At 41.4% G+C, this 57,671-nt stretch carries 49 protein-coding genes (2 of these 49 cut by a window edge); 34 read left to right on the top strand and 15 right to left on the bottom strand.

Annotated elements, in window-relative coordinates:
* Positions 1–2,896, top strand: the 3' portion of a protein-coding gene (locus Q4574_RS10785) for a hypothetical protein (protein ID WP_303474118.1). Its footprint begins 1,544 nt before the window's first position; 2,896 of the gene's 4,440 nt are visible here — the last part of the coding sequence; the start codon falls outside the window, past its left edge; it ends in the stop codon at positions 2,894–2,896.
* A 19-nt stretch (positions 2,897–2,915) separates the two neighbouring features.
* The gene (locus Q4574_RS10790) at positions 2,916–4,670 is read left to right on the top strand and encodes a DUF4157 domain-containing protein (protein WP_303474119.1); all 1,755 of its coding nucleotides are present in this window, start codon (positions 2,916–2,918) and stop codon (positions 4,668–4,670) included.
* A 104-nt stretch (positions 4,671–4,774) separates the two neighbouring features.
* Here Q4574_RS10790 and Q4574_RS10795 read toward each other — a convergent pair whose 3' ends face one another.
* The gene (locus tag Q4574_RS10795) at positions 4,775–5,704 is read right to left on the bottom strand and encodes a cation diffusion facilitator family transporter (protein WP_303474120.1); all 930 of its coding nucleotides are present in this window, start codon (positions 5,702–5,704) and stop codon (positions 4,775–4,777) included.
* A gap of 17 nt (positions 5,705–5,721) precedes the next feature.
* Positions 5,722–6,102: a DUF3703 domain-containing protein gene (locus Q4574_RS10800; RefSeq protein ID WP_303474121.1), complete on the bottom strand. Its 381-nt coding sequence runs from the start codon at positions 6,100–6,102 to the stop codon at positions 5,722–5,724.
* Between the two features lie 83 nt (positions 6,103–6,185).
* Here Q4574_RS10800 and Q4574_RS10805 point away from each other — a divergent pair, with 83 nt between their 5' ends.
* The 3 genes from Q4574_RS10805 to katG all read left to right on the top strand — a co-directional run bounded on the left by Q4574_RS10805 (position 6,186) and on the right by katG (position 9,693).
* Positions 6,186–6,575, top strand: coding sequence for a Cd(II)/Pb(II)-responsive transcriptional regulator (locus Q4574_RS10805; protein WP_303474122.1), 390 nt, complete (start codon positions 6,186–6,188; stop codon positions 6,573–6,575).
* A 61-nt stretch (positions 6,576–6,636) separates the two neighbouring features.
* Entirely contained in the window at positions 6,637–6,975 is a 339-nt protein-coding gene (locus Q4574_RS10810) for a P-II family nitrogen regulator (RefSeq protein WP_303474124.1), read from the top strand.
* Positions 6,976–7,464: 489 nt separating this feature from the next.
* Positions 7,465–9,693 (top strand): catalase/peroxidase HPI, encoded by a 2,229-nt coding sequence (gene katG, locus Q4574_RS10815; protein ID WP_303474126.1) that lies wholly within the window; start codon positions 7,465–7,467, stop codon positions 9,691–9,693.
* A gap of 93 nt (positions 9,694–9,786) precedes the next feature.
* Here katG and Q4574_RS10820 read toward each other — a convergent pair whose 3' ends face one another.
* Positions 9,787–10,296 (bottom strand): lactoylglutathione lyase family protein, encoded by a 510-nt coding sequence (locus Q4574_RS10820; protein ID WP_303474127.1) that lies wholly within the window; start codon positions 10,294–10,296, stop codon positions 9,787–9,789.
* Positions 10,297–10,397: 101 nt separating this feature from the next.
* Between Q4574_RS10820 and Q4574_RS10825 the strand changes: the two genes are divergently transcribed.
* The 7 genes from Q4574_RS10825 to Q4574_RS10855 all read left to right on the top strand — a co-directional run bounded on the left by Q4574_RS10825 (position 10,398) and on the right by Q4574_RS10855 (position 18,367).
* On the top strand, positions 10,398–11,291 hold the full coding sequence (locus tag Q4574_RS10825; RefSeq protein ID WP_303474128.1) for a LysR family transcriptional regulator: 894 nt from the start codon (positions 10,398–10,400) through the stop codon (positions 11,289–11,291).
* 215 nt (positions 11,292–11,506) lie between these two features.
* The gene (gene glgC, locus Q4574_RS10830) at positions 11,507–12,886 is read left to right on the top strand and encodes a glucose-1-phosphate adenylyltransferase (RefSeq protein WP_303474129.1); all 1,380 of its coding nucleotides are present in this window, start codon (positions 11,507–11,509) and stop codon (positions 12,884–12,886) included.
* A gap of 66 nt (positions 12,887–12,952) precedes the next feature.
* Positions 12,953–13,300, top strand: a complete 348-nt coding sequence (locus tag Q4574_RS10835; RefSeq protein ID WP_303474131.1) for a rhodanese-like domain-containing protein — start codon at positions 12,953–12,955, stop codon at positions 13,298–13,300.
* 502 nt (positions 13,301–13,802) lie between these two features.
* Positions 13,803–14,519: an ABC transporter ATP-binding protein gene (locus tag Q4574_RS10840; RefSeq protein WP_303474132.1), complete on the top strand. Its 717-nt coding sequence runs from the start codon at positions 13,803–13,805 to the stop codon at positions 14,517–14,519.
* A complete protein-coding gene (locus Q4574_RS10845; RefSeq protein WP_303474133.1) occupies positions 14,516–15,760 on the top strand; it encodes an ABC transporter permease in 1,245 nt (414 codons plus the stop codon). Before Q4574_RS10840 ends, Q4574_RS10845 begins: the two co-directional genes overlap by 4 nt.
* Positions 15,757–16,530, top strand: a complete 774-nt coding sequence (gene moeB, locus Q4574_RS10850; RefSeq protein ID WP_303474134.1) for a molybdopterin-synthase adenylyltransferase MoeB — start codon at positions 15,757–15,759, stop codon at positions 16,528–16,530. The genes Q4574_RS10845 and moeB overlap by 4 nt, the downstream gene beginning before the upstream one ends.
* A 292-nt stretch (positions 16,531–16,822) precedes the next feature.
* The gene (locus tag Q4574_RS10855) at positions 16,823–18,367 is read left to right on the top strand and encodes a carboxylesterase/lipase family protein (protein ID WP_303474135.1); all 1,545 of its coding nucleotides are present in this window, start codon (positions 16,823–16,825) and stop codon (positions 18,365–18,367) included.
* 23 nt (positions 18,368–18,390) lie between these two features.
* Here the strand turns inward: Q4574_RS10855 and Q4574_RS10860 are convergent, their stop codons facing one another.
* Complete coding sequence (locus Q4574_RS10860; protein WP_303474136.1) at positions 18,391–18,936, bottom strand: nicotinate-nicotinamide nucleotide adenylyltransferase; 546 nt, start codon at positions 18,934–18,936, stop codon at positions 18,391–18,393.
* Positions 18,937–19,119: 183 nt separating this feature from the next.
* Here Q4574_RS10860 and Q4574_RS10865 point away from each other — a divergent pair, with 183 nt between their 5' ends.
* Positions 19,120–19,773 (top strand): isochorismatase family protein, encoded by a 654-nt coding sequence (locus Q4574_RS10865; RefSeq protein WP_303474137.1) that lies wholly within the window; start codon positions 19,120–19,122, stop codon positions 19,771–19,773.
* The gene (gene pncB / locus Q4574_RS10870) at positions 19,773–21,002 is read left to right on the top strand and encodes a nicotinate phosphoribosyltransferase (RefSeq protein WP_303474138.1); all 1,230 of its coding nucleotides are present in this window, start codon (positions 19,773–19,775) and stop codon (positions 21,000–21,002) included. The genes Q4574_RS10865 and pncB overlap by 1 nt, the downstream gene beginning before the upstream one ends.
* Positions 21,003–21,112: 110 nt before the next feature.
* Here pncB and Q4574_RS10875 read toward each other — a convergent pair whose 3' ends face one another.
* The gene (locus Q4574_RS10875; RefSeq protein WP_303474139.1) at positions 21,113–22,429 is read right to left on the bottom strand and encodes a M20/M25/M40 family metallo-hydrolase; all 1,317 of its coding nucleotides are present in this window, start codon (positions 22,427–22,429) and stop codon (positions 21,113–21,115) included.
* A gap of 245 nt (positions 22,430–22,674) precedes the next feature.
* Here Q4574_RS10875 and gnd point away from each other — a divergent pair, with 245 nt between their 5' ends.
* Entirely contained in the window at positions 22,675–24,141 is a 1,467-nt protein-coding gene (gene gnd / locus Q4574_RS10880; protein WP_303474140.1) for a decarboxylating NADP(+)-dependent phosphogluconate dehydrogenase, read from the top strand.
* A 63-nt stretch (positions 24,142–24,204) separates the two neighbouring features.
* Here the strand turns inward: gnd and Q4574_RS10885 are convergent, their stop codons facing one another.
* The gene (locus tag Q4574_RS10885) at positions 24,205–25,215 is read right to left on the bottom strand and encodes a GDSL-type esterase/lipase family protein (RefSeq protein WP_303474141.1); all 1,011 of its coding nucleotides are present in this window, start codon (positions 25,213–25,215) and stop codon (positions 24,205–24,207) included.
* 718 nt (positions 25,216–25,933) lie between these two features.
* Between Q4574_RS10885 and Q4574_RS10890 the strand changes: the two genes are divergently transcribed.
* Both Q4574_RS10890 and Q4574_RS10895 read left to right on the top strand, forming a co-directional pair.
* Positions 25,934–28,579: a TonB-dependent siderophore receptor gene (locus Q4574_RS10890; RefSeq protein WP_303474142.1), complete on the top strand. Its 2,646-nt coding sequence runs from the start codon at positions 25,934–25,936 to the stop codon at positions 28,577–28,579.
* A gap of 68 nt (positions 28,580–28,647) precedes the next feature.
* On the top strand, positions 28,648–30,072 hold the full coding sequence (locus Q4574_RS10895) for a tetratricopeptide repeat-containing sulfotransferase family protein (protein ID WP_303474143.1): 1,425 nt from the start codon (positions 28,648–28,650) through the stop codon (positions 30,070–30,072).
* Here Q4574_RS10895 and Q4574_RS10900 read toward each other — a convergent pair.
* Both Q4574_RS10900 and Q4574_RS10905 read right to left on the bottom strand, forming a co-directional pair.
* On the bottom strand, positions 30,069–30,491 hold the full coding sequence (locus Q4574_RS10900) for a diacylglycerol kinase (RefSeq protein ID WP_303474145.1): 423 nt from the start codon (positions 30,489–30,491) through the stop codon (positions 30,069–30,071). The genes Q4574_RS10895 and Q4574_RS10900 overlap by 4 nt on opposite strands.
* 61 nt (positions 30,492–30,552) lie before the next feature.
* Positions 30,553–31,206: a dUTP diphosphatase gene (locus Q4574_RS10905; RefSeq protein ID WP_303474147.1), complete on the bottom strand. Its 654-nt coding sequence runs from the start codon at positions 31,204–31,206 to the stop codon at positions 30,553–30,555.
* Between the two features lie 209 nt (positions 31,207–31,415).
* On the opposite strand from Q4574_RS10905, the gene Q4574_RS10910 reads away from it, so the two are divergent.
* The 11 genes from Q4574_RS10910 (at position 31,416) to Q4574_RS10960 (ending at position 42,487) form a co-directional block, all read left to right on the top strand.
* Entirely contained in the window at positions 31,416–33,776 is a 2,361-nt protein-coding gene (locus Q4574_RS10910; RefSeq protein WP_303474261.1) for a zinc-dependent metalloprotease, read from the top strand.
* 92 nt (positions 33,777–33,868) lie between these two features.
* Positions 33,869–34,477 carry a hypothetical protein gene (locus Q4574_RS10915; RefSeq protein ID WP_303474148.1) on the top strand — a complete coding sequence of 203 codons (609 nt, stop codon included), beginning with the start codon at positions 33,869–33,871 and terminating at the stop codon, positions 34,475–34,477.
* A gap of 95 nt (positions 34,478–34,572) precedes the next feature.
* The gene (locus Q4574_RS10920) at positions 34,573–34,908 is read left to right on the top strand and encodes a metalloregulator ArsR/SmtB family transcription factor (RefSeq protein ID WP_303474150.1); all 336 of its coding nucleotides are present in this window, start codon (positions 34,573–34,575) and stop codon (positions 34,906–34,908) included.
* 13 nt (positions 34,909–34,921) lie between these two features.
* Positions 34,922–35,392 (top strand): arsenate reductase ArsC, encoded by a 471-nt coding sequence (locus Q4574_RS10925; RefSeq protein ID WP_303474151.1) that lies wholly within the window; start codon positions 34,922–34,924, stop codon positions 35,390–35,392.
* 2 nt (positions 35,393–35,394) lie between these two features.
* Complete coding sequence (gene arsH / locus Q4574_RS10930; protein WP_303474152.1) at positions 35,395–36,111, top strand: arsenical resistance protein ArsH; 717 nt, start codon at positions 35,395–35,397, stop codon at positions 36,109–36,111.
* A 14-nt stretch (positions 36,112–36,125) separates the two neighbouring features.
* Complete coding sequence (arsB, locus tag Q4574_RS10935; RefSeq protein WP_303474153.1) at positions 36,126–37,145, top strand: ACR3 family arsenite efflux transporter; 1,020 nt, start codon at positions 36,126–36,128, stop codon at positions 37,143–37,145.
* A gap of 125 nt (positions 37,146–37,270) precedes the next feature.
* Positions 37,271–37,702, top strand: a complete 432-nt coding sequence (gene arsC / locus Q4574_RS10940) for an arsenate reductase (glutaredoxin) (RefSeq protein WP_303474154.1) — start codon at positions 37,271–37,273, stop codon at positions 37,700–37,702.
* 424 nt (positions 37,703–38,126) lie between these two features.
* Positions 38,127–39,353 (top strand): acyl-CoA dehydrogenase family protein, encoded by a 1,227-nt coding sequence (locus Q4574_RS10945; RefSeq protein ID WP_303474155.1) that lies wholly within the window; start codon positions 38,127–38,129, stop codon positions 39,351–39,353.
* An 86-nt stretch (positions 39,354–39,439) separates the two neighbouring features.
* Entirely contained in the window at positions 39,440–40,450 is a 1,011-nt protein-coding gene (locus Q4574_RS10950; protein WP_303474262.1) for a phosphotransferase family protein, read from the top strand.
* Positions 40,447–41,421 (top strand): NADPH:quinone oxidoreductase family protein, encoded by a 975-nt coding sequence (locus tag Q4574_RS10955; RefSeq protein ID WP_303474156.1) that lies wholly within the window; start codon positions 40,447–40,449, stop codon positions 41,419–41,421. Before Q4574_RS10950 ends, Q4574_RS10955 begins: the two co-directional genes overlap by 4 nt.
* 106 nt (positions 41,422–41,527) lie before the next feature.
* Entirely contained in the window at positions 41,528–42,487 is a 960-nt protein-coding gene (locus Q4574_RS10960; protein ID WP_303474157.1) for a hypothetical protein, read from the top strand.
* Positions 42,488–42,502: 15 nt separating this feature from the next.
* On the opposite strand, the gene Q4574_RS10965 is transcribed toward Q4574_RS10960, so the two are convergent.
* From Q4574_RS10965 to Q4574_RS10980, 4 genes are all read right to left on the bottom strand, one after another.
* Positions 42,503–42,898 carry a DUF3718 domain-containing protein gene (locus tag Q4574_RS10965; protein WP_303474158.1) on the bottom strand — a complete coding sequence of 132 codons (396 nt, stop codon included), beginning with the start codon at positions 42,896–42,898 and terminating at the stop codon, positions 42,503–42,505.
* Between the two features lie 39 nt (positions 42,899–42,937).
* A complete protein-coding gene (locus Q4574_RS10970; RefSeq protein ID WP_303474159.1) occupies positions 42,938–43,480 on the bottom strand; it encodes a hypothetical protein in 543 nt (180 codons plus the stop codon).
* 164 nt (positions 43,481–43,644) lie between these two features.
* Positions 43,645–45,288 (bottom strand): long-chain-fatty-acid--CoA ligase, encoded by a 1,644-nt coding sequence (locus tag Q4574_RS10975; RefSeq protein WP_303474160.1) that lies wholly within the window; start codon positions 45,286–45,288, stop codon positions 43,645–43,647.
* Positions 45,289–45,421: 133 nt separating this feature from the next.
* On the bottom strand, positions 45,422–46,189 hold the full coding sequence (locus tag Q4574_RS10980) for an SDR family NAD(P)-dependent oxidoreductase (protein WP_303474162.1): 768 nt from the start codon (positions 46,187–46,189) through the stop codon (positions 45,422–45,424).
* A 360-nt stretch (positions 46,190–46,549) separates the two neighbouring features.
* Here Q4574_RS10980 and Q4574_RS10985 point away from each other — a divergent pair, with 360 nt between their 5' ends.
* The 4 genes from Q4574_RS10985 (at position 46,550) to Q4574_RS11000 (ending at position 52,735) form a co-directional block, all read left to right on the top strand.
* Positions 46,550–48,670, top strand: a complete 2,121-nt coding sequence (locus tag Q4574_RS10985) for a 3-hydroxyacyl-CoA dehydrogenase NAD-binding domain-containing protein (RefSeq protein WP_303474163.1) — start codon at positions 46,550–46,552, stop codon at positions 48,668–48,670.
* A gap of 61 nt (positions 48,671–48,731) precedes the next feature.
* A complete protein-coding gene (locus Q4574_RS10990) occupies positions 48,732–49,913 on the top strand; it encodes an acetyl-CoA C-acyltransferase (protein WP_303474164.1) in 1,182 nt (393 codons plus the stop codon).
* A gap of 25 nt (positions 49,914–49,938) precedes the next feature.
* A complete protein-coding gene (locus Q4574_RS10995) occupies positions 49,939–51,738 on the top strand; it encodes an acyl-CoA dehydrogenase C-terminal domain-containing protein (protein WP_303474165.1) in 1,800 nt (599 codons plus the stop codon).
* A gap of 97 nt (positions 51,739–51,835) precedes the next feature.
* A complete protein-coding gene (locus Q4574_RS11000) occupies positions 51,836–52,735 on the top strand; it encodes an alpha/beta fold hydrolase (protein ID WP_303474166.1) in 900 nt (299 codons plus the stop codon).
* Positions 52,736–52,886: 151 nt separating this feature from the next.
* On the opposite strand, the gene Q4574_RS11005 is transcribed toward Q4574_RS11000, so the two are convergent.
* The 3 genes from Q4574_RS11005 to Q4574_RS11015 form a co-directional block, all read right to left on the bottom strand.
* Positions 52,887–53,282, bottom strand: coding sequence for a DUF3718 domain-containing protein (locus Q4574_RS11005; protein WP_303474167.1), 396 nt, complete (start codon positions 53,280–53,282; stop codon positions 52,887–52,889).
* Positions 53,283–53,672: 390 nt separating this feature from the next.
* Positions 53,673–54,068, bottom strand: a complete 396-nt coding sequence (locus Q4574_RS11010; RefSeq protein WP_303474168.1) for a DUF3718 domain-containing protein — start codon at positions 54,066–54,068, stop codon at positions 53,673–53,675.
* A gap of 259 nt (positions 54,069–54,327) precedes the next feature.
* Positions 54,328–55,230 (bottom strand): LysR family transcriptional regulator, encoded by a 903-nt coding sequence (locus tag Q4574_RS11015; protein ID WP_303474169.1) that lies wholly within the window; start codon positions 55,228–55,230, stop codon positions 54,328–54,330.
* A 152-nt stretch (positions 55,231–55,382) separates the two neighbouring features.
* Between Q4574_RS11015 and Q4574_RS11020 the strand changes: the two genes are divergently transcribed.
* A complete protein-coding gene (locus Q4574_RS11020; protein WP_303474170.1) occupies positions 55,383–55,829 on the top strand; it encodes a MaoC family dehydratase in 447 nt (148 codons plus the stop codon).
* 234 nt (positions 55,830–56,063) lie between these two features.
* A protein-coding gene (locus tag Q4574_RS11025) for a TonB-dependent siderophore receptor (RefSeq protein ID WP_303474172.1) crosses the window boundary here: on the top strand, positions 56,064–57,671 show its 5' portion. Its footprint extends 1,089 nt past the window's final position; the window shows 1,608 of its 2,697 coding nt (coding positions 1–1,608); the start codon lies at positions 56,064–56,066; the stop codon falls past the right edge of the window.

Here is a 57,671-nt window from a genome sequence, read left to right on the forward strand (position 1 = left end):
GCGCCCTGATTTTGTTCATCATGCTCTAGAAGAAGCACAACATATGCAACGCATATGTTTGTTATCAGGTTTGGATAATCCCGAGAACTTGCAAGAGGTGGATATATTGGTTCCCGAAGGGCAAATTAATCGCTCTAAACCAGTGCAAAATCAACCTGCTTTCCAAGGGCATATTGATTCATCAGATACTATCCTTGGCATGATGTTGCATTTAGTCGCCGACGCATTTAAAGACTCATTGGACAAAAATAGTATTCGTGACGAAATGGTCATGCGTTCTGCATCATTGAGCTCTCGTGCAAGTGTGAGCGAGGTAAATTTGTCTGCAGGCAATCTAGACTTTGGTAAAGATATGACAGGCGCAGCCAGAGGCGAAAATCTAGACGATAAATTGGGCTTTTATTTAGCCACTGAAAATTCTGCGTCTACCCAAGTTGACGGTCAAAAAATAAAAACAGATATTAATTTATGGGGTCAGTTGCAATCTGATAAAAATGTTTTCGTCCTAAACTCAGGTGCAAGAGCACAAGTATCAGCCCGTTTTATTTTGGAAATGAGTTTAGTGTATGCCGGCAATGATCGAGATATTACCCTTGATACCATAGTTGAGTTAAATATCAGTGGGCAAGTGATTATTGAAAATGTGGCCCAGCGCGAGCAAACCAGAAGATTAGTAGGTCGTTTTGTGGGCGACAGTATATTGCAGTACACCACCACCCATAACGGCGTTCCTAAAAAACAGGTATCAAGCGCTAGTCTTAACGACGATATCGTACTTAGTCGAGAAGTTACCGATAAAGGCGCAAATATTGTCATTAATATTCCCAGTCCGTCACTATTTGGAAACTCGGATTTAGTCGACATGACTTATACACAAACCTGGAATGAGGCCGGAGAATGTGAAGTCGTCGGTCAGCTAAGTACCCTTGTAGAGGGAAAACCTAGCGAAGTTAACTTTTTATCGGCAAGGTTTGTACCTGATGATCAGGTGCTCACCCCAGGAAACCCTTTTTATAACAAGTCTTTGGTGGCTCTCAATCAAATAGCAGGTGCCCTTGATAACCCTGGGTTTGTAGAAAGTGCCAGTCATCTATTATTTCCCCCACCGGTTAAAATGCCCGATGAGTTGATAGTTAAAGGGCAATACCCCTGGGTTTTATTTCATCGAAGACGAAGTAAAATTTGTGAGGGGGATTCCGTCCCAGAGGTTGTGCAAGAAACCAGACAATATCAAATTTATCTTGTGGAAGTCTCAGAAGATACCAGTACTGAAAAATTACTGGCCGCATTGGACAGGGCATTCGAGACTACTGTAGACCAAGCAGAGCCAGTCGTTGAGGTTATATTCTCTGCTAGTTCAGCGGTGATAAATAGTTCTCACAACACTTTGCAAGAAGCATGGAAGTCCATGCTGCCTGGTCAAGGACAAACCATAATAGCCGCTATTGCAAGCACCGGTGATGTGGTTAAAGAAGGTAATGCTATTGCAACTTCACGGGTGAATAGCACAAGCGCGGTATTAGATGATGTGAGCAATTTCGCAACGAATATGCCGATTGTGGTCAAACAAACATTACCCTCATCGTTAAATGCACAGGGGCGCGACGGTGCCATAGTGTATTTTATTAAGCAAGCTGAGCAACAAGTGGAAACTGATTGCCACAGGGTATATCAAGTTGTTACTTCTAATCCCGAGGACGTGTTATTTAGGATCAACACTTTCGTAGAAAAATATGAACCGGGATCAAATATCACCTTAGATAATGTGTTTGAATTTGATAATGCTAGTAAGTTAAATGTGAAACCGCTGTTTAAGACAGGTACCGGGGAGTTTACCTCACAACAACAAGGAGATGATTTAAAAGCGGCCTGGCAGGAAGCGGGGAGTTTCACCACGACCCATGCAGGTGCGCTGCATCCCCTAGAAGACCCCAATAACGCACACATAACCTTTAAGCAAACCAATCAAGTTGTGAATACCCTTGGAATAGCCAGTGACAATCCTAACGACAATATGGATACCATTAGCATTCCGCTAGGTATGTTTGATGAGTGCCAAAAAGCCACGGTTCTTGTTAGTGCCACCCAGTGTCATCAAGTGTATTTAGTTACATCCGCGGCCTTCGATATTGAAATTATTGCCGGACAACAAGTCGATGAGGCGCAAAGGGCAGCACTAGATATTATTCTGATTGATTTTGACATAGATGTCGGTCGCAACCAGGCGGCTTACTATGACCTTAATGCCTTGCAATTTTATTGGGATACCGCTGAATTTGAAGCAAGTTCTAAACAACTATTTAGCAATAACTGGCAATCTCACCTAAGCAACAATATTGCTCTGCAGGAAATCTTGAGTACCTCCAATGCAATTTCATATTTTTCCAGCATCAAACCAATAGTCGATGACAACGGCAGTTTTTATCACAAACCCGACGAGGAACATACGCAACTACAAAGCCAAGCCATTGCTGAGTTACTTAACCTAAATAACGATTCAAATCATGTGGTTCAAGGGAGTCAGCGTGATTCGTTTCCGAGTAATTGCCCAGTGATCACTTTTATTTTGATAGCGCCTGGCAAAGTGATTAATGAGGTACCAGGAAATTTGGCGCGGGTGGTTAGGTTTGATGAAAACAATCAAGTGATTCGAGACGACGAGTTAGAGAAGGAATTGCAGAGTTTAAAGGATTCTTCTACGCAAATTAAAAGTATTGAACTCATTAGTGAAGATGACTCTGCTGAATCGGTAAAAATCGCTGATACCCAAGCGCGAGCATTAAAAAAGGTGTTGCAAGATGCCGGGGTAGCAACCCGCATGGCAAAACTAGACGCGCATATTCCCACTGCAACAGATAAGAACATGAATAAGAATTTGTTCTTAAAGCTTAACTAGTCAGGTTAGGGGAAGTCTTATGTTGAAAGCTCAGTCAACGGGTGACAGTCAGCATCAAACCTGTGCAGCGAAAGCGGCAAAAAAGCCTGCTGATGCTTTCCATTCAGGTAATTTCCCTGAGCATACATCAAGCAAGCAAGGGGGAGTCGGACCTGGGATTAGAACATCAGTTAATCCCTTGTGGGAGCGGTTGGCTAGCAACAATATGCCAAGCAACGTCATTCAACGTAAGTGTGAACACTGTGAACAAGAGCAGGAGGAGCCTTTATCGGTACAACCAAAATTAACCGTGAGTGCAGCCAATGATGTTTATGAGCAAGAAGCCGATGCTGTTGCTAATCAAGTGATGAGCGGCAATAGCAGCAAGGTGAGTCATATTTCTCGTCTTCATTCTCCACAGGCATCGACCAAGAAGGATAACGCAGCTGCCAGGCAGTCTGATACTCAAAATCAACAACCCAACCGATTGAGCTCTTACGTTAATAGCTTAAATGGTAAGGGAAGTCCTTTGTCTACTGCGGAGAATCGATTTTTCTCTAGCCGCTTTAACCATTCATTTGAAGGGGTGCGATTACACACCAACAGTGAAGCAAATCAAGCGGCCAAAGGAATACAGGCGAAAGCTTTTACCTATGGTAATCATATCGTTTTTAATCAAGGAGCGTATCGGGCTCATCATCCAAATAGTATGCATTTGTTAGCTCACGAATTGACTCACGTAGTCCAACAAGGTGGGGCTAATGGTGTTGTTAGTAAAAAAAGCGATGATGCCAGTGGCTGGATCCAAAGAACCCCTGAAGGTGATTTAACCCCAGAACAAGTCGGTCAAGATCCTGGCTTACTCTTATGTTTTATTCTATGTGAACTAGGAGTACCACCGTCTATTTGGCGAGATTTAACGGGTTTATTACTACAGGCAGTTTGGGAAGAATACAAAGCGACCTATTCACAGGCGCAGGCCAGTGTGGCATTTAGACGCTTTGAATTAGCATTTCAAACCTATACTCCGCTAAAAATTGTGCAACTACTTTTAACGTTCATTGTGCATGGAAAAATCGGTCTTGTGGCGGTCAGAGCGGCCAGTGCAGAGGCCATTCGGGCTAGATTAAGAGCTATGTTAATCTCCCGTGGGGCCTCATCGACTGCCATCATTGGTGCTGAACAAATTGCTAGAAAAGTGGTAATTGTGATTGAAGTGGCAATTGCCGCAGGTTGTGCTGTGTATTGCGGTTCACTAGCCCTAGGTAGGGCAATCGTTGAACTAACCCAAGCAGCCGCAGAGGGGATTATTGCTTTTGCAGAAGGATTAGAAGCTGCGGGTGAAATAGTAGGCTCAATAGTTGGAGGCATTGCCACTGAAATCTTTGTCCGTCCTATTCTTACAAGTTTAGCCATGGCTGACGTGTTTAATTGGGATGTAAATGGGTTGCCGTCGTCTACTAGAGCCGACACTGTTGTAATGGGGCTGTATTTATCATCGCAATTAAATGGCGAAGATATGGATACACTACTGACTCAATTAGCTAAACCAATAAATCAATATCCAGATGATTTTCAACATTTAATTTCGTCCACTTTTGCTGAAATTGTCACCGAGCGACAAACTCTCAATGAAGAACCCTTGCCTTATACTGCTCAAGAAATTCTACAACTGACTCCCATCGCTTTTATTCGACTGCTTAATGAACGAGCCTACCTACTGTTTGATCAAGATCCTAATGATATTGCCGATAGGATGATCAATGGTGGAGTAGAAGCTGATGATACAGAGTGAGGCGTTTAGCTGACAGCTTATTATTGCAGGACAATACTGATCGCGATTACAAACCCTGACTTGCTAATTTGGGTTTGTAATTGCAGGTATAAAAGTATTGCTTTCTAGCTATCGCGACATGTTTCGTCTGAAAACTCGAATTCTATTGTGGTATGAGCGAGGTTAAATTGGGCCAATTGAGCATGAAGATCCGCTTTTATTTCTTTCATGATGGGAACGCCAATTTGTTCGTTTAAAACCAAATGTGCAGTCATAACGTGTTGCTCTCCATCCAATGACCAAATGTGTAGATGGTGCACATCATCTACACTACTAGGAGACAACAGAATACGTTTTACGGCTTCACGAGTGGTATTGTCTGGTGTGGCTTGAAGAAAAAGTACCAGGGTCATTTTCAGGTTTTTTAATACATTGATGAGAATAAATAAGGTAAAAGCGATGGATAAAATAGGATCTAAAATTGGCCAGGGTTTAAACATTAATACAACAGATACTATCAGCACAGCAACCCAGCCTAAAACGTCCTCTATTAAATGCCAATTTAATACCCGTTCATTTAACGTTCCACCATCACTTAGTTTATAAGCTGCATAACCGTTAACTAAAATACCAAAAATAGCTAAGGCAAACATCCCTTCGGTGTGGGGCATTTCAGGATTACTGAGTCTAGGTATGGCTTCAAACATAATCCAAATGGAACCCACAATAAGCACCAAACTATTTACTAATGCACCCAACAATGAAAAACGTTTGAAGCCATATGTGAATACCTGATTGGCATCTTTTTCGCCTAGTTTATTCAGGCCCCAAGCAGTACCAATTGCTAAGCTATCGCCTAAATCATGCACCGCATCGGCCATAATTGCGGTGCTGTTGGTTAACCATCCCCCAATAAATTCGATGATAGTAAAAGTGACATTTAAAAAAAATGCCCAGCCAATTCGGTTAGACGCCGTATGCTGATGAGCATGAGCATGAGCATGAGCATGAGCATGAGTATGAGAATGACCTTGCTGATGAGAGTGTTTACCCATGACGATTTTTGTTTTTCCTATTGGTTTATTCGTTGACGTATTTGTTGTTCTATCTCATCAATAATTTTTTGATTATTTGCAGATATTGGCAAAGGTTTAAAAGGGCTGACATTGGTGCCGCCAGTATTACCAGTGGGTATTAAGCCAATCCAGGTTTTTGTCAACGCTCCGACTAGTCGGAATGCCTGACCGGCAATTTCCATCAAACTCAGGGTTATTAAACCATGTTTTAGCATTAAGTAATGGACAAGACAATGTAAGTAAGTGGATTTTTGAGCAATGACATGGGCATCTTCTAAAAAGCTAAATGCGTTTTCTAGCTTGCCATTGTTTTTTGCCTGCTCAGCTAGGACTATTTTATGTTGCACAAAGGGTTTCGCATAATGAGTGTAGTGCATTACAGGTCACTCCAATATTGATGACTGATAAATACAAGTGTAAAGTCTATAGTTACTATAGAGTCAAGTTTTCGATGATGGAAATGAAAATAGGTCTAGTTGCTAAAAAATCCGGCTGTTCCGTGCAAACTATCCGTTTTTATGAAAAACAAGGTTTGCTTAATCAACCACTACGTAACGCGAGTAATTACCGTGCTTATGATGATGATGCATTAAAACAGTTAACCTTTATTCGTCAATGTCGTTCTCTAGGTATCTCCATAAACGAAATTAAACAACTGATTATTTTGCGAGAAGAGCCAGATAAAAGTTGTGAATCCGTCAATCAAATGGTCAATCAACATATTCAAGAAGTGTCGAAACGCATGGAAGAATTAGCGCGCTTGCAGCTCGTTTTAACTGAAATTGCATCCTCTTGTTCTGCAGGTCATTCTATTGGTGAATGCGGTGTATTAAAAAAACTTGATGTATAAACAGTTGAAAATCATATACCATTTTTAAATCTAAACCTTTACTTATGAATTGGGAAATCGAATGAAAAAGATAGAAGCGATTATCAAACCGTTTAAAATTGATGAAGTTAGAGCAGCGCTGACGGATGTTGGTGTCACTGGCCTAACCGTGACTGAAGTAAAAGGTTATGGCAGACAAAAAGGTCATAAAGAGACTTATCGTGGGGCAGAGTACAATGTGGATTTTTTACCTAAAGTTAAAATAGAATTGGTGGTAACAGATTCAGAGGTGGAACGTTGTATTGAAGCGATTATGGAAGTGGCTGCTACCGGTAAAATTGGTGACGGAAAGATATTTGTTACTCCAGTGGCGCAAGCTATTCGTATTCGTACTGGCGAAGAGAACGACGAGGCACTTTAACGCTACTGATATTAATGGGTTACGCTAGGGTGGTGTTAATCAATAATGGCGCTTTCCCTTAGCTGCTACTACTCGACGAAAAGAAGATGAATGTTAAGTTGAAATTGGATTAAGTCACTAAGGTTGTTTTGGGGTGATAATAGTCGAAGTACATCAATTTCCTTTGCTAAAAATCTATGAAATTTTAGCCAAGTAAAAAACAGCCGATATTGAATGATAGCTAACCTAAAAGGATCTGGCCCTTTTGTAGACTCAATATTTGTAAATCGAGTGGATAGCCTCAGTGAACACAAAGCCAATCAAAACATTCAAAGCACTCAATGAATCAACCTCTAAGTAATTGATAGTTAAAGTATTTGATGTGTATGTTAATTAATTGTTAAAAGCGATTAGGGTAATCTATTTTTCCAATAACCAAACGCACCTCAGACGTTGATTTTAGGTCTATAGTTTGTTTGCACTCATACAAACCGACTACAGGACTTAACCATGTTCAAACGTACGCTTCCTATTGTTGCCGCTATTTCTATTGCTTTATCGCCAGGGCTGGCTACCTATTCAGTAAGTGCTTCTGAAACTCAAAAAAATATGCATTTTTGGTGGCCGGATAAACTCAATTTACAGCCTCTACGGCAGCACGATCCGCGCTCAAACCCATATGGAAATGAGTTCAATTATGCTGAGGCATTTAAAACACTCGATCTTGATGCAGTAAAAAAAGATATTAAGGCTGTTTTGACAAACTCCCAGCCATGGTGGCCAGCCGACTATGGGCATTATGGGCCTTTTTTCGTGCGCATGGCGTGGCATAGCACTGGTACCTACAGAATGTCTGATGGCAGAGGCGGGGGCGCTGGTGGACAGCAGCGATTTGAACCCCTCAATAGTTGGCCAGATAATGTCAGTTTAGACAAAGCAAGGCGCTTACTATGGCCAATAAAACAAAAATACGGCCGAAAAATTTCTTGGGCTGATTTGATGGTATTAACTGGGAATGTTGCCATGGAATCAATGGGCTTTACGATTTATGGTTTTGCAGGGGGCCGCGAAGATGATTGGGAACCGGATATGGTCTTTTGGGGACCAGAAACGACTTGGTTAGCTGACGAGCGCTACAGCGGTGAGCGGGAACTGCAAAAGCCCCTTGCCGCAGTGCAGATGGGACTGATTTATGTCAACCCAGAGGGGCCTAATGGCAACCCTGATCCATTGCTCGCGGCAAAAGATATTCGAGATACCTTTGGTCGCATGGCAATGAATGACGAAGAGACTGTGGCGCTAATTGCTGGTGGGCATACATTTGGAAAAGCCCATGGAGCGCACAAACCCGAAGAATGCTTGGATGCAGAACCCGCTGCTGCCGGTATTGAAGAACAGGGATTGGGTTGGAAAAACAAATGTGGCAAAGGCCATTCAGAAGACACTATCACCAGCGGTCTCGAAGGTGCATGGTCGGTTAATCCAACGGCTTGGACAAGTCAATATTTAGACAATTTATTTGGCTTCGAATGGGTTAAAACCAAAAGCCCAGCAGGCGCGACACAATGGATACCAAAAGACAACGCTGGAGCAAACTTAGTACCCGACGCCCATGACGCGTCTAAACGTCATGCACCCATTATGTTTACCACAGACTTGTCGTTAAAGGTTGACCCTATTTATCGGGAGATTGCTAAACGTTTTCAAGAGGATCCTAAAGAGTTCGAATTAGCGTTTTCTAAAGCCTGGTTCAAATTAACCCATCGGGATATGGGGCCGCGTTCGCGCTATGTTGGAGAAGATGGGCCAAAAGTCGACTTAATTTGGCAAGACCCCTTGCCCCAAGTGGATTACAAAATCATAAGTGACAGGGATATTAGAAAGCTTAAAACGGCAATACTTGATACAGATTTATCCATTGCTGATCTGGTTACAACCGCCTGGGCCTCAGCAGCTAGTTTTAGAGCCACTGATATGCGTGGCGGTGCTAATGGTGCGCGAATTCGACTCGCGCCTCAAAAGGATTGGGAAGTCAATAATCCCCAGCAATTGTCACGGGTTTTAGCTACGTTAGAGTCCGTTCAAAACGAGTTCAACAGAAAATTAAAACGAGGCAAAAAAGTATCCTTGGCAGATGTCATCGTTCTAGGTGGCGCCGCAGCAATTGAAAAAGCAGCCAAAAATGCAGGCTTTGACGTTGACGTTCCTTTTTACCCTGGCAGAGTCGATGCTACTCAAGCACAAACTGACGCCGCGTCCTTTGCCGTCCTAGAACCCGCTGCAGATGGTTTTAGAAACTATTACGCAACAAGCGCCGCTTATTCACCTGCTGTTAAGTTAGTGGATAGGGCAAATACCCTCAATCTAACGGTGCCTGAAATGACCGTACTGGTGGGAGGAATGCGAACCATGGGAGCTAATGCAGATCTAAGTAAACATGGGGTTCTGACTGAGGATACGAATAGTTTAAATAATGATTTCTTCATTAATTTGCTTGATATGTCCACTAAGTGGAGCAAGTCCAATGACCAAGAGGGACTATATGAAGGTAGAGACTGGGAAAGTGGGAAGTTGAAATGGACAGCAACCCCTGTTGATCTTATTTTCGGTTCAAATTCAGAGTTGCGAGCTGTCTCTGAAGCCTATGCTTCTGATGATGGAAAACAACAGTTTGTCGATGATTTTGTTAAGGCTTGGTCAAAGGTAATGACAGCGGATCGTTTTGATATCCAGCAGTGATCAATAATCTCGGATAATTTAGCGGCAACCATTATGGTTGCCGTGTTTATCTTTTCTATTTTGCTTGTGCCCGCTTAACCTAGCGCTTAGCGGTTAATTATATGCACCGCTTGAATAAATTAGCTCATAGCTGTGGCTATAAATTTCTAAAATATTGCCAAAAGGGTCTTCCATATAAATCATCCGATATGGCTTTTCACCAGGGTAATAATAACGTGGTTCTGGCATACGTTTCTTACCTCCCGCAGCGACTATTTGTTCAGCTAACCCTTCTACGTCTGGATCTTGAACACAAAAGTGGAAGATACCCGTTTTCCAATATTCGAAGTTATTATCTGGATTTTGTTGATTGTTAAACTCAAAAATTTCCACACCTACTCGATCACCTGTGGATAAATGGGCTATTTTGAAGCTCTTCCAGCCAGCACCAAACACATCAGTACACATTTCACCGATGGGGCTAGTGTCTTCGAGTATTTCTGTGGGTTCCATTATCAAATACCAACCTAGGGTCTTGGTATAAAATTCGACGGCTTTTTCTAAGTTTGGCACTGAAATTCCAATGTGCGAGAAGGCACGTGGGTATTGTTTGTTAGGTATCATTGTTGCTGACTCCATAGTCTGTTTTAACTTGGAATCCATACTACAAAGTATTTTATATTGTGGTAAATTATCAATAATTATTATTTTGATAACAAAATTTTATGAAGTTAAATCCTGTTTGGTTAAATACCTTTAAAACCTTAATAGAAAATCGCCACTTCACCCGCACAGCTGAGGTGTTGCACATGACCCAACCTGGCGTGAGTCAACATATTCAGAAGTTAGAAGCGGCTTGCGGTTATGATTTAATAAAACGACAAAAAAAATCATTTGATATAACCCACTCAGGAGAGCTGTTGTACAACTATATTTTAACCAGTCAACAGCATGAATCTGATTTTTTTGAGACCTTAGGGGCTAACGACAAAACCGCTGGAACTTGCGCGTTATCCTGTTCTGGTTCTTTGGCTACGTTACTATATTCTAGTTTTATTGAGCTGCAAAAAAAGTACGAAAATTTGGTTATACATTTAGAAGCAGCACCGAATAACCGAATTTTACAGCAAATTAGCAATGGTCAAACGGATTTAGGTATTGTAACTCAAAAGCCCGATCCTCTGCTTTTTTCAAGTGAAATTATAGGCAAAGAGGAGCTGGTTTTGGTGTTTCCTTCTACTAAATCACTGGGCTGGGATACCCTGGCAGATGAGATAACAAAGTTAGGGTTAATTCGCCATCCAGATATTGACCATTACCTACGTTTGTACCTTGCCCATTGTGATGAAACGATTTTGACCAACTTAGATGTGCGTAATATAAAAACCAAAGGTTATGTGAATCAGATACATCAAATTTTGTTGCCGGTTTCCCAAGGGTTGGGTTTTACCGTATTGCCGCGAAGCACAGTCAATAACTTTGCATTAGCCAGGGGATTAAAAATTTTGGACATCAATAGCGTTGTCGCGGAGACCTTATATTTAGTTAAAAAGCGTAATCGCCATATGCCAGCAAGGTTTGAAATGATTAAAAGCCAAATTAAAAGGTCACTCAATTGAATGGCTGAAAGATAACATCAAGGTCATTTTTTAAAGTGACCTATTGGGTTTTGATTTATTGTTCTCTTGGTCTTAGCTTTAATATCAAATTTGTATCAAAAAATTCACATTTCTCATTCCCCCATTGACTAGGATCAATACGAGTTTGTTAAAAAGTGCTTTACTTAAAGCTAGGGCAGGGGTTCGTCCTATTAGATTTCAGTGTGAGGTGATCCATGTCTACGCAGCAAATAAATATTAATGAAATTCTTGATGATACCTATGTTGTGCTGCTCGCGGGAGGTCAGGGGAGCAGGTTGCATGAGTTAACTGAGTCCAGAGCTAAACCTGCTTTGGAGTTTGGTTGTACCCATCGAATTATTGATTTCCCGCTGTCAAATTGCGCCAACTCAGGACTTAAAAGAATTGCTGTTGTGACTCAATATAAAGCCCAAAGCCTGATACGACATTTGGTCAACGGGTGGACGAATTACCAAAGAGGGTTTAATACTTTTCTGGAAATTATGCCAGCGTCTCAGCAACTTAATACCGACTGGTATAGTGGAACTGCCAATGCACTTTACCAAAACTTAGCATTTTTGAAGTCTAGTAACGCAAAATTCATTTTGGTTTTATCCGGTGATCATATATATAAAATGGATTATCGAACATTATTAGCCGATCACGTACGTTCAAAAGCAGATATGACAGTGTCATGTATTGAGATGCCTAAAATTGAAGCTGCAGGTAAATTTGGTGTGATGAATGTTGATAGTTGCGACAGGATCATCTCATTCGAAGAAAAACCCCAGGATCCCCAATGTTTGCAAGACTCCCCTGGAAATGTTTTAGCCTCAATGGGGAATTATGTATTTTCCATGGACTTTCTCACCCAGCAATTGGAAAAAGATGCCAATGATGTTGGTTCACAGCATGATTTCGGCAAAGATATTATTCCCAAAATCATTCAACAATCCCATATACACGCCTATCGTTTTCATACACAAAGTGATGAAAAAGAAGTTTATTGGAAAGATGTCGGTACTATTGATGCCTATTGGCAGGCAAATATGGCGTTGTTAGGGCCTCATCCTGCGGCAAAAGTAAATGATGTCCACTGGCCAATTTGGAGTAACCCCAGCTGCCATGCACCCACTCAAATTGTTAGTGACGAATTAGGGCGAAGTGCACGGATAAAAGATTCACTCTTGGCAAACGGTACATTTTTACAATTCTGCTCTATCAGTGGTTCTTTATTATGCACCAATGTGAGGGTTGAAGAGGGAGCAAACTTAGTTGATTCGGTGATTTTACCCAATGTAACTATTGGCAAAAATGTTCGGGTAACTCGATGCATTATTGATCAAAATTGTCATATTCCAGATGGTCTTAAAATTGGCATCAATATGCAAGAGGATAAAAAACGAGGCTTTCGAATTAGTCCAAAAGGGATTAGGCTAGTCACTCAGGCTATGATAGATAATTTAGTTTCCATTCAGCAGTATGAACATAACCAATCTAGTGCTCAAAAACGAACTGAAATTGATGAAACCGTAAACCTTGGGCCACATATAGTTGAACTTGAAAATGAAATTAGTCAACGGCCAATTTTATAAATATCAATTAAACATCGTATTCATGGTTTTTGTAACCAAAGACAGAAAATAACAATAGGAGGCACCATGCTAAAAACGATTCCTGATCTACTACAAGAAGCGAGACAAAATGTCCGAACTATAACTGCCAAAGAAGCGAATGCTGAGCGAGAACAGAATAATGGAATCATTATCGATGTGCGAGAGCCGGCAGAATTTGAAGCTGGTTCTGCAAGTGGCGCTGTGAATGTCCCAAGAGGACTGTTGGAAGTCAAGATGCTAGAGATGGAGAAAGATCCTAATCGTCCTATTTACTTGCATTGTGCGTCTTCATTGCGCGCCGCACTTGGAGCGGAACAATTGGCAAGAGTGGGTTATCAAAACGTCAGTGTGATCACCTGCTCCATGGATGATATTAAAAAAGCGTGTTGCTAACTGAATACGTGATGCTAAGTATGAAGTCAGAGCATAGTTATCTGTCACACTAAACCAAAGGTTAGCTTAATAACACAGCAACAGGGGGCTACTTGAAATGCCCCCTAGCGATAAGGAAATCACTCCGTCATGGTTTTGGCTTCTGATTCAAATATTTCAGCGATGTTCAAGGTCATGTGTTTATCTTTTGCTTTCAATATATAGACCCATTGTTTGTCACAAATACACTTACTTATTTCATTAAGTAAGTGTATTTGGCGATTTTGCGAGTTTAAATCCCTTTGTTTAATGATTAATCTTACTTTGATGTGTTGTGCTAAACCTGTGAGAAATTGAATGTTTAACTAGAAGCCCAGTTTGAATCCCTGAGTTTCCTAAGGGATAGAGTGAACTAAGGTAAACTACATTCATCGTGAACTAAGATAGATTCAACCATAAGCGTTTGTTTCTGAAGCAGTGACAAGATAAAGTGAATGCAAACAACAGCATAGAAACAGGTTTTATGACAACTCAGCGATGGTCTATCGAATTTGACAATGTGACTTTTGGTTATCCTAGTCCACGCCCTTCGAATTTAGGGGAGGCGCAAGGTCTCACAATTGACATTAAAAAGTGGCAAGTAGAAGAAAACCAAACTGTTTTTATTTCTGGTCAATCTGGCTCAGGTAAGAGTACCTTGCTAAACCTGATTTGTGGTACTTTGCAGCCATCTAGTGGCAGTATATCAATATTGGGGCAAGCTTTTTCAGCACTTTCTGAGAGTAAGCGAGATCGATTCCGAGCAGAACATATTGGTGTGGTTTTCCAACAGTTTAATTTGATCCCTTATCTTAGTGTGAAACAGAATATTGAATTAGCCGCATATTTTGGTAAGGGACTCAAAGTCGCTACAACTGAGACGATTATCAATATTTGTCAGCAACTGAACCTGCCATCTACATTGCTCCAGGCACCGGCAAGCCAACTTAGCGTTGGTCAGCAGCAACGGGTGGCAATTGCACGTGCGCTGATTAATCAACCTGAGCTACTAATTGTCGATGAACCGACTTCTGCCCTTGATTCTTCTGCGCGAGACAGTTTCATGCAACTACTGATGGATAGCGCTAAACGCTATCAGTTTACCTTATTGTTTGTGAGCCACGATTTAAGCTTGGCAGACTATTTTGAACAGCATATTAAACTTGCTGATATCAACCAAGCAGGGGAGATAAGTGAATGATACTCAGTATTGCTTTAAAGAGCCTGAATCATCGTCTAACGGCGGTACTACTCACCATGTTATCCATAATAGTGAGTGTTTCCCTGCTGCTCAGTGTCGAGCATCTCAGAATTCAAGCTAAAGACAGTTTTGGTCGAACTATTTCTGGTGTCGATCTTATAGTTGGTGCGCCAACAGGGCAATCCAATTTGCTGCTGTACTCGGTATTTCGAATAGGTAACCCAACGAATAATGTGTCTTGGGATAGTTACCAAGCGTTGGCAAAACTACCCAGTGTTAAGTGGATAATACCTATTGCATTGGGAGACTCCCATCGCGGTTTTCGGGTTTTGGGTACCAACAATAATTACTTTCAACACTTTCAATACGGCAGTAAACAACCTTTAGTTCTGGCACAAGGGACACAATTATTATCAACTTTTGATGCAGTAATAGGTGCCGCCGTTGCCAAAAAGCTCAATTATCAATTAGGGGATGAAATTGAGATGTCCCATGGCTTAGCTGAGGTTAGCTTTACTAAACATTCCCATTCTCCCTTTGTTGTAAAAGGGATTTTAGAACCCACAGGCACGCCAGTAGATCAAACCATTCATGTTAGTTTAGCTGGCTTGGAAGCTGCTCACAAAAGTGAGTCTGAAATTGACGAAATTCTTCACCAGATAGAAGCTGGTGAGCAAGTCGATATAGACATCGATGGTGTGACAGCCATGTTTATTGGATTGAACTCGAAAATGCAATTGTTTCAATTACAGCGCGGGATAAATCAATACAAAAAAGAGCCTATGTTAGCCATTATACCTGGAGTGGCATTTTCTGAATTGTGGCAATTGGTTGGCAATGTTGAGAACATGTTGTTATTTATCTCGGCACTTATTTTGTTTTCTTCATTACTTGGCTTAGGGACGATGTTACTCACCACGGTTAGAGAGCGACGACATGAAATGGCAATTCTTCGTGCCATAGGTGCCCATTCAAGAGTGATTTTTTTGTTGATTCAGATGGAAGCAATGCTGCTTAGCCTATTTGCTAGTGTCATTGCGTTGATATTGGTTTGGTTAGGTTTTCAATTTGGTGCTAAATGGTTAAGTGCTGAATACGGTTTATTTATTGAAAATAGCATTTTAGGATTACGTTCATTGGCGATTATTGGCCTTGTCAGTGGTGCTACCTTTTTAATCGCATGTATTCCAGCCATAAGTGCCTATCGTCAATCGATTCAACAAGGATTGATTAGTAAATGAGCCAGCTTGATAACCCCAAACCGCTTACTCATCAACAAGCCATGCGTTACAGTCGGCAGATTATGTTGCCTGGGTTTGACCTAGATAAGCAAGAGCGTTTACTGACTAAAAACATCTTGTTAATCGGTGTTGGCGGCTTGGGTTGTGCAGCCGCTCAATATTTGGTGGCCAGTGGGGTAGCTGGAATAACCTTGGTCGATGATGATGTGGTGGAGCATTCAAATCTACAACGACAGGTTTTGCATCATGAGTCTGATATTGGAAAGCGTAAATGCGAATCTGCAAAAGAGAAATTAACGTCCATCAATAGTCAAACAACAATCAATACCATCCAGCAACGTTTAGATGACAAAACCTTAGAAATGGTCTTAGCCAAGCATCATATTGTATTGGATTGTAGCGATAATTTAGCCACCCGAAATCAATTGAATCGAGCTTGTTTGCAAGCAAATATTCCGTTGGTGTCTGGGGCGGCGATTCGCATGGAAGGGCAAATATTTAGCATGCAACCGCAAAACAATGATGCCTGTTATGGCTGTTTAAGTCGATTCTTTGGGGAGCAGCAATTGAGCTGCGTGGATGCTGGCGTGCTTTCTCCTGTGGTGGGGATCATTGGCGCAATGCAAGCGTTAGAAGGGATTAAAATACTGGTTGATTTTGGCCATTCGTTAAGTAATAAATTAATGTTATTTGATGCAATGACCATGCAATGGCAAACATTCGCGGTAAAAAAGCATGGAGATTGCCCAGTTTGTTCTGTTCCTACTTAAACAACGTTGTTTAGTTAACATTAAATCGATTGAGCACAACCGTCTGTATGGTGTGACATGCCAAAAAATACTACACTGGATAAAAAACGTAAAAACCTCTGTGCGGGTTAGAAATATCTGCCAAGTCACCTAAATTGCCAATTAGGCGAGTTATTTTATGCGTATAAATCCATACCCAGCATATGAATAATGGTAAGCAGTCTTGGTGTCCACTGGACGTATTTTATCAAGAACGCTTTTACGTTATAAAAATTTTAATGCTTTAAATATTGGATTGGATGTGGGAGTCACTTTGAAAATTCTATCTAAAACCAGCATGCGTGTGTTGAATTCTATTGTGGTCTTAGGGCTGTTAGCAGTGTCTTTTCAAGGACAGTCTTTTGACGGGCAGTTGGTAAGGCAATTGTCTCAGGGCACGGTAAAAGGAGTACATCAGGGCAACAGTATTATATTTAAAGGGATCCCATACGCTGAGCCTCCTATTGCTGACCATCGTTGGCAGCCACCCTTACCTCCAGCTAAGTTTGTGGGTGAATTTTCCGCAGAACAATATGGTCCAGTTTGCCCTCAAAAAAGTCAAAAATTAACGCAAAGTGAAAACTGTTTAACCTTAAATATATTTAGTCCAGACTCAATCGACATAGAAGCGCAAAGTTTGCCCGTTTTGGTCTGGATTCATGGCGGCGGATTCGTTTTTGGATCTGGCAACATGACAGCCCAAGGACATAAAAATTGGAATGATAATGAGATTATTTTAGTCTCATTTAACTATCGTTTGGGGGCATTAGGAATTTTTGCACCTAGCGATATGACGTTGCCGAAAGGAGCGAATTTCAGTGTGATGGACATGGTTGCCGCACTGAAATGGTTAAAAGCTAATATAAGTGCCTTTGGTGGTGATCCGAATCGTATCACCATTGCCGGTGGATCTGCTGGCGGTATGGCAGTTCAAATGCTAATGGTTAATCCACAAAGCCAAGGATTGTTTCAAGGGGCGATCTCACAAAGCGGTTATGGAGCCTGGCCTTTACCAAGAACAAAGGATGCCGCAGAATTAAAGTCCAGTCCCAGTGCTGAAGAGTTATCTGATCAGATTGCTCGCAGAGCGCTAAATATAGAAGGGAAGGAGATTGTTACTGAAAACCTGAGTGAATTTTTGTTTGAGGTCTCAGCGGCGTCGCTTGTGGCAGCCATTGATGGATTTCACATTCCTATTGTTGATGGCAAAACCTTACCTGAAGAGCCTGCCATTATGTTTGTGCAAGGCAGACAACATTCAGTACCCTATATTAGCGGTGGAAATAGTTACGAAGGCAGTGTTTACCCTTATTCTGGGGTCGAACCAACAGCTCTATTTTCCCTAATGGGGAAACATAAAGAACGGATAAAACAACTATATAAACTCGATGAAGTTTCCACCTCTGCGGTACCTTATCAACATTTATTTGGTGATTTACGCTATCTATTAGCCGCTAAGTTGACCTCCCAAAGCATGGACAATATTGGCCAGGCTGGATATCGATACTTTTATAATTATGTAAGTGACAAACGAGCGTTTTCCAATGGTGCTAAGCATGCATCAGAGACCTATAAGTTGTTTCAAGCTGATAATGTGCCGGTATTAAATCAAATGCGTCAATATTGGTATAACTTTATTAAACAGCAAAATCCAAATGGTCCTAACTTACCCAAATGGCCAAACTTGAATGAAAACAACCAAGGGTGGCTAGAGATTGCTGACAAAATAAACGTCAGGCCTGAAGTCCGTGCTGACAAACTAGCCATTCTCGAAAGTCTATTTCATCAGCGTCGCGATGAGATAAAAACCGGTAACTGAGTTAACAATTTGTTCACAGTTAATTATGAATGAGGCGGCGAATTTACATATAAATCGTGCTGATTAATGTACTGCGCCACTTCTTTGGGCACTTGATTGTCGATATTTTGATGATTAATTAAATTATTTCGAACTTCTGTAGAGCGTATGGCTACGCGTTCGGGAACGACTAAAATTTCCCAATTATCAGTCACTTCCTGAGATTTATAAAATTTATGCCAGTTGACTTTATTATCAGGACCCATAACGAATGTCAGCTTGGCATCAGGGAAGTATTCAGCTTGTAAATAGGTTAGTAAATCAAAGGTATAAATAGGGTTAGTGCCATCGCTTAGTTGTTCTTCAACAGGGAATACTTCAACCTTGGGATCGTTTAGTTGCTGTGCAAATAAATGCAACATTGATACTCTGTGTTCGTAAGACAGCATTTTTTTAGAAAATGCATGGGCATATGAAGGGATAAGCAATATGCTGTCAAAACTTGGATGTTGAGCGGAAATGTATTCTATTGCGTCTTGATGCCCTAAAGTGGGGGGGTTAAATGCAGCACCAAAAATCGCTATTTTCATATTTTCAGGTTCCAATAAAAATAAGTGTAGTTGCAAATTAGAGTCAGTAAAAACACCGACTATTGAGCCATAACTTTGACCAAAAGTGTAGTCAAAACCGCGAAAAATTAGAAACATAAAAATAAATTGTTGTCAAAATGTATACTGCGTAAACGTGGTATTAAAATTCAGGGAAAGGTGTTAATGAAATCAAAAATCGCATCGATTAACGTGGATCCACAAAAAGGATTTACACCTATTTGTCCTGATGAACTGCCAGTGGAGGAGGGGGACCAAATTGTGCCTGAGCTTCTTGCCCAAAATGCATTGGCTGATTTCATAATAGGTTCAAGTGATGCCCATTGTGAACAGGCGTTGTTTCGAGTTGAACGTGATGAAGATCAGTTTCAAAGCCTAGACTACGCGAATACTGACTGTACATTTAAAATGCATTGTCGTCCTGGCACCAAAGGGTTTGAGTTACTAGATGGACTTCCAAGTGCTACTGAATATGATTTTTTTGTGTGGAAAGGGGTTGCGCCTGATCTTCACCCATATGGTGCCTGTTACCACGATCTGGCGGAAAAGTTGTCTACGGGTATCATTGAATATTTGGTGTTTAACAATGTTGATACGGTAATTGTTGGCGGTTTAGCTACTGATTATTGTGTTGCGACCACGGCAATCCAATTGCAAGATTCCAAGCGTTTCAATGTCGTTTTAAACTTAGGGGCGTGCAGGGGCATTACTCCAGAAGGGGTAAAACAACAGTTGGCATTAATGGAAGCGAAAGGGATTACCATCTTGCAGAATAGTCATGCAGTAGAAACATGGCTAGGGAAGGAGGGAGCAAGTTAGTGAACTTTTCAAAGGCTTCAGTTAAGCGCAATTCTATATTTAGAAAAAACCTCAACTTTTCTACCTTAGACAACGACTACTACAAAATGAATATGTGGCAATGTTTTATGCATCAATATCCCTATATTGAAGAAGCCGAATATCGTTTTTTTATGCGCAGTGATGTGGATTTGAGGCCCTACAAAGCAGAGATCCAGCAGGAGTTACACAAACTTGATGGCTTAAAGTTCACCGATGATCAAATTCGTTGGTTAGAAAAAACACCTTGGTATACTAAAGATTTTATTGAGTGGGCAAGGATGTGGTCGTTTCAAAGTCGATTTTTGTACGTAACAGAGGTTAATGATCAGTTGGCCATCAGCGCACGTGGTCCTTTGATGCATATTCATAATTTTGAAATGCCAGTCTTGTCCACTGTAGCCGAAGTGTATAACCGCCGTAATTACCCAAATAAGTCTTATCAGGATGTGCGTAAACCGCTATTTAAAAAAATTGATTGGTTAAAAACGCAGCATCAAAAGCATGATCTCACCGGCCTAACCTTAGCCGATTTTGGTACTCGCCGAAGGTTTAGTTACGAAACTCAGTTGACTGTGGTGGATATGCTAAATAAGCAATTACCGGAGTTTTTCCTTGGAACATCTAATATGCATATTGCCAAAGAGTTAGGGGTGACCCCTATTGGTACTATGGCTCACGAGATCTTTATGTTGTCCCAGCAAGTGGGGGTGCAATTGGCCCACTCACAGAAACATACATTAGAGTGCTGGGTTAAAGAGTTTCGTGGGCAATTGGGTTACGCCCTCACCGATGTCATTGGTATGGATGCTTTTGTTAGAGATTTTGATTTATATTTCGCTAAGTTATTTGAGGGGCTGCGCCAGGATTCTGGTTGCCCGTTTGAGTTCGGTGAAAAAGCCATAAAAATGTATAGGGACCTTAAGTTAGATCCGACTACAAAAACGGTGATTTTTAGTGACGCTCTTAATTTTGAAAAAATGGTAGAGTTATTTTTACACTTTCGCGGCAGGATCCGTACTTCTTTTGGTATTGGGACCTTTTTATCCAACGACGTCGAAGGGGTAGAGCCGCTAAATATGGTGATGAAGCTGGTTAAAGTAAACGGTAAACCCGTTGCAAAAATATCTGATACTGCGGGTAAAAACTTGTGTGATGATGAGAATTTTGTGCGCTATTTAAAAGATGTCTATAACGTAACTTGGGCCTAAAAAAGTTATTTGAAAGGGGGAAAGAAAGCCTGAAGAACCTAAAGTGACTAAGCTAATAAGTCACTTCAACGGTATTCAGGCTTTAGCTATTGATGATGATTAATTAATGGTTACTGCTGATAAGTTGGATAATCTTGGCTAATGCGATAAATCAATAGCGCTGCTTTATGCATGTTTTTGGCAAAACTGTCCATGTCAGCAACCTCATTTTTTGTATGCCCCCCGGTTCCCATTAAACCTAAACCATCAAGGGCCATATTCACGTGCTCAGCGGCAAAAGATATGTCCGCTGCCCCAGCATTGCGTGGGTTAACCGCCTCCACTTTGCCGTAACCTAGAGAATAACTTATGTCGCTATACCATTCTAATAATTGGTAGTTCTGCGGGGTTGGCGCCATAGGCGGATATCCTTCTCCTATCGTTAGGGTGGCACTTGTATGCAATAAATTCTGTTTAACAATGTCTTGCATGGTCGTTTTGGCTGTGATTAATTCCTCGTGGGTCAATGCGCGTATTCCACCTTTGACTAACAGAGTTTGCGCAACCACGTTGTTTTTACCAAATGCGCTACCTTTAGCTGTTTCATCATTAAAAGTTACTTCAGTTCCCCCTAAAATCACTCCTGGATTAAAGGTTAGATCTCCCAGATTGGCCAATGCCTGGCGAAAAGTATCAAGGATCCGCGCAGCTTCAAACACTGCGCCATAGCCAACTTTATCACTAAAGATTTGTGATGAATGTGCTGGCCGTCCAGTGACTTCTAATTGCCAGTCTACTGAGCCTCTGCGTGCCACTACGGCGGTTTTGATACTACCATCACCATCTTCAAAACCTAGGGCAATATCCGCCCATTTAGCTGCTTCTATTATGGCTGCTTTTGATGCGGATAATGGTTTACCACTGCGCTCTTCATCTCCGGTCATTACAATCTGAATGCTGACATCATCCAATAATCCTAAGGTTTTCAAGGCACGCATTACCTCAATAATGATAACGTCTCCGCCTTTCATGTCAGTAACACCGGGCCCGGAGGCTTTGTTATCAGCTAAACTTTGATAAGTTTGAAAAGTGTCTGATTTAGCAAACACAGTATCAAGATGACCTATCATCAAAATCTTAGGGCCTTTGGTCCCGTAGCGAGCGACTAAATGTCCGGCGCGTCCAAAACTCGCTCCATCTTGCCATTGCACATCAAATCCAAGCTGCGCCAATTCCGCTTTGAATAACATTCCAACTTTTTTAACACCGCTAAAATTCATGGTGCCACTATTGATATTTACCGATTCAACTAACAAAGCTTGGGCTTGTGGCAAACGTTGATTTATGGTTTCTACGATTTTAGCTTCTATTTGTGGCGGAGTTTTAGCTGCATTTGCTATGAATGAGAATAATATTAAAGAAAGCAGAAAAGCGCGTTGAAATGTCATAGTCGTCCCAAGGTATTTGATTTATTCAACAGCATAAAATTTGCTTCTTATAAAGTCTAGTTATATGAAAAATGCTTAAAACTGAAGATTTTACGCAATTGATTAAGTATCGCGCTATAAATGCAACCCATATTCCTGTAAATTACGCCCACTTTTTGTCATCATACTTAATCAATCTAGCGCGGTCTTAATTATCATTGCGCATACAGCACAGTAGATTGAACATTTATTCAACGAGGAAATTTATGAAAGCACTTTCTGACATAGCCGTAGTTGGCTTAGCCGTAATGGGTGAAAACCTGATCTTAAATATGGCTAGTAAAGGGTTTACGGTTACAGCCTATAACCGCTCCTATAGTAAAGTGGAAAATTTTCTAGGAACCCGAGCAAAAGATAAAACCATTCGTGGTGCCGATTCCATAGAGTCACTTGTTGCATCTTTAAGTTCACCACGAAAAATCATGCTTATGGTTAAATCGGGACAGCCAGTAGATGACTTTATCGAGCAACTTATCCCGCATTTAGATCAAGGCGATATCATCATTGATGGCGGCAACAGCCAATTTGAAGATTCTAATCGACGCACCGCTATGCTAACCGAAAAAGGTTTGTTATACGTGGGAACTGGGGTATCAGGTGGAGAAGAAGGCGCTCTCCTTGGGCCATCAATTATGCCCGGTGGAAACCCTCAAGCATGGCCCCATGTAAAACCGATATTCCAAGCTATTTCGGCTAAGGTAAAAGACGAAAATGGTGAGTTATCAATTCCCTGTTGTGATTGGGTTGGAGAAGGTGGAGCAGGTCACTTTGTGAAAATGGTTCACAACGGCATTGAATACGGTGACATGCAAATCATTTGTGAAGGTTTCATTTTAATGCAAGATCTGTTGGGCATGAGTACCGATGAAATGCAGGCTGTTTTCAAACAGTGGAATGAAACTGAATTATCGAGTTATTTGACTGAAATTACCGCGGATATTTTGGGCTATAAAGAAAACGGTGAAGCCCTAGTGAATAGTATTTTAGACACTGCGGGACAAAAAGGTACAGGTAAGTGGACAGGCATCACTGCGTTGCATTTAGGCGTGCCTTTAACCTTAATTGGCGAGGCAGTTTTTGCTCGTTGTCTATCGGCAATAAAAGAACAACGAGTGCAAGCCGCTAAAACCATAAGCGGACCAAAAGTTGAATTCACTGGTGATAAAGTCGCCTTTCTTGAAAGCTTACGTCAAGCATTACTGGCATCCAAAATCGTTTCATACGCCCAGGGGTTTGCGGTTTTACAAGAAGCCGCTAAAGAATATAAATGGAATCTAGACTATGGCAGCATCGCCATGATGTGGCGTGAAGGTTGTATTATACGTTCAGTATTTTTAGATAACATCAAAGCCGCTTACGACAACAATCCTGACTTAGACAATTTATTGTTAGATGACTACTTTAACCAAGTGGTTGCTAAAGCCCAGCAAGGGTGGCGGGAAGTGGTAGCAACAGCAGCAATGCAAGGTGTTGCAGTGCCTTGTTTGTCATCTGCCCTTAGTTATTTCGATGGATATCGTACGGAAAACTTACCGGCTAATTTATTGCAAGCTCAGCGAGACTATTTTGGTGCTCACACCTATGAGCGCAAGGATAAACCTCGTGGTGAATTCTTCCACACAAATTGGACGGGAAGAGGCGGAGATACGGCTTCAACTACCTATGACGTGTAATTCATTCTTATCTTAAAAAAAGCTGCTTATGCAGCTTTTTTTATGCCTGTGTAATAGCAAAATTCACCATTTTAGAACGTCTTTAAACATGGGCGATAAGTGTGTGGCCATAGAAAGGTGTTGAGCACGGCTAGGATGGGGATCAAATTCATCTCCTTCACAGTCTATGCAAGGCAAGTAATGAAGGTGTGGGTGATTGAGTTGCTTTACAATGGTTTCAAGACATTGGATTAAAATGCGTTTCTTTACTTTATTTTCGGCGCTATTACTCAACATGGGTCCTTCTGAAATCATCATTTGGACATTAGGATATAAGGCGAATAAATGTTGAATCCATTCTTGATAGCGCTGCTTGAACAAGTCTATATCAGGTATGTCGTTGTAAAAGTCATTAGTACCTAAGCAAATGAAAATACCATCAGGTATATAGCTATTCATGGGCCACGAGTGAGTATGAGATGGGATAGTCAGAGGAAAAATCTCTGGTAGCTGTGGATTATCGGCTAAAGTATGTGAGCCTTGAAGTAGCCCTCGTCCGCCATAACCAATTAGATGCACTTGAGCATCTAGCATCCTACCGATATGCATTCCAAAAGATTGGTTAGCATTCGATAAATGGGGACCTTTACGCGCATTTTCGCCCCTCGCTGGTCTTTCCATTAATGCCCCCGATGTTATTGAGTCACCAATGAAAATTAATTTACGTGTGGGAAGAATAGGGGCCGCTAACAGCTCACCCTGATTTATGTGGAGAGCTTTTAATTGAATATTCCCATGCCAACTTTCCCCGCGATTGATAAGTTTAATTGTGCAATCTTTTATGTGATTAGCATTAAATAACTGAAAGGTTTTTGGCGTCGCGGAAAGCACCAATATTTTTGCCAATTTATGATTAATTTCAACATCAATTCTGCCTTTGCCTAACAGCGAGTGCGCAATCAGTTGGACACTTTTGGCAGCCACATTAAAGTTTACGCTAACCCCTGGATAACTGAAGACTAGGGTGCTATCTGAGCGTAAAGTTCTGCCCATTACCGCGAACCGCGGATCTGCAATGTGGATTTCTTTTTTCATTTTTAACCAAAACTCAGTTGGTTATGCGATATATAGTGGGAATTATACGGTAGATGGTATGTTGAATTACATAGCAAAGGGTAAACTATCCTAGAACTTGTTTTATTGGGTTGCTTTAATTGATTCTCTGTCTTTCTATAGACAATAAGATAACTCTTGGTTATCTAAGCTTCTAATTACTGCAACGAGTGAAACGCTTCTCCCCTATTTTCCAGTTTTGCTGGATGTTTTAGCCCCGCTTTTTGCGGGGCTTTTTTATTTTTCACGTATTTTCGTCCAAAGTAGCACTTATATTTCCTAATCATTTCTATGTAATTCTGTTTATTTGAAAGCCCTTAATCGCCCTCAACTAAAGTCTAATTGTGATTAAATTACACTTTGTCTATCGTCTAAAAATTGAAGTAAAACAAATGGATAAGGATATTTAATTGAATGTTATTTACGCCTATTTAACATTTGTTAAGTGGTTCTGAGGTTCGTCTCTTAGACTAACTTATTATTTTTTAAAAGGTTTATTGTGAAATAATTTGAATATTCAGGATATGCCAGCTATAAATAATACTGTTAGCAAGCACAAAAAAACTTATACATTTAAATGTGCTTGTTCACCGTGGGAAATCGGTATCAGTGCGAAGATAAGCGCTTAACTGGCAACCATGCTTACCTCAAAAAGTGGTTAACACTAGACGGAAAATTAAAAACTATTATGGGAACACACATGAATAAAAATCTATCCAAACTCTCTATGAGTATCAAAGTAGGGTTGTCGGCTACTGCTGCCTTGACTTTGGCGTTTACAATGCCGGCAATGGCACAAGATGCCGAAAGTGATACCGCTAACGTTGAAAAAATAGCCGTCGTTGGTAGCCGTGCAGCGCCGCGGTCCGTAGGGGATTCTCCCGTTCCAATTGATATTATTGGCTCTGACGAGTTAGCCAAAGCCGGTAATACCGATATGCTGGAAATACTAAAAGGTACAGTACCTTCACTTAACGTTCACACGAACCCAATTAGTGATGCCGCTACCTTGGTACGTCCCGCAAATTTACGTGGACTATCAGCGGATAGCACACTGGTATTATTAAATGGTAAACGCCGCCATCGTTCATCCGTTATCGCGTTTTTAGGCGGTGGCATTAATGATGGTGCACAAGGCCCTGATATTTCAGTTATCCCAAGTATTGCTTTGAAACAGGTTGAAGTATTGCGTGATGGTGCGGCAGCTCAATATGGTTCTGATGCTATCGCAGGTGTAATGAACTTCGTTTTAAAAGATGATGCTGAAGGCGGCTCATTGCAAGTTCGTCACGGTGAATATTATGAAGGCGATGGCACGACAACAGAAATTTCTGGAAACGTAGGTATGCCATTCACTGACAGTGGTTTTGCAAACTTGAGTTTTCAATATAAAAATGCAGATGCAACCAGTCGAAGTGTGCAACGTCCAGATGCAGCGGCGTTTGCAGATGCTGGATTAACGGTTGAAGATCCCGCACAAATTTGGGGCTCTCCTGAAATAAACGATGACATTACTATCTTTGGTAACGTTGGTTTAGATTTAGGTAATGATAAAGAATTCTACATGTTTGGTAACTACTCCGAACGTGATGTAAAAGGTGGCTTCTACTATCGTAACCCTACAACCCGTCCGGGTGTTTATGGCGGTATTGTGCGTAACTTAGATGGCACACCTTCTTATCGCCCTGGTGATGATGATCCAACCGGTCAAGCTGCTTGGGATGCAGCACCTGCAACGGTTCTTGTTGGTTCTTTAGATGGTTTGGAGCAGCAATTAAATTGTCCAGTAGTTGAAATCGGTGACAATGGTCTTCCTGATCAAACGGCACTAGATTCATTAACTGCGGCAAATTGTTTCTCTTTCAACCAAATGCTCCCTGGAGGTTTTACTCCAAACTTTGGTGGTAATATAACTGATACTTCTTTAACAATTGGTACTAAAGGTGAAATTAAAGAAGGTTTCGCTGAAGGAATTTTATACGATATTAGTGGTGCTGTTGGTCGTAATGAATCGCAGTTTTTCATCTACAATACAGTCAATGCTTCCCTTGGTCCTGATACTCCTCGCGATTTCTCACCGGGTAAATACATTCAATTAGAGAAAACCTTTAATTTCGATTTGGTTAAATTGATTGATGCCGACTTATATGACGACATTAACCTTGCCGGTGGTCTTGAATGGCGTGAAGAATCTTTTGAAGTGATTGCAGGTGACGAAGCATCTTTTGTTGCTGGCGATCTTTTCTCTCAAGGGTTTAGCGTAGGCTCTAATGGTTTCCCTGGATTTAAACCTTCAGATCAAGGGGTTTCAACTCGTCGTAGTGCTGCCTTGTATGTTGATGCAGAAGTTCCCTTCACAGAAGCTTTCTTAATGGGTTACGCTTTACGTTACGAAGATTATGATACCTTTGGTTCAACGACTAATTACAAGATTTCAGCACAGTTTCATGCCACAGATGATCTCTCATTCCGTGGTTCTGTAAGCACTGGTTTCCGTGCTCCTACTGTTGGTCAAGCGAACGTAAGTAACGTGCAAACTAACTTAGACAGTGGTGTATTAGTTGATTCAGCGTTGCTTCCGCCTACTAATCCAATATCTGTGCAACTTGGTGGTACTGAACTAGAGCCAGAAGAGTCTCAAAGCTATACCTTTGGTATGATTTATCAAGTTGGTAGTGTTTTCGTTACAGTTGATTACTACAACATTCAAGTTGAAGACCGTATTAGTCAATCGGATAAAATCAATCTGTCTGATGAAGATAAAGAAGTCCTTAAGGATGCAGGTGTACAAAACGTCGATGGTTTGGCACAGGTTAGCTTCTTTACTAACGACTTTGATACAACCACACAAGGGATTGATGTAGTGGCAAATTACACTACCAGTCTTTTTGATGGGAGTTCAACGTTTGCCTTAGCGTATAACTGGAATGAAACCGAAGTTGATAAATTTTCTGATATCACCGGTGAATTCAAAGTTAAGCGTATTGAAGAAGATTTACCCAATCACAGAGCTACGCTGACATGGTCACAAAGTTGGGATAGCTTCAGTATGTTCACGCGCTTGAATTACTACGGTGAGTACCAAGGTGTGCATGTGGATTATGATGCGACAGCTATTACGGCTGATTCAGCGGTTACCGTTGACTTCGAAGCGAGTTATTTCGTGAACGATGCCATCACACTCTCTGCTGGTGCGCAAAACTTGTTTGATCAGGATGCTGAAAAAATCAATATCCCAGCCGATCAAGGAATCGCAAACAACACTTGGGGTGGCGTATATTACGAGACGTCTCCAATGGGGTTCAATGGCGGTTTTTATTACTTAAAAGCTACTTACAACTTCTAATTTAAACTGAAGTATGAAAGCCTTGTCAGTAGACAAGGCTTTTTTTTTGGATTAACGCGAGATAAATATTGAATAATCACATTCGCAGCGGAAATGACTATTTAACCAAAGGTGATTTAATCAATGCGCAGAACGTATTTGTTCAGCTATTGAAAAGTGAACCAAACAACGGGATGGGATATCTAGGCTTGGGCAAGGTCGCAAAAGCGGCTTTCCAATATGATCAGGCAATCAATTTGTTGCAAAAAGCCTGTCATCTACTGGATAAACAGCCTGAGCCGCTGTTAGAACTAGCAGATGCTTTTAGTGTTGTGCATGCTCCTGAAGATGCTCAGACCGTATTGCGTTATGCTTACGAAAATTGTCCGCAAGACAAAGCAGTGCATTCTGCATTGGTTCAGCATTATATTTCGACGGCTCAGAACACCCAAGCACTTCCACTGTTGCGGTCGCAAATAACATCTACAGATCCCGTATTTGCAGCCTATGGTTGGTTAGATTTAATCCGTATTCAAGGGCAACCTTTGAGCAATGATCAGTGGCAGTTAATTCATATCAGTTACCAAAGTTCGACTGCCAACTCACACCATCGCATGCTACTCGACTATGCATTAGGCCAGGCATACGACAAACAAAAAAATTATTCTCAAGCCATTGAATATTTGCAAAAGGCCAACGCCTATCAATTAACATTGTGTACTTATCGCACTGAACAGATGTCAGATTTTTTTTCGACTTTAAGAGCATGTTATCAAAAGGTCAGTTTTGCAAAAGACTCGGCTAATCCACTAAGAAATAGGGTAACCCCAGTGTTTATCCTTGGCTTACCGCGCACAGGTTCAACCTTGCTAGAACAACTACTCTGTCAACACACTGAGGTTGCCACTTGCGGTGAAAAAGCCTATCTGAGTCAATTTAGCGTACCCTATTTGGAAAAAATGACCCAGTTAGCCTATCCTCATTTAGCCAGTAAACTAGCGGAATTGGATACTTCAAAAGTGTCAGAACACTACATTAAGTTGCTATCTATGGGCTTAAATGAGCCTTTTATTATCAATAAATTACCCGCAAATTTTCAAAATATTGGTTTGATTTATCAGCTATTCACCAATGCCAAAGTGATCCATGTTACTCGCAACATAAAGGATGTTTCTGTGTCCATATTCAAAAATTACTTTGCTGAAAATGAACCTTACTTTTGCGATTTGGATGAATTCAGTAAATATGTGAGTTTATATAAAAAACAAATGCAGTTTTGGGAGGCGTTGCTGCCCAACAGTATCCTCACTGTAAAATACGAAGATTTGGCCGCAGAGCCGAAACAAGTCATCAACAAAGTACTTAAGTATATAGGACTCGAATGGCAAGATTCTTGTGTTACTGCCATGGATGGTAAAGGGACCATTAATACCTTGAGTGCAGCTCAAGTGCGTAAACCCATTCATAACAAGTCAATTGGTCAGTGGCAAAACTATCAAGGGCTTTTCAATTAGCTGAAAAAGCGCCAAATCCCTTCCAGCCAGACAAGGGTCAATAGGGTTAATGCAATAAATACCCCAGATGATCCCATGTCTTTGGCGCGACCAATAAGAATATTGTTTTCCAGGGTAACTGCATCAGCAATTGCTTCAATGGCTGAGTTAATAATTTCCGCAAACAAAACAAATAACAATGTGCCAATAAGCACCAATAGATGCAGAGTGGAAGAAGCAATCACAAATGAAAAGGGCAGTAAAACCAATGTCATAAGTAGCTCTTGACGAAATGCCGACTCATGTTGCCAAGCCGCTACGAAACCTCGAAAGGAGCATTGCGTAGCTTTGAAAATTCGCGACAACCCTGTGCCATTGGGTTTATTTACTATCACCGATTCATCTTCAACAATCTTTGCTTGAGTCACGTTTTTTTTCATATGATTGTACTTCTGATTTATTCATCAACTAGCGAGACGACGTCCCATTGCTAAAAGTGATTTAGTTTGGATAGCGTTTTTGTAGCCCTTGATAAACACAATCACTGTAGTTGTGTAGGGTGATATCTAGTTCATTTAGTACTTCTACCAGATGTTCGTTATCTTCGCGGCCTAGCCAAACCTTTAAATAGCTACCGTCTTTATAACCGTTATCTTGTCGGAAGAAATTGAGTACATTCTTCCCAACGTATTGCCGATAAAGTTCATCTGAATCCATTTCGGCTTGTTCAACAATTTTAATAAACAGAGGTACCGAAAAACGTTTTGCTGCACATAAACCAGCTAATAACTCTAAATTTTCTAAAATGTCTTGGTTATTAAACGCATATTCTTTACCGTCGAACGTAACCGACTGGACACCACTGACTAATTCACTTGCAATAGTTTCGGCAGAGGACTCTATGTTGCCATCAAAGTCGATAATGATTGCGGAAAGCGCAAAGTGCCAAATATCCACTAATTCCATTTGCAACTGGGGTAGGTCTTTGTGTTGTGCTTTCCACCATTTCCACCCATGATGTTCAATTCCTTCAACCGCCTCTATCATTGCAGCTCTAAGGTATTGGTATCCGGCAGTTAACCACTGGGCATTAACCTTTTGATTCATTTTAGCTTGGAGGTTAAGCATGGTGTTAAGTTGAGTAGAGGAAAGCATAAAAGTCCTTATGTAGAATTAGCGAGTGCATAGTGTACTTGTTTTGTGAGAATCGGCATAGCCTGAAACAGACTAATCATAATTATAATATTAACCTTAGATAGTACGAACATCCTTATGTTTATGCATGGTTTAGGATGATTTTCTATCCGGTAATAAAAACTAAAATTTAGGAGACAGGTGTGAAGAAATACGTAATTATTTGCTTGATGTTATTTTCATCAGTAGCGTTTTCCCAAAGTAAATCAATTAATGATTTTACCAGTGGAATGCAATCAAAGGAGGGGTTTTACACCGTTTATTATCAGCCAGATAGTGGTAAGTTGTATTTGCAGATCCAAAACTTTGGGGAGCAGGTATTATTTCAAAGTAGTTTGCCACAGGGGATTGGTTCAAATGATATTGGCCTAGATAGGTTGCAGCTGGGTAAAACCCGTTTAGTGGTGTTTGAACGCTTTGGAGATAAAGTCCTACTCAAACAACTCAATACACAGTTCCGTTCAACAACCGATAATGCAGCAGAAGCGGCCAGTATTGACGAAGCTTTTGCTGATTCTGTGATTGCTGGCTTTAAAATTGTTGCACAGCAAGATGACGCTGTTTTAGTCGATTACACAGATTTTTTGTTATCTGATATTCATGGAATTTCCGCGCGCTTGACCCGAGCTAAACAAGGTAGCTTTAAAGTTGATTCAAAACGTAGTGCCGTGTACATGCCACGTACTAAATCCTTTGTTGATAATACGGAGATGGAATCATTAGTTACCTTCGGTGGTAGCAACCCTGGTAAGTATTTACAGCAGGTCACGCCTTCTCCAGATAGTATTACTGTGCATTTACATCATTCTTTAATTAGATTGCCTGACGACAAATATACTCCACGAGCATTTAGCCCTAATTCTGGTTTTAACAAGATGACCTATCAGGATTATTCTGTTCCTATTGAATCATCGATGGAACAAAGTTTAATCACCCGTCATCGCCTATTTAAAAAAGATCCTAATGCTGCAGTGAGTGAAGCAGTTGAACCTATTGTTTATTATCTAGATCCCGGTGTGCCAGAACCAGTGAGAAGCGCTTTGTATGAAGGCGCTATGTGGTGGGATCAAGCCTTTAGTAAATTAGGTTATAAAAATGCCTTCCAAGTGAAAATGTTGCCTGAAGGTGCTGACCCCATGGATGTTAGATACAACGTCATTAATTGGGTTCATCGCGCGACACGTGGCTGGTCATACGGAATGTCAGTGCGTGATCCGCGTACTGGTGAAATCATCAAAGGACAGGTTACATTAGGTTCTTTGCGTGTTCGTCAGGATTACTTAATTGCATTGGGTTTAACCAGTCCATTTAAACAAAGCGATAGCAGCATAGAAGCACAAAAGGAGATGGCGTTAGCCAGAATCCGACAATTATCCGCTCACGAAGTGGGACATACTCTAGGTATTGCCCATAACTTTGCCACCAGTGCTTATGGACGTGAGTCGGTTATGGATTATCCTCATCCTACCGTTACGGTAAAAGATGGCAAAGTCGACATTTCCGATGCGTATGCCGTAGGTATCGGCAAATGGGATGATCATGTTATTGCTTATGGTTATCAAGACTTGCCAGATGACGCAGACGAAGTCGGTTACTTAAAAGATACCATTCAAAAAGCACTTACCTCCGGAATGACTTATATCAGCGACCGTGATGCTAGACCTAGCCACGCCATTAGCCCAATTGGACATTTGTGGGATAACGGGCAAGATCCGGTGGAAGAACTGTATAATCTTATGGAAGTGCGTAAAGTCGCGTTAGCCGACTTTGGTATTGATTCCATACCTGAAGGGAAAACCCTTGCCTCATTGCAAGAAACATTAGTACCTGTTTACTATCTGCATCGTTATCAGTTAGATGCAGTGGCTAAACTGATTGGTGGTATAAACTACGCGTACGAAAGCAAAGGCGATTACTCCAAGCCTAAAGGCGTTTCCTTTGTGGAGCAAAGTAAGCAGATGGCGGCATTAGATGCCATGATAGAAACACTTTCACCTAAGTTTCTGCATATTCCCTCTAATATTAGTTCATTAATTACCCCTAAAAGTTTGGGAGAGTCTAATTCACGGGAAAGCTTTAATGGCAGAAATGGATTGAGCTTCGATCCGGTAAGTGCAGCTGAATCGGGTGCGGGTTATACTTTGGGTTTATTGCTTAAAGCTGAACGCTTAAATCGCCTTGCAGCGCGTCCTATCAATAGCCGAGATCAATTGACTATCCCTGTATTATTGGAGAAATTATTCGATGCGACAATACAACAAAAATCGAGTAAATTTGCTGCGGATGTTAAGCTACGCGTAGACTACGTGGTACTCAATAGTGTTATCCAAGCAATGCAGTCAGAAGAAATTGCTCCAGAAGCCGAAGGCGCGTTATTAGCTGGAGTGATGGACTTACACACTTGGTTGAAAAAGAATTCACGATATGGTCAAAATAAAGTGATGGCCAAACAGTTGGATTGGTTTATGGCAACCGGTGAATGGAAAGGTGACTTTGAAGTGAAGCCACTTCCACCAGGTTCGCCTATCTAAACACTGACGTATTTTATTTTAGGTTAGATGTAAGCCGGCTTTTGCCGGCTTTTTTGGGTCAGTTAGAAATTGGCTATTAAATGGAAATTAAAATGAAAAGTAGAAAAGTACATAGAATTATTGGTTTGATGCTAATTTTGCCGATGATTGGTTGGGTGATCACAGGCTTTATATTTTTCACTAAACCGGGCTATCAAGGTGCTTTTGATCAGTTGGCCATTAAAACTTATCCCTTGCAACAATCTTTTGTGATTGAGCCTGCAAGTAATTGGCTTGAAGCAAAGGTTGTTAGAACCATATTGGGTCATCATTTATTGGTCAAAACAAGGGACGGCTTTGCGCATTTAGATCCCATTTCTTATCAACCTAAAGAAGTGGCTGACAACGCAGGCTTACAATTACTCATCAATGATACGTTTTCCCATGACTCAAAACGCTATGGTGTAGTGTCATCTATTGAAGGTCATAAAGCATTAACCAATACTGGGGTGGAAGTGACTGTTAATTGGACAAACTTGACTTTGAGACAAAGCGGTCAAGATACCAAGTTAATCGATTTATTATACAAAATACATTATCTGCAATGGACATGGTCCGAAGGATTCAATCAAATTTTTGGTTTTTTAGGCCTAGTGTTATTAATTCTATTGACCCTATTTGGTATCAAAATTTTTATATCCCCTGGACACAAACAGTCGTAATCCTAAATTTGCTTCTACATCTTTCGTTATTTTTCGTTGACATATGAAATTTCACATATATGATATTTCATATATGTGAATTATCGAATGTGTTTATGAGTCCTTTACAATTTTTCAAATGTCTTTCAGACGATACGCGTCTTAAGTCGTTGATGCTCATTGCTGAGTCTGGCGAGTTATGTGTGTGTGATTTGATGGAAGCACTCAATCTTGAGCAACCCAAAATTTCCCGTCATTTAGCTGAGTTACGTAAGTGCGAACTGCTGCGGGATGAAAGACGAGGGAAGTGGGTGTATTACCGACTTCATCCTGAGTTGCCGGAATGGGCAAACAAGGTGATCCGCGAGTCTAGTCAGCACAACAAGTCATATTTTGAAGAAGCGCTGAGTAGGCTGAAAACTTCGAAAATTTCCCCTTCTAGCTGTTGTTAATTAAGGTTTTAGCATGAAAATTTTATATATTTGTACCCATAATCGTTGTCGTAGCATCCTGTCTGAAGCTATCACCAATCAGTTAGCAGGAGAGGTGATTGAAGCTAAGAGTGCAGGCAGCCAACCTGCGGGAGAAGTGCACCCACTATCCATTAAATATCTGCAAGAAGCGGGAATTTCAGTTGCGGGTTTGCAGAGTCAATCGTGGGATGATTTTGAAGATTTCGATGCTGACGTGGTAGTCACTGTATGTGATTCAGCTGCTGGGGAAGCTTGTCCTTTGTGGTTCGGAAAATCATTGAAAGTCCACTGGGGACTCAGTGATCCGTCTAAAGTGGAAGGATCAGAAGCCCAAATCGCCGCGTCTTTTAAAGCTTGCATCGAAGAAATCACTACCCGTGTTAAGCAATTAAAAGCACTGTCAGAAAGAAACCTTGATTCCGAACAGTTGAAACACGCCCTCGCCGAATTAGGAGCACGTTAATTATGTTCCAAGATATGTCCTTAGCAAACGTTGAAGCAGAAAGTTTACATACCCCCACAATTGAAAAATGCTTGGCAGACCCTGCGGAACACGCGCCACGTATTTTATTATTGCATGGTTCTATGCGTAAACGCGCATTTAGTCGATTGGTTGTAGAGGAATGCGCACGATTACTGATCCATTTCGGCGCGGATGTAAAAATATTTGATCCTGAAGGTTTACCGCAAACAGATACTGAAGATGAAAATCATCCCAAGGTGCAAGAATTGCGCAAACTTATGATGTGGTCAGAGGGGCAAGTATGGTGTTCACCCGAGCGTCATGGCTCTATGACCAGCATATTTAAAAGCCAAATCGATTGGGTACCTTTAAATATTGGTGGAGTCCGTCCAACTCAAGGCAAAACCCTAGCTGTGATGCAAGTTTGTGGGGGATCACAATCCTTTAATGTGGTGAATCAACTTCGAATATTAGGTCGTTGGATGCGTATGGTAACCATACCTAATCAATCAAGTGTGGCAAAAGCGTATCTGGAATTTGATGAGAACGACCGCATGAAACCCTCTGCATATTACAACCGTATTGTCGATGTGATGGAGGAGTTGATGAAATTCACCCTGTTACTGCGTAACAACAAAGATTATTTTGTTGACCGCTATTCTGAGCGGGTTGAGTCTGCTGAGCAGTTAAGCCAGCGAGTCAATCAACGTTCAATATAAAAGGAGAAAATAAAATGGGATTATTTGAACGTTTCTTAACGGTCTGGGTTGGTCTGGCCATTATTGTTGGTATTGTCGTTGGTAGTGTTGCCCCTGGTGCATTTGCTGTAGTAGCAAGTTTTGAGTATGCCCATGTCAATCTTGTCATTGCCGTTTTGATTTGGTTAATGATATATCCAATGATGGTGCAAATTGATTTCTCTTCTATTAAGGACGTAGGTAAAAAACCCAAAGGTTTACTCCTGACCTTGGTGATCAATTGGTTGATTAAACCTTTTACTATGGCGTTTCTGGGGTGGTTGTTCTTCAAAGGACTATTCGCTGACTGGGTTGATCCTCAAACTGCCACAGAATATATCGCAGGCATGATTTTACTCGGTGTGGCTCCCTGCACGGCTATGGTATTTGTCTGGAGTCAGCTCATCAAAGGCGACGCAAACTATACCTTAGTTCAGGTTTCCATAAACGACATCATTATGATTTTTGCGTTTGCACCTATTGCTGGATTACTTCTAGGGGTCACTGATATTGCAGTGCCTTGGGATACATTGTTTTTGTCTGTGGTTTTGTATGTGTTAATTCCTCTGGTCGCCGGAGCGGTTACCCGTAAAAAACTAGATAAAGCGGACGATCACTCTAGATTAGAAGGGTTTCTTGCAACCATGAAGCCTTGGTCAATCATCGGCCTTTTAGCGACAGTTGTGTTGTTGTTTGCGTTTCAATCAGAAACGATTTTAGCTAAGCCTGAAGCTATCGTTCTCATAGCTATTCCTTTATTGATTCAAACTTATGGGATTTTTGCTATTGCTTACTTCATTGCCAAGAAAATGAAATTACCTCACAAGGTGGCAGCTCCCGCTTGTATGATAGGCACATCTAATTTCTTTGAGCTGGCAGTTGCAGTGGCTATATCATTGTTTGGACTACATTCAGGTGCAGCCTTGGCAACAGTTGTTGGTGTATTAGTCGAAGTCCCCGTCATGTTGTCATTGGTCTGGTTTGCTAACCGCACCCGCCATTGGTTCACAGAGTAAAACAAGATGGGTCTTTATGATCTTTGTGGATGATTAAATAATCTATGGCTAATGCTCTGCTAGGTTAGCATTAGCCTTAGGGGCAGTAATTTTTGTTGAGCAAGCTTAAGAATAAAAGGACGCATATGATTGTTATACATCACAACCCCGAATGCGGAACATCTCGAAACGTGCTTGCAATAATTGAGGACGCTGGGTTTCAGCCTAAGGTTATAAATTACTTAACTGAAGGGTGGACGAAGAGTCAATTACTGGGTTTATTCGCCGCGGCGAACTTAACACCTCGCGAGGCCCTAAGAACCACAAAATCACCAGCAAGTGAACTTGGTTTATTGGACAGCAATGTCTCAGATGAAACCATTTTAGAAAATATGTTGCAATATCCGGTGTTGGTGAACCGCCCAATCGTATGCAGCCCAAAAGGGGTTAAGTTATGCCGTCCCAGTGAAGCCGTGTTAGATTTACTCGATAATTGGCCTGCTGGCCCTTATTTTAAAGAAGACGGCCAACAGATTATTGATTTAGCAGGCAATCGAGTGGAGGGGTCACAAAGCTAAAACTAGCCTATTTATTTTAGTCACGAGTACAGGTTTAAACTAGGCGCTTTTATGGATTAGACAATAATTGCAAAGCGTCCTATTTATTTCACTACCTAACAGTAACTCGTTCTGTCTTTCTTATTGCCTTAATACTTACAATAAATAACCTTCAACTAAGTGCTTTAAATGTCCGTCAATAATAGCTTTTGAATCCGATTTATATTTTAATGTAAATTAAATGTAACTATTTTTATCGGTTTCTCTTGTCGCTAAAATCACTTTTTTGCTCTATAGCCCAGAAAAATCAATAACTAGGGAATGAATGCTACAACCTTGAAACAATTTATACATATTACTAATACAAAAGTATTCGAATAATTAATTAAACTTATAGACGGAATAACTCTACTATTTTTGTATTCTAAATCAGAGGATACATTTCATGCATTTCGATTACTCTCCTAAAACCCAAGCTTTACTTGACCGTCTTAACGCATTCATGGACGAACATATTTATCCTGTGGAACAGGAATACATAGAGTTGGTTGACAATAATCCACAACGTTGGACAACGCCTCCCTTAATGAACGAACTCAAGGAAAAAGCCAAAGCAGCAGGGTTGTGGAATCTATTTCTACCTGAAGAATATTTACCTTATGGTGCAGGATTGACTAATCTAGAGTATGCACCTTTGTGCGAAGCAATGGGACGAGTGTTATGGAGCCCTGAGGTGTTCAACTGCAGTGCACCAGACACAGGCAATATGGAAGTGTTGTCTAAATATGGCAGTGAAGAGCACAAAAAGCAGTGGCTTGAGCCTTTACTCAATGGTGAAATTCGCAGTGCATTTGCGATGACTGAACCTGCAGTTGCCTCTAGTGATGCAACGAATATCGAAACGGCAATTGTTCGAGAGGGTGATGAGTATGTGATCAATGGTCGTAAGTGGTATACCAGTGGGGCGATGAATACCAACTGCAAAATTATGGTAGTAATGGGTAAAACAGACCCCTCCGCCGAGCGTCATAGGCAACAATCTCAAATTTTAGTGCCTATGGATACTGCTGGTGTAACCGTTGTGCGTCCGATGCAAGCTATGGGTTTTTATGATGAGCCCATAGGCCATGCGGAAGTGTTATTCGAGAATGTTCGCGTGCCTGCAAGTAATTTATTAGTTGGTGAGGGAGAAGGGTTTGCTATCGCTCAAGGCCGCTTAGGTCCAGGCCGAATCCATCACTGTATGCGCCTGATAGGTTGCGCTCAACGAGCGCTAGATTTAGCCTGTGAAAGGGTAGATGAGCGAGTTGCTTTTGGTCAGCCTCTTAGCAAACAGCAGTCGGTGAGAGAAGCTGTAGCGCAAATGCATTGTGATATCGAGCAGGCTAGACTGCTTACTCTTAAAGCGGCAGACAAGATGGATCGTTACGGCAACAAGGTCTCAAGAGACATTATCGCCGCGATTAAGATTGTCGCGCCCAGCATGGCATGTCGCGTTATCGATCAATCTATTCAAATGCATGGGGCAGCAGGCACCAGCCAAGATTTTGTATTATCAGCTATTTATGCCTATGCAAGAACGATTAAATTGGCAGATGGCCCAGATCAAGTGCATATGATGCAATTGGGGCGCAACTTGATAAAAGATCATGTTGGAAAGCAAAAAAGCTAGGATTAAAGCCAGCATTATTTAATCGGCTAACGTAACTATTTAAAGGGGATAAAGTGAGCAAAACAGATTCAGTTAACCAGCTCGATATGGAATCATTAGAAGCGTATTTTCGTGCCAACGTATTTGATTTTACGGGGGAATTTAAAGCTGAAAAGTTTAGTGGCGGTCAATCAAACCCGACGTTTAAGATCATGGCAGGAGACCAGAGCTATGTGCTCAGGCGTCAACCACCCGGGAAGTTGCTCAAATCTGCACATGCGGTGGATCGAGAATTTAAAGTCATCAATGCCTTACAAAACACCAAGGTGCCCGTGGCCAAGGTTTATCACCTTTGTGAAGACACCAGTGTTATTGGCAGTATGTTTTACGTGATGGAATATGTCGACGGAGCGGTTTACTGGAACAGTAGCCTTCCGGAGATTGATAGCAACCAAAAACGTCACGAGATGTATCAGCAAATGAGTCAAGTTTTGGCTGATTTGCATGCTGTTGATGTAGACAAAGTAGGGCTAAGTGATTACGGCAAGGCAGGCAACTATTTTGAACGACAACTGAGTCGTTGGTCCAAGCAATATAAATTATCCGAAATCGACCCTATCCCCGAGATGGATACATTAATCACCTGGCTAAATCAGCATATTCCAGATGATGATGGCAAGGTGGCCTTGGTTCACGGTGACTATCGCCTAGATAATTTAATGTTTTCGAAAACATCGACAGAAATCATCGCCGTTTTGGATTGGGAATTATCCACCCTAGGCCATCCGTTGGCTGATTTGGCGTATCAATGTATGCAATTGCGTTTACCTGCAAATATCGGCCATTCCAGTGGTTTGGGAGGCGTGGATAGACAGGCTTTAGGAATTCCCAATGAACAAGAGTTTGTTGGCTGGTATTGCCAACGGGCAGGTTTAGCTAAAATTGAAAATTGGCATTTCTATCTTGCCTTCAGCTTTTTCCGCCTAGCTGCCATTGCCCAGGGGGTGGCGAAACGCGCGCAAGAAGGTAATGCCTCTAGTGCGCAGGCCAGTAAAGTGGGTGCCATGGTACCGCCATTAGCAAGAATGGCGATAGAATTAATCGAGGAACATCAATGAAAGCAATAGTGTGTAAGGAATTCGCCAGCGTTGAAAAATTAAGTTACGAAGATGTCGCAGATCCAATAGCGGGTAAAGGTCAGGTGGTTGTTGATATAAAAGCCGCTGGCGTGAATTTTCCTGATGGATTGTTAGTACAAGGTCTGTACCAAAGTAAACCTGACTTTCCGTTTATTCCAGGTGGCGAAGTGGCCGGTGTGATCAGCGAAGTTGGTGAGGGGGTTCCCCATTTAACCGTGGGACGTCGTGTTATCGCCCTGTGCGTGTTAGGTGGTTATGCAGAAAAAGTGGCTGTTCCTGCTACCCATGTTCTACCTTTACCAGATCAAATTCCAGATGAAGAAGCTGCAGCTTTAGTGACAGCTCACGCTACGGCCCATCATGGGTTGAAACAGCGAGCGAATATTCAACCTGGTGAAACCTTAGTGGTAACAGGCGCGGCTGGTGGCACAGGATTGGCCGCAGTACAAATCGGCAAAGCCATGGGCGCGAAAGTGATAGCGGTATGTTCAACACAGGAAAAGCTTGATATTGCTAAGCAAAATGGTGCTGACGTTCTGGTTAATTACACTGAAAATGATCTTAAAACAGCCTTAAAAGAAGCGACCGACGGCAAAGGCGCTGATGTGGTGTATGAGTGCGTAGGTGGCGATACGTTTCATGCGTGTTCTCGGAGCATGGGCTGGAATGGTCGTTTGTTAGTTGTTGGATTTGCTGGTGGCACTATTCCAGAGTTCCCGGTTAATTTAGCCTTAGTCAAAGGCTACTCTGTGGTGGGGGTGTTCTGGGGATCCTTTACTCAGCACCAACCAAAAGACTTCCAAGCCAACATGAAAGAGCTTCTTACTTGGTATTTAGAAGGTAAAGTCAAAGTGATTGTTGACCAGACGTTGCCATTAAATCGAGCTCCTGAAGCCCTTAATAAAGTGCTGGGCCGTGAAGTGAAAGGCAAAATGGCACTCAGACCTTAAGGCACAATGTACGGTCATTGACGCTAGAGAGGGGAATAATCCTGCTTGAATCCGAGCAAATGAAATAATACACTGCGGCCTCACTTGTATGAGGCCCAATTTATTCATGGATGTATCTGCGCGTCAGTTTATTGCTTTGTTGGTAACCCTTGTTGTGCTTTCAACAGGGTGTTCAACACCAAAGGTTTTATCAGAAGATGAACTTACAGAGCTCAATAAACATAATCAACTGTTGAGTGAGGCTGAGCATTTCGTGCATGCCAATATATTTACTGGCATGGTGCATGTAAGAGCGACTAATTTGCAAGAATGGAATCAACTTCTCATCGCTTATTCGTGCTCAGCAGATCTAGATCATACAACCCTTGATAACTCATACAATCAAAATTATCCTATTTTTGTTGACGCCATGAAGACCTTGGCAGAGCAAGAAGATCTGTTTACCTCAACACAAGCTAAGAATGTACTAGCCGATGTTTCTCAGCTTGCTTACCGACTTTTTAGTGTTAGTTACGCCACAGGCTATGCTAGGCAAATACAACTTGCTGACACGTTATCACCGGGGATCCGTGAAGAGTTATGTGATGGACGAGTAGGAACGGTGAATTCCTACTCCCTTGGATATCGTAATTCTGTTGCTTGGCGCTCTTTTGATACCGCGCTTTTAGCAAATAACAATGGCTTACAGGCCCATGCAAAAAATGGCGATAAGGCATTTCAAACCCTGCTGAACCAACAATATGAGCAATTTGACGCGTTAGTTTATAGCCACGCTTACCAACAAACTGATGCGTATCAATCTTTGTTTTTTGAAGTGAATAAATTTGAAAATGTTGAACTCTATGGTAAAGAGGTAACTAGGTTGTCACTAACCTATATTGATATTGAAGCCCAAAATAAACATAATGATTTTGCTTATCTAATGTTATCTTCAGGCTACCATTGGGGGATGATGTCGGTATTAGCGTTGCTAGAGGAAGAGTACCCACGGGTTCATGCTCTTAAACAACATCAAGGGGTTGAATTGGTTAAAGACGCTGTAGGCAATTTAAATCGTCGCCAATAGTGTCTGAGCAAACTTTTAGATTTTATCCCCTAAAGTGTTAGCGATAGGTGAGCCCGCCAATTCTGTTTCATTGATCCATTGCAACAGTGTTTTACCATCATGTTCGGGCATCCTCAATTTGCGCTTCGGCAGGTGTTCTATCAACAATTCGGCAGTATGATTAGCTTTATTCAACAAAGCGGTTCTAATTAAACTCTGACCATCACAACTAATCCCATCGTAATAATGTTGCAGTTTCAATCGATAATGGGTTCGCATCTCTGTTATTTTTTGCTGTAAGGTCGAAGTGTCATCGGAAGCTACAAGGCTGCATAGATTTTTTAATGCGACATTTATATTTGCTTTAGCATTGCTTGCATATAATAACGTTACCAAAAAAATAGCGAAAACAAACAACAGTGTCTTTATCACCTGGAATATTTCCTTTTCATTTTAATATTCCCTTTGGTATTAAACATTGGACTTAAATTGAGGGGTGTTTTTAGCTAAGCGCCGCTTTAAAGCCACAAGTCCAATTATTAATAGTAACAAGGAAGGGGCGTTAGACACTGCGGAAGCGCTACTTTGGAAGCTGAGTAAAATATAATCTTCTGATGACCATCTGGTATTATTGAAATTCAATGCCAGTAGTTCTTGGTTAAAATCAATATCAACCGCATCAAAGCCTTCAACCGACGTCAGTAGGGCAAAATCACTTGGGCTGAAAAGGTTGGGGGCGAACGACAAGCTCAGCATTTCATTCGCACCCATGCTTAAATTATCTTGCAGATTACTAATTAACAAAGCGTCTTTTTCAAAATTAACACTGAGAAATGGAGTGCCCATTAACAATAAGTCAAACTCACTGTTATTTGCATCTGCGATGGCTATCTTATCGTCACATTCCCAAATAATTGAGGGCTCAATATCACAAACGACTTGCGTCCCTATAATGGAAGCATTGCTTGACCACGAGCAAAGTAGAAACAGTATGCAACCCGCAAAATTTTTCATTCTAGTTAAGGCCTTTTAACCCATGGCAATTGATTGCTGTTAATTTAACGTGAATAAAAAACTGAATGGAAGTTGTGGCTTGATACCAAGGTATGGGGAGGTATACATTAAATGCGGTATAACATAAATGGGCAAAGCTTCATGTTATACCGCCTGAATATTAATTATTGTGGAAATTCATAGTCTTTAAATTCGTCCCTCAATGCTAATTTATTTAATTTACCCGTGGCCGTATGGGGAAGTTCATTGGCAAACACAACATCTTCTGGCAATGACCACTTATGCATTTTATCTTTTAAATATTCCATGACGTCGTCGCGGTTTAAATTAGCATTCTCAGCGGGCACTACAACTAATAGCGGCCTTTCAGTCCATTTAGGGTGATATCGTCCTATTGCAGCGGCTTCGGCAATTTGTGGGTGGCTCGCTGCTGCATTTTCAATGTCAATAGAACTAATCCATTCGCCACCTGATTTAATCACATCTTTAGTGCGATCGGTTATTTGTAAATAGCCTTGTGGGTCAATTGTTGCAACATCACCAGTATTCATCCAACCATCTTCGTCTACAGGACAGTCTGCATCCCCTGGGGTTTGTGACATACCGTAATAACCTGTTGCAATCCATGGTCCTTTGACTTTTAGCGCACCAAACGCGACGCCATCCCAGGGTAACTCATTATTTTGCTCGTCGACTATTTTCATTTCTACACCATATACGGTTTTACCTTGTTTAAGCCGTAGTTCGGTATCTTCTTCATCGGTTAAGTTTTCCATCCCTGGGGATAGGGTAAAGACGGTGCCAAGTGGGCTCATTTCGGTCATGCCCCAACCTTGTTTTACTTCGGTTTGATAATCGTGTTTTAAGCGCTCTATGATGCCTCTTGGGCAAGCTGCGCCGCCAGAAGTAACAGCACTTAAAGTGGGTATTTTTTTACCACTTTTATCGAGATATTCCAATAACGCCATCCAGATAGTGGGTACACCTGAACTAAGGGTAACGCCTTCCTCTTCAATTAATGATTGCAAGGTTTCGCCATCTGCCATTTTAGGCCCTGGCATGACTAGCTTACTGCCTACCATTACACCAGCATAAGGGATACCCCATGCATTGACATGGAACATAGGTACGATGGGCATAGTCACCGCTTTACAAGACGCGTTGGTGGCGTCGGGCAGGGAGCCCGCATAGGCATGTAAAATAGTGGAGCGATGACTGTATACCACGCCTTTTGGATTACCTGTTGTTCCCGAGGTATAACACATACCAGCAGCACTATTTTCATCGAACTCGGGCCATTGGTAATTGTCGTCAAATTGGGCCAATAGGTCTTCGTAGCAAATGACGTTCTCCAAGGTCGTTTGTGGCATATGTTCCTTGTCCGTAAGTACCACAATTTTCTCAACACTTTTAAGTTGGCTATAAAGGGCCTCCACTAAAGGCATCACTAATACATCAACAAACAACACTTTGTCTTCTGCATGGTTGATTATGTAATTAACCTGTTCGGGAAATAGTTTGGGGTTGATCATATGGCAAACCAAACCTGTGCCCGAAATCCCGTAATACAGTTCAAGGTGACGGTAATCATTCCAAGCTAAGGTACCTATACGATCGCCAAATTCCAGCTCCAAGGATTCCAGCGCATTGGCCAATTGTCGGGTGCGCTTAGCAAAATCTTTGTAGGTATAACGATGTCTCGGATTGTCTGCGGTAACAGATACGATTTCGCGGCTAGGGAAGTTTCGTTCGGCATGACGCAATATTGACGATATCATCAATTGCGTATTCATCATTAGGCCTTGCATATAATGGTTCCTACTGTACTTGGTCAACTCTGTTCAAATAACAGAGCTCACTTTGGAAAATGTGCAACCATAGTTAGCGTTAACCACGGTTGCCTTGTTTATTTTTAATCGCGTACAAATATAATATTGGCTATTACCAGGCACTCACACCACCATCTATGGCAATGGTTTGTCCGTTCATGTATGAATTTCCAGGAGATAAAACCAAAATCATAGTGTTGACGATTTCCTGAGGGGTGCCTAAACGTCGCATTGGTGAACCTTGAGCCATACGTTGCTGTGATTCTGGAGAATCAAACCCGTCAGTTGCTAAAATATTTGTTGGACTATAAAACGGACATATTGCGTTAGCACGAATACCTTTTTTAGCATACTCGACTGCAGCGGTGCGGGTTAATCCTACTACTGCGTGTTTTGCTGCCACATATGCAGCACATTTAGGTGCACCACCAATACCGGCCATTGAGCTTACATTTAGAATGTGTCCTGCGCCTTGTTTTAGCATGACTTCGATTTGATATTTCATGCCAAACATTACACCATTCACATTTACAGCCATTTGTTTGTCCATTGTGGCTTGTTCCAACTCATGAAAAGGAACTAAACTATGGGCGATACCTGCATTGTTAACACCAATATCGAGTCGACCAAAATTATCCATTGCAGCGTCGACCATTGCTTTAACTTGTGATTCATTGCTTACGTCGCAACTCATTGAAATTACTTTGTTTTTATCCGGATTAAGCGACGAAACTGTGTTTTCTAACTCGTCAGTATTAATATCACTAATGACTAAATTACAGCCTCTAGCTGCCAAACCTTGTGAAAGCAAACGTCCAAAGCCACTGGCGGCTCCTGTAATCATGGCCACTTGGCCGCTAAAATCGAGAAGTGAGTCCAAAAAATGTACCTTCTTTTAAAACGTTAAATCCCATTAATTGCCTATCAGTTCTGTTTTAGAAGCAACGTGAACTGGAGCGCGATGAGTTAATACCTAGCCACTTTTTAACTGAGCTAAAAAATAGTTTGGTGTTAACGGCATGTAAATCTAAGTCCCTAGAAAATCAGATGCAAAACCGAATGTCAATATCTACAAGATAAGGGTTTCTGGGCGATTAGGCGAATGATCAACAAAATCAACTGCTATCGGCAATATCAATTTCATTTATTTTCTATTATAAAATCAATAAATTTGGATGATTGGTTAGGCTGACCTAGTATCTTCGCTCTAGTTATTTTTAAACTATAAATAGAGGATTTTATGAGTGCTGTACAATCTGCTTCCGTTGTAAGTCAAACGCAAGGTGAAATAGCCTTAGTGATGATGCAAAACCCTCCTGTTAATGCATTATCGAAGTCGGTGCGAATAGGATTGATTGACGAAATTAAAAATGCTTTAAATGATATCAATATCAAAGCAATTGCTATTTCATCTCAGTTAGGATTATTTTCAGGTGGTGCTGATATCAGCGAATTTTCTTCAGGGGATATTGAACCGCCGTTACCCGAAGTTCTCGATTTAATAGAAAACGCAAATAAACCCATTGTTGCAGTATTAAATGGGCCAGCTTTTGGTGGTGGACTAGAGGTCGCTCTAGCATGTCATTACCGCATTACCTTCGCTGCCAATAAAGTGGGTTTGCCTGAAGTGAACTTAGGTATTTTACCTGGCGCTGGCGGCACTCAACGTTTGCCTCGATTAGCTGGCGTGGCAAAAGCACTAGACATGATCGTTTCTGGAAAACCAGTGAAAGCCTCATCTGTAAGTGGTGTATTCGATCTAATTGTTGAGCAACCCGATACTTTACTCAGTGACAGTTTGGCATTTATTAAAGGCTTAATCAGCGATGGTAGCAAGATTAAGCGAGTAAAGGATATTGAAATTGATCCCGTCACTGCACCTGCCGAGTTGTTTTCTCAATATCGTCAAGGAATCGCTAAACAAGCCCGAGGATTTTTCTCGCCTGAGCGCTGTATCCAGGCTGTTGAAGCTGCAGTGAGTTTGCCGTTAGAACAAGGCCTCAAAAAAGAGGGGGAATTGTTTATGGAGTGCATGAATTCACCACAGGCTCGTGCGCAACAGCATTTCTTCTTTGCCGAGAGAGCGGCAGGACATGTCTCGGATTTTGATAAATCTACGCCAGTTAGAGAAATTAAATCCGTTGGGATTATTGGTGCCGGTACCATGGGCGGCGGAATAGCCATGAACTTTGCCAATGTGGGTATTCCCGTTGTTATGCTTGAGCTTAAACAAGAAGCCTTAGATAAAGGCTTAGGTGTTATTCGCCGCAATTACGAAAACTCGGCGAAGAAAGGCAAGTTAACGCAACAAGATGTTGAAGATCGCATGGCATTGCTGCAAGGCACAACCGAATATGCAGGCTTAGCTGACGTCGACTTAGTCATTGAAGCAGTATTTGAAAAAATGGAGGTGAAAAAACAAGTTTTCACCCAGCTTGATGCTGTTTGTAAACCTGGTGCAATTTTAGCGTCTAATACCTCTACTTTGGATGTCAATGAGATTGCTGATTGTACCTCGCGTCCTGAAGATGTCATTGGTCTACATTTCTTTAGTCCAGCCAACGTGATGAAGTTGCTGGAAGTGGTTAAAGGTGAAAAGACTTCCGCAGATGTGATTAAAACCAGTATGCAGCTGGCCAAGAAGATCCGCAAAGTGGGTGTGCTGGTGGGGGTTTGCTTCGGATTTGTGGGTAACCGAATGATTGAACCCTATAGTCGCGAATCTAACCGAATGCTATTAGAGGGCGCGTCTCCTGAGCATGTAGATAAGGTCATCTATGATTTTGGCTTCCCCATGGGGCCATTCACCATGGGAGATATGGCCGGTTTAGATATCGGTTATTTCATTCGTCAATCTAGACAAGAACACATTGCCCATGATCCAACTTATGCGGTGGTAGCCGATCGTTTGGTTGAGGATGGGCGAGTGGGCTTAAAAGTCGGTAAAGGTGCTTATCTTTACGAGAAGGGTAATCGAAAGCCCATATTCGATCCTGCTGTAGCTGAAATTGCTAAAAAAGAAGCAGAGCGTTTAGGGGTGGAACAGCGCAAGCATAGTGATCAGGAAATACTGGAACGTTGTATTTTTACACTGATTAATGAAGGTGCTCATATTCTGGAAGAGGGGATTGCTGCCAAATCAAGCGATATCGATGTGATTTATGTGTATGGATATGGCTTCCCTGTTTACCGCGGTGGTCCGATGCAATATGCCGATGAAATTGGTTTGGACAAAGTCTATGCCGCTATGTGTAAGTATCGTGATGAGTTTGGTGACTACGGAAAAGCCTGGTTTGAACCTGCTCCTTTATTGAAACAGTTAGCCGAGCAAGGCAAGGGATTCGCTGACTTTCGAAAGTAAGCAAGGCAGACATTAAACCTAACTTTAAGAATTTACCAAAACAAGAATTTAAGGAAAGACTATGAAAGAAGCCGTAATTGTTTCAACCGCACGTACTCCGATTGGTCGTGCGTATCGCGGGGCCTTTAATAATTTAGAAGCACCCAGTTTAGCCGGACACGCCATTAATGCTGCGGTTAAAAAAGCAGGTATTGATCCAGCAAGTGTCGATGACGTTATTTTAGGCAGTGCCTTAACCCAAGGTTCTGGTGGTATGAATATTGGCCGCTTAGGTGCCCTTGCCGGTGGATTACCGGTAACAGTAGGTGGAATGACTTTAGATCGCCAATGTAGTTCTGGGATGTATGCTATTGCTACTGCTGCAAAACACATTATTACTGATAATGTCCCGGTTATGGTAGCCGGTGGATTAGACTCCATCAGCTTAGTACAAAACGATAAAATGAATATGTATCGTGCAGTAGACAAAGCTCTGGTAGCCAAACATAAAGATATTTATATGCCCATGTTGCAAACCGCTGAAGTGGTGGCTAATCGTTATGGTATTGGTCGTGAAGAACAAGATGAATATGCTTATCAAAGTCAAATGCGCACTGCCGCTGCTCAGCAAGCAGGTAAATTTGACGATGAAATTGTGCCAGTCACTGCCACTAAAGTGGTTGTAAACAAAGAAACCAAAGAGCAAAGCTTACAACAAGTGACTTTGACGAAAGACGAAGGAAACCGCGCTGAAACCACTCTAGAAGGGTTAAACAGTCTTAAGCCTGTAATTGAAGGCGGTAGTATAACTGCGGGGAATGCAAGCCAGTTATCTGATGGCGCTTCAGCCAGTGTTTTGATGGACGGCAAACGAGCTGAGCAAATGAATCTTAATGTGTTAGGTGCATACAGAGGTATTGCCGTAGCCGGTTGTGAACCTGATGAGATGGGGATCGGTCCGGTTTTTGCGATTCCTAAGTTGCTAAAACAGCACGGTTTAAAAATAGAAGATATTGGTTTGTGGGAGCTTAATGAAGCGTTCGCAGTGCAAGTGCTCTATTGTCAAAAATTCTTAGGAATTCCTGCTGAACTACTGAACGTAAATGGCGGCGCGGTTTCTATTGGGCATCCTTATGGAATGAGTGGTGCGCGTATGGTTGGACATGCATTAATTGAAGGTAAACGCAGAGGTGCTAAATACGTAGTATGTACCATGTGTATTGGTGGTGGCATGGGCGCTGCTGGCTTATTTGAAGTTTATTAAAAAATTATATAGGTAGTATAAAATTATGCAGAATTATAAATCTCCGGTACGCGATACCTTATTTGTCATGAATGAACTGCTTGGTTTCGAAAAGCATTATGAAAAATTGGGTTTTGAAGACGCGTCTCCCGAAATGGTGGAAGCGATTACGTCTGAAGCCGCTAAGTTTACTGAAAACGTATTAGCGCCTATCAATGCAATTGGTGACGAGGTCGGTTGTAAATGGGAAGACGGTAACGTAACCACACCACCTGGTTTTAAAGAAGCTTACCAGGCTTACTGTGAAGGCGGCTGGCCTTCGATGACCCATCCAGTTGAGTTTGGTGGTCAAGCCTTACCTTATTCCTTAGCATCTGCCATTGCTGAGTGGACGTCCGGTGCCAACCATTCTTGGGCCATGTATCCTGGTTTGAGCCAGGGCTGTATAGCCACTATTAACAGTCATGGTACAGAAGAGCAAAAACAGACTTTCTTACCGCCTTTAATTGAAGGTCGCTGGACAGGCACTATGTGTTTGACCGAATCACACTGTGGTTCAGATCTAGGTATGTTGAAAACCAAAGCCGTTCCAAATGACGACGGAACTTACAGTTTGACAGGAACTAAAATCTTTATTTCAGCAGGGGAGCATGATTTTTCTGACAATATCGTGCATATCGTACTTGCGCGTTTACCAGATGCGCCTGCTGGCACTAAAGGTATTTCGTTGTTTGTAGTCCCTAAATTTAACGTTAACGAAAAAAGTGAAATTGTGGATCGAAATAACGTTAACTGTGGGTCAATTGAACACAAAATGGGGATCAAAGCGAGTGCCACTTGTGTGATCAACTTTGACAACGCCAAAGGCTTTTTGATTGGTCCACCAAACCGCGGCTTAAACTGCATGTTTACTTTCATGAACAGTGCGCGAATTGGTACCGGTTTAGAAGGCCTTGCTGGAACTGAAGCGGCATTTCAAGGTGCATTAGCTTATGCCAAAGATAGATTACAGTTCCGTTCTACAAAAGGGGCGGTGAATCCAGACGGTCCTGCAGATCCCATTATTGTGCATCCGGATGTGCGTCGTATGCTGCTAACCCAAAAAGCCTTTGCTGAAGGGAATCGAGCACTGGCTATTTACTGTATGCAAATGGTTGATATCACCCTTTACAGTGAAAATGAAGAACAAAAACAAGTGGCAGAAGCGAAACTGGCACTATTGACCCCAATCGTTAAGGCATTCTTAACTGAAACTGCACAAGAAGCGACTAGTTACGGCATGCAGGTATATGGTGGACACGGATTTATTAAAGAGTGGGGCATGGAACAACTTGCCCGCGATACACGAATTTGCACTATGTACGAAGGCACAACGGGGATTCAAGCAATTGATTTACTTGGTCGTAAAATTCTCGGTTCTAACGGCGAACTCCTAAAAGTCTTTATTAAAGAAGTGCAGGAGTATTGTTTAAGTGTTCGTGATAAATCTCAGTTCAATGCATGGTCTAACGCAATTGAATCACACATTGACGAGTGGGCTCAAATGACACAGGAAATCGCTAGGCGTTCAGCTGGAAATCCTGATGAAGTAGGCGCAGCATCCGTCGACTATTTAATGTATTCCGGTTATATCATTGTTGGCTACCTATGGTTGAAGATGGCCGTTGTCGCACAGGAAAAGCTTGATGCTGGCACCTCTGAAGTGGCATTTTACGAAGCGAAATTACAAACTGCTGACTTCTACTTTGCACGTCTGCTTTCGCGCACTCGTTCTCATGCTTCAGCAATAGAAACTGGCTCTGAAAATTTGATGAATATGCCAGTGGATTATTTCTTAATTGATTAATAAGCTGCTTTTAGCAATATCAGTCCAAAAATAAACTAAGCGGATGAATTATCATCCGCTTTTTTGTTTTTATTGAGTAATGATTTGGGAAATAACAATGCAAAGTAAACTCGTTCAAATTGATGACTGCTATATTCATTATGTAGAAATGTGTGATTGTGAATCTCCCAAGGGAACTCTAATATTTTTACACGGTTTCCCAGAAAATTGGCGCACCTGGCACAATCAATTAATGCACTTTTCGAAACGCTATCGTGTAATAGCTCCGGATTTGCCAGGTTATAATCAATCATCGAAACCTGCCGACATGGCGTTTTATCAAATCACCAACTTAATTGAAGTGATGCGTCGATTTGTCACCTTTGTATCGACAGGGCAGCCTGTTTCACTGATTGCCCATGATTGGGGCGGGGCAATAGCTTGGCCACTGGTGGCGTTTCATGCTGATTTGTTTAATCAGTTAGTGATTTTGAACGCAGCTCACCCTAGTACTTTTACCCGTGAAATGGTCGCTAATCAACAGCAACGGGAAAAAAGTGGCTACATTCATCAACTGATTGCGCAAAATGCAATTAAAATCGTATCAGAAGATAACTTTCGGTTCTTAATGGATATGTTCTTAGATGACGATGGTCATTCAGTTTTGACCCCTGAAGAAATTCAAGAATATCAGCACAGCTGGCAAATTTCTGGCGCTTTAAACGCAATGCTTAACTATTATCGCGTTATGCCTCAATTAGCGCCAGCTAATTCCAATGGACACGCAGATGGACCTGTTAAAGATACGCAAAATATGAAAATCCCCAATATTAGAATCAATGTACCCACTTTAGTATTGTGGGGGATGCGTGACTTAGCTTTTGTTCCTGAGATACTAAATGGTTTAAATGATTATGTAACTAGTCTTAAAGTGGTCCAGTTTGAGAACGCAAATCACTGGTTACATCATCAATATCCGCAACAAGTCAATGAGCAGATCCAACGATTTCTAGATTAGTATAGAGAAGATGCCAAGGGTTTTTGTTTGAATGTGTTTAATTGCAGGGGAGACAAACGAAAAACAGCCTCAAAAGAGGCTGTTTCCCGAGGACGTAGGCAGCGCCCTGCCTACTTACCATGTTGAACTGTGTCAGTTCTTAAGTAGCTTCCTAGATTCTTTCTTTTATTACTGCCGAGATAGGCGAGGCATCTAAGCCATTCTCTGCGATCCAAGCCTGCAAGGTTTTGCCGTCGTGCTCAGGAGACGTTAGCTCAGATTTTGGCATTTTTTTCACCATTAGTGTGCCGGTTTTCACTGCATCACTTAACATTGCGGTGCGGATTAGACTGTTTCCGTCACAAGTAACACCAGCATAATAATCTTTTAGTTTCAATCTGTAATCAGACTGCACTTTTTTCATTTTCTTACGAAGCTCACCTTTATCATCGGTTTTTACAATGGTGCAAATGTTTTGCAGGGCATCATTGATGTCGGCTTGGGCAGTACCCGTTAAAAGTAAAGATGTGGCTGCGATGGCGATAGAAGTTTTAACAATTTTCAACATGGTTAAATTCCTCATTAGTTAATAGTTTGGGTTCGTGTTTCGACGGATTTAATTAAATAGGAATCGACACTAATTTAAAATCTCTACCTCGATACTTAGGTATGTCGCGCCATACCAAACAGGTTTAAAGATTGCATATATCATTGAATTTGTTATGTAAATTAATTTTTTAAAGTGCCTAAAATAATGTGTTTGCTAACGATAACCACAGGCTATCTGTTAAGTTGAAGCTCAATATTCTTAAAAACTGCCAAAATTCACGATTAAAAGCTAAGGGGGTAGAGTCCACCGTTCACAACGAAAAACAGCCTCATAAGAGGCTGTTTTCCGAGGATGTAGACAGCGCATGCCTACCTACCATGTTGAACTATTTCAGTTCTATATCATTGATTAGATACGATCTTTGATTACGGCTGAAATCGGTGAAGCATCCAGGCCTTTTTCTGCTATCCAAGCCTGCAGTGTTTTACCATCATTTTCAGGAGAGGTTAAATCAGACTTTGGCATTTTCTTTACTAGCAGTGTGCCTGTTTCAACAGCGTCATTTAACATTGCTGTGCGGATCAAGCTGTTTCCGCCACAAGATACGCCTGCGTAATAGTCTTTTAATTTCAGTCTGTAATCGGATTGGACTTTTTTCATCTTCTTACGAAGTTGACCTTTATCATCGGTTTTGACAATAGTGCAAATGTTTTGCAATGCATCATTGATATTAGCTTGGGCGGTTCCCGTTACTAAAATAGAAGTTGCTGCGATGGCGATCGAAGTTTTAACAATTTTCAACATGGTTAAATTCCTCAGTTATTTAATTTAATCGTTGTGTCTGCGTTTGACGATTAGTATTAAAGACTACTGTTAGAAAAATTAAAATCTAATAGTTGATACTTAGGTATGTGGCTAAATACAGCAAATGGTAAACAACTTTTTCGAGGTATTTAATATGGGGAAGTTGAATTATCAGAATTACCTCACTCCCCAAAAGTTAGGGGAGTAAGATATTGGCTGAGGAACAGCAAGAGTAAATTGGAAAGTTTTAATTAACACCCTAATGATGATTAAATTGACGTGCAACTTCTAAAATTTGTTCTCGCATCCAGATGTGTGCATGATCATGATCCGCACTTACGTGCCAGTATAAGTAATGTTCTACAGGTGGCACATCAAACGGCATTTCATAAAAAGATAAGTCGTAATGCTTAGCTAAATGATAGGGAATACACGCAATTAAGTCGGTTTTCACTATGATACTGGGGATTGTCAAGAAATGTTGGCCACGCAATACTATTTTGCGACGTTTACCAATTTTGTCCAATGCTAATTCTATCGGGCCAGGATCACTACGTCGATGGGATACATTGATTTGACCTAATCTTAAAAATGTTTCTAAATCAATACCATTACGTAAATCAGGGTGGTTTTTCCGCGCCATTACTACAAATCTGTCTTGGGCAAATTGATGTTTGCACAAATGGGGATCTGTGAAGGTCGATGAGTCAGCAAAAAAGTCTAAGCTACCACTTGCCATTGCTGAAACGACTGCACTGCGAGACAGTTCAAAATTGGTTATCGCAATTTTAGGGGCTCTTGTTTGTAAATTCGCTAGAAGTCTGGGCATTAGACTGGCTTCAAAAAGATCACGGGTGGCAAAGTGGAAGGTCTTTTCCGCAGTTTCAGGGTTAAAAGTATGGCTGTCTTGTACACTTTTTCGCAGTAATGACAGCGCATCCCGCGCCGGCCCAATAATATTTTGAGCCACAGGGGTTGGTGTCATACTATGGCCCGTTCGAACAAATAGTGGGTCGTTTAACATATCCCTTAGTCTGGCGAGGGAGTTACTCACCGCAGGTTGGGTAATACACAAAACATCAGCTGCTTTGGTAAGACTACCAGCAGTGTAAATCGCATCAAAAACAGCAAATAAATTCAAGTCAATTCGATTTAAATTCATGTGGTTCCTATATTAAATTGGACATTGCTAAGAAGCATGTTTCATTAGAAATCATGATAGAACATTATACATAACATTCATTTTATTAATAGTAGTTAGGTTGGTAAGATTTAAAAAATTTGTTAATTAATGTAAATAAATAAGGATGATAGATGTCGAAATCATTAATAGATTTAGTGGAAGGTGATGAGTTGGGTCACACTGATTGGATTACCATTGACCAACAAACAATTAATCAATTTGCTGATTCAACCAATGACCACCAATGGATACATGTAGATCAAGCTCGCTGTGAAACAGAAAGCCCGTTTGGGATGACCATTGCCCATGGATTATTGTCCACAGCGTTAATGCCAGACGCATTTTATCATCTCATTGAATTGGATTCTGCTAAACAAACCTTACTAAATTATGGCATCGACAGCCTTCGTTTTTTGGAGCCAGTTCGAGTGAATGATCGCATTAGATATCACGTAAACTTAGAAAATAAAACGACTAAGTCGACTGGGATCCTGTATCGATTTAATACTCAGGTAGAAATTGAAAACCGAGATAAGCCGGCAATGATTGGTAAATTTTTGATGTTATTGATTCAATAGAAATTATTTTACCTACCTAATGACTGGTAGGGCCATATAATTATCAAATGTTCACATATAAATAACATAAAATTTACATAAGGCAAATATGTCCCTAGTATTTGAATGAGGCTGGCAGAAATTGTTAGCTCAAAACAAAAACTAAAAACTATCAAGTGAGAGTGTTGGTTTTATCACATTGCGATTGAATGTTGTTTAGACCGCTGCTACTCACATTGATTTAGGGGACACTCAATGAAAATCAAGACTCGTATCAGCGCGATAGCGGCAATTGTCTCTACGCAATTTTTAGCGATGCCTCAATTGGCTGTTGCACAAGAGCAACAAGCTAATGAAGAAGTAGAACTAATTATGGTCACCGGTAGCTTTGTAAGACGCTCCGAAAATTTTGAATCACCTTCGCCATTAGCGGTAATCGATAGCGTAGCGATAGACGCAATTGGTGCTAAAAATATCGCGGACATCACACAAACTCTAACAATTAACTCAGGTTCTGAAAATAACCCAGATGCTTTTACTCAGAATGCGACTGCAGGTACGTCAAATATCAATTTACGTGGTCTTGGGGTCGCTTCAACATTAGTGCTATTAAATAATCGCCGCCAGGTGGTAAATTCTCAACCAACGAATGAAGGGTTGAACTTCGTTGATACTAGTTCACTGGTGCCGATGATTGCAATAAACCGCATGGAAGTAGTCAAAGACGGAGCTTCAGCACTATACGGATCTGACGCTGTTGCAGGGGTGGTTAATTTCATAACCAAGCGTAATTATGAAGGCGCTATGATGAGCTTTGATTATCAAGATGGTGCCCATGGCGATAACAAAGAATATGTCGTGCAAGGTTTGTGGGGAGCGAACGGCGATAAAGGCAATATTATGGCGGCGGTCAGTTATACCAACCGCTCTCCGTTGTTTATTAGTGACCGTCGCCTAAGTCGTCCTCAAGATGATACCAGTGCCTTAGGTAATCCTGGTTCGTATTTTTTAACTATTCCGGGTGTAGGGACGTTACCCATTATCGACCCTTATGGTTGTGAAGAGTTTGGTGGCTACCCTGATTTGCGTGCACCTAGTGGAACTATACCAGGACTTGAAATAGGTCTTTGTGGATTTGACTTTGGCCCTTATTATTCCTACGTTGCAGATGAATCTAGAACTAATATTTATGCCCAAGGTACTTATCAGCTAACCGACGAAATCATGTGGACAACTGAATTTGGTTACGCTAGAAACCGAGCTGAGCGGGGAGGCGCGCCAAGCTTCCCAATTTTAACCTCACCTATAGTTCCCGCAGATCATCCGCAAAATCCCTTTGGTGCTCCTGTTGCTTTCTTCGGACGTGCAGAGGGTAATGGCTTTGACGGTGATCCTGCACAAACTGAATCAGATACTTTTAGATTTAATACTGCTTTGCAAGGAGAGTTAGACGATGGTTTTTGGGAGGTGAGTTATACCCGCGCCGTCAATGACTTCTTATTTAAAGTACCTGATGTGTTAAATACCGAATTTAACTTAGCGTTAAATGGTTTAGGCGGAAGTCAGTGTAATCCGCTCACTGGGACGCCCGGGGAAGGGGACTGTGAATACTTTAATCCGTTCGCTAATTCTTTCACAACAGCGCCTAACTCTCAGTATGTGGTAGATTCATTTACTGGTGAAGAATCGATTGATTCGAAAGCGGATTTAGAAGTGTTTGAAGGTTTTGCTTCCTTTGAAGCATTTGATTTGGAAGGCGGTGCAGCTGCAGTTGCGTTAGGTATGCAATACAGAGAAGAAAAACTATCTCAAGATTACGATTCTCTGGCTAACCAAGATAGCTTTACTTTTGTTATTGGTAAC

It is taken from the genome of Aliiglaciecola sp. 3_MG-2023, from assembly GCF_030548205.1.
Taxonomy (GTDB): Bacteria; Pseudomonadota; Gammaproteobacteria; order Enterobacterales; family Alteromonadaceae; genus Aliiglaciecola.

Excerpts from the sequence above, each read along its gene's own strand:
- Q4574_RS10910 (WP_303474261.1), top strand. The coding sequence starts at position 31,416 with ATGTTATTTTCATCAGTAGCGTTTTCCCAAAGTAAATCAATTAATGAT.
- moeB (WP_303474134.1), top strand. The coding sequence starts at position 15,757 with ATGAGCCAGCTTGATAACCCCAAACCGCTTACTCATCAACAAGCCATG.
- glgC (WP_303474129.1), top strand. The coding sequence starts at position 11,507 with ATGTCTACGCAGCAAATAAATATTAATGAAATTCTTGATGATACCTAT.
- Q4574_RS10860 (WP_303474136.1), bottom strand. The coding sequence starts at position 18,936 with ATGAAAATAGCGATTTTTGGTGCTGCATTTAACCCCCCCACTTTAGGG.
- Q4574_RS10970 (WP_303474159.1), bottom strand. The coding sequence starts at position 43,480 with ATGAAAAATTTTGCGGGTTGCATACTGTTTCTACTTTGCTCGTGGTCA.
- Q4574_RS10990 (WP_303474164.1), top strand. The coding sequence starts at position 48,732 with ATGAAAGAAGCCGTAATTGTTTCAACCGCACGTACTCCGATTGGTCGT.
- Q4574_RS10840 (WP_303474132.1), top strand. The coding sequence starts at position 13,803 with ATGACAACTCAGCGATGGTCTATCGAATTTGACAATGTGACTTTTGGT.
- Q4574_RS10835 (WP_303474131.1), top strand. The coding sequence starts at position 12,953 with ATGCTAAAAACGATTCCTGATCTACTACAAGAAGCGAGACAAAATGTC.
- Q4574_RS10795 (WP_303474120.1), bottom strand. The coding sequence starts at position 5,704 with ATGGGTAAACACTCTCATCAGCAAGGTCATTCTCATACTCATGCTCAT.
- Q4574_RS10875 (WP_303474139.1), bottom strand. The coding sequence starts at position 22,429 with ATGACATTTCAACGCGCTTTTCTGCTTTCTTTAATATTATTCTCATTC.
- Q4574_RS10955 (WP_303474156.1), top strand. The coding sequence starts at position 40,447 with ATGAAAGCAATAGTGTGTAAGGAATTCGCCAGCGTTGAAAAATTAAGT.
- Q4574_RS11005 (WP_303474167.1), bottom strand. The coding sequence starts at position 53,282 with ATGTTGAAAATTGTTAAAACTTCTATCGCCATCGCAGCCACATCTTTA.
- arsB (WP_303474153.1), top strand. The coding sequence starts at position 36,126 with ATGGGATTATTTGAACGTTTCTTAACGGTCTGGGTTGGTCTGGCCATT.
- Q4574_RS11010 (WP_303474168.1), bottom strand. The coding sequence starts at position 54,068 with ATGTTGAAAATTGTTAAAACTTCGATCGCCATCGCAGCAACTTCTATT.
- arsH (WP_303474152.1), top strand. The coding sequence starts at position 35,395 with ATGTTCCAAGATATGTCCTTAGCAAACGTTGAAGCAGAAAGTTTACAT.
- Q4574_RS10985 (WP_303474163.1), top strand. The coding sequence starts at position 46,550 with ATGAGTGCTGTACAATCTGCTTCCGTTGTAAGTCAAACGCAAGGTGAA.
- Q4574_RS10900 (WP_303474145.1), bottom strand. The coding sequence starts at position 30,491 with ATGAAAAAAAACGTGACTCAAGCAAAGATTGTTGAAGATGAATCGGTG.
- Q4574_RS10920 (WP_303474150.1), top strand. The coding sequence starts at position 34,573 with ATGAGTCCTTTACAATTTTTCAAATGTCTTTCAGACGATACGCGTCTT.
- Q4574_RS10885 (WP_303474141.1), bottom strand. The coding sequence starts at position 25,215 with ATGAAAAAAGAAATCCACATTGCAGATCCGCGGTTCGCGGTAATGGGC.
- Q4574_RS10975 (WP_303474160.1), bottom strand. The coding sequence starts at position 45,288 with ATGCAAGGCCTAATGATGAATACGCAATTGATGATATCGTCAATATTG.
- Q4574_RS11000 (WP_303474166.1), top strand. The coding sequence starts at position 51,836 with ATGCAAAGTAAACTCGTTCAAATTGATGACTGCTATATTCATTATGTA.
- Q4574_RS10915 (WP_303474148.1), top strand. The coding sequence starts at position 33,869 with ATGAAAAGTAGAAAAGTACATAGAATTATTGGTTTGATGCTAATTTTG.
- Q4574_RS10865 (WP_303474137.1), top strand. The coding sequence starts at position 19,120 with ATGAAATCAAAAATCGCATCGATTAACGTGGATCCACAAAAAGGATTT.
- Q4574_RS10805 (WP_303474122.1), top strand. The coding sequence starts at position 6,186 with ATGAAAATAGGTCTAGTTGCTAAAAAATCCGGCTGTTCCGTGCAAACT.
- Q4574_RS10995 (WP_303474165.1), top strand. The coding sequence starts at position 49,939 with ATGCAGAATTATAAATCTCCGGTACGCGATACCTTATTTGTCATGAAT.
- Q4574_RS10960 (WP_303474157.1), top strand. The coding sequence starts at position 41,528 with ATGGATGTATCTGCGCGTCAGTTTATTGCTTTGTTGGTAACCCTTGTT.
- Q4574_RS10790 (WP_303474119.1), top strand. The coding sequence starts at position 2,916 with ATGTTGAAAGCTCAGTCAACGGGTGACAGTCAGCATCAAACCTGTGCA.
- Q4574_RS10945 (WP_303474155.1), top strand. The coding sequence starts at position 38,127 with ATGCATTTCGATTACTCTCCTAAAACCCAAGCTTTACTTGACCGTCTT.
- arsC (WP_303474154.1), top strand. The coding sequence starts at position 37,271 with ATGATTGTTATACATCACAACCCCGAATGCGGAACATCTCGAAACGTG.
- Q4574_RS10825 (WP_303474128.1), top strand. The coding sequence starts at position 10,398 with ATGAAGTTAAATCCTGTTTGGTTAAATACCTTTAAAACCTTAATAGAA.
- Q4574_RS10820 (WP_303474127.1), bottom strand. The coding sequence starts at position 10,296 with ATGATACCTAACAAACAATACCCACGTGCCTTCTCGCACATTGGAATT.
- Q4574_RS10950 (WP_303474262.1), top strand. The coding sequence starts at position 39,440 with ATGGAATCATTAGAAGCGTATTTTCGTGCCAACGTATTTGATTTTACG.
- Q4574_RS10845 (WP_303474133.1), top strand. The coding sequence starts at position 14,516 with ATGATACTCAGTATTGCTTTAAAGAGCCTGAATCATCGTCTAACGGCG.
- Q4574_RS10925 (WP_303474151.1), top strand. The coding sequence starts at position 34,922 with ATGAAAATTTTATATATTTGTACCCATAATCGTTGTCGTAGCATCCTG.
- gnd (WP_303474140.1), top strand. The coding sequence starts at position 22,675 with ATGAAAGCACTTTCTGACATAGCCGTAGTTGGCTTAGCCGTAATGGGT.
- Q4574_RS11020 (WP_303474170.1), top strand. The coding sequence starts at position 55,383 with ATGTCGAAATCATTAATAGATTTAGTGGAAGGTGATGAGTTGGGTCAC.
- Q4574_RS10800 (WP_303474121.1), bottom strand. The coding sequence starts at position 6,102 with ATGCACTACACTCATTATGCGAAACCCTTTGTGCAACATAAAATAGTC.
- Q4574_RS10890 (WP_303474142.1), top strand. The coding sequence starts at position 25,934 with ATGAATAAAAATCTATCCAAACTCTCTATGAGTATCAAAGTAGGGTTG.
- Q4574_RS10905 (WP_303474147.1), bottom strand. The coding sequence starts at position 31,206 with ATGCTTTCCTCTACTCAACTTAACACCATGCTTAACCTCCAAGCTAAA.
- katG (WP_303474126.1), top strand. The coding sequence starts at position 7,465 with ATGTTCAAACGTACGCTTCCTATTGTTGCCGCTATTTCTATTGCTTTA.
- Q4574_RS10810 (WP_303474124.1), top strand. The coding sequence starts at position 6,637 with ATGAAAAAGATAGAAGCGATTATCAAACCGTTTAAAATTGATGAAGTT.
- Q4574_RS11015 (WP_303474169.1), bottom strand. The coding sequence starts at position 55,230 with ATGAATTTAAATCGAATTGACTTGAATTTATTTGCTGTTTTTGATGCG.